This is a genomic window from Clostridium sp. HBUAS56017 (genome assembly GCF_007115085.1).
In the GTDB taxonomy this organism is placed as follows: Bacteria; Bacillota; Clostridia; order Clostridiales; family Clostridiaceae; genus Clostridium; species Clostridium cibarium.
In genome coordinates, this window is the sequence record NZ_SULK01000023.1 from 1 (window position 1) to 57671 (window position 57671).

The following is a 57671-nucleotide window of genomic DNA, read 5'->3' on the forward strand; positions in this document are numbered from 1 at the left end:
ATACAGCAGTAGTATCACATAGATCAGGAGAAACAGAAGATACAACTATAGCAGATCTTGTAGTAGCAGTAAATGCAGGACAAATTAAAACAGGAGCTCCAGCAAGAAGTGAAAGAGTTGCTAAGTATAATCAATTAATAAGAATAGAAGAAGAACTAGAAAGTGTTGCTGAATATAGAGGAAGAAAAGCTTTCTTCAACATTAAATAGCATAAAAAGTGCCAAAGAATTTCAAAATCTTTGGCACTTTTTATTATAAATTGTAATAGAAAAATAGATAGCATATTTAACTTGAAAAAAAATACATATTATGTTATGCTAATATCAATTGATTATGTAAGGAATTATAGAAATTAGGAGGTGTTCTAATGAAAAATGCACTTTTAGTTTTAGAAGTAATTTTAGGATTAGTAGTAATTGTTGCTGTATTAGTACAACCAAGTAAGTCAGATGCGTTAAGTGGATTAGTACAAGGAAGTAAAAATGAAACTTTCTACTCAAGAAATAAATCTAGAACAAAAGAGGTTAAACTTGAGAGATTAACAATGATAGCAATGATATTATTTGCAGCAGTGGCTTTAGCATTAAACATAATAAAATAATGTAAGATAGCAGCTATTTATATAGCTGTTTATTTTTTTGCCTAAAATTAAGTAATATAGGATTTTAAATAAAAGTTTTGTATTTCTATCTTTATATTTTTTCTATAAGGCGGAAAGAATATATAAGGAAGGATTTATACTTAGTGTAAGTTAAAGCTTCTGGAAAGGAGTGAATTTTTATGAAAGTTAAAAATGTTAAATTAACCATAGCAGCATTAGTGGTATTTCAAATAATCTTAGTTATAAGTGCTATTATTAATATTATGTTAAGAGATTGGAAGGGGCTAGGATCAGTAGCATTAGCCATTGTTTGCACTACACTGCCTTTTATAGTTTATGCTATTGCAAATAAAAAGAAGATAATGTTGCCTCCTAGATTTCGTCTTATATCATTACTATTTATTTTTCTTTCCTTATATTTAGGTGAGATTATTAAATTTTATGATAGATTCTGGTGGTGGGATTTACTTCTTCATGGGATATTTGGTAGTTATGCTGCTATTGTAGGTTTATATATTATAAAAGAGATAATTACAAAGGAAAAAGAAGTAACAGATAAGAGATTTAATTTTTTTAAGGTAACATTTGCTTCAAGTTTTTCTATAACTTTAGGCACATTATGGGAGGTATTTGAATTCTTAGGGGATTATTTTTTTAAAACAACTATGGTTAAAGGTGGCATTGAAGATACAGCAACAGATCTAATTGCAAAAATCTTAGCTGCATTTATTACTTCTGTAATTTTCTATCTGAAGGATTTAAAAAAAGTTAGAGGTATTAAGAATAATTCTATATGAAGATATAATAAAAATTAATAAATGAAAAAAAGTGGATTTTTGATTAATCTACTTTTTTTCTTAAATTTGCTAATAAAAAAAGCCGTGAGGCTATTACTTATGGTAAGATATACATAAGAAAAGAAAAGGTTGGCTAAAATATAGTTATATTATGTTTTAGTAGGAGGTAAGTTGATGGGAATAAAAAAAGCTTTATTGGAATTCATGAGGGAAGAAGCATACAGACCTATGGATATCCAAGAACTTGTAGCAGTATTTGATATAAATAAAGATGAATATAAGGCATTTAAAAAGGTTTTAAGAACTATGGAAAAGGAAGGTATTATTCTTAGAACCAAGAATGATAAATTTGCCTTGCCTGAAAGATTAGGACTTGTTACAGGAAAACTTCAAGCTCATGCAAAAGGTTTTGGATTCCTTATTCCTGAAAAAGAAGGAGAAAAGGATGTTTTCATTCCAGGATCTTTTATGAATGGGGCTATGAATGGAGATAAAATACTTGTCCAAATTACTAGAGAAGATAAAAATGGTAAGAAGAGAGAAGGGGAAGTAGTCCAAGTTCTTGAAAGAGGAAACTCTAAAATAATAGGAGTATATGAAGATAGCAGAAATTTTGGTTTTGTTGTAGCAGAGGACACTAGAATAAACCAAGATATATTTGTTTCTAAAAAAGATAAAAACGGAGCAGAACATGGAGATGTAGTAGTTGTAGAGATTACTAAGTGGCCAGAAAAAAGAAGAAGCCCAGAAGGTGTAATAACAGAAGTATTAGGTAAAAAGGGAGACAAGGGATTAGATATATTAACTATTATTAAGAAATTTGGACTTCCAGAAGAGTTCCCTAATAAGGTATTAAACTTTGCTGAAAATATTGAAGAAGAAATAGATGAAAAAGAATATAAGAGAAGAACAGATCTTAGAGATGTGGTTATGGTTACTATAGATGGTGAAGATGCTAAGGATCTAGACGATGCGGTGTCTATAGAAAAATTAGATAATGGAAGGTACAAACTTGGAGTTCATATAGCAGATGTTTCTCACTATGTTAGAGAAAAGAATCCTCTTGATAAGGAGGCTTTAAATAGAGGAACATCGGTATATTTAATAGATAGGGTTATTCCAATGCTTCCTAAAAAGTTATCTAACGGAATATGCTCATTAAATCCTAAGGTTGATAGACTTGCTTTAAGTTGTTTTATGATTATAGATAACAATGGTAAAGTTCTTGATAGTGAAATAATGGAATCTGTAATAAGAACAAATGAAAGAATGACATATACAGATGTTACAAAGATTTTGAAAGATAATGATGAAGAGCTCATTAAGAAATATAGTAATCTTGTTGATGATTTTAAAACAATGGAAGAGCTTTGCAATATTTTGAATAATAAGAGACTTAAAAGAGGTGCCATAGATTTTGATTTTGAGGAATCTAAAATTATATTAAATGAGTTTGGTAAGCCAATTGATGTAAAGCCTTATGAAAGAGAGATTGCAAATAGAATAATAGAAGAGTTTATGCTTATTTGTAATGAAACAATAGCTGAAACTATGTATTGGGCTAACTTACCATTTGTTTATAGAATTCACGAAGAGCCAGATGAAGAAAAATTACAAAAGTTTAAAGAGTTTATATATAATCTTGGATATGTTATTAAGTGGAATGGAGAGGTCAAACCAAGAAACCTTCAAGAGATATTAGAAAAGGTTCAAGGTAAAAAGGAAGAAACTGTAGTAAGTACATTGCTTTTAAGAAGCATGATGCAAGCTAGATATTCTCCAGAATGTACAGGACACTTTGGATTAGCAGCAAAATATTATTGCCATTTTACATCACCAATTAGAAGATATCCAGATTTGCAAATTCATAGGATTATTAAGGAACATCTAAATGGAAAAATAGACGAAGGAAGACATAAGAAGCTTACTACCCTAGTTGAATTTGCATCAAGACAATCATCTGATACTGAAAGGGTTGCACAACAAGCAGAGAGAGAAGTAGATGATTTAAAGAAAGCTGAATATATGCAAGATAGAATAGGAGAAGAATTTGAAGGAATAGTGTCTTCAGTAACTTCTTTTGGTATGTTTGTAGAACTTCCAAACACTATAGAAGGGTTAGTTCATATTACAGCTTTAGATGATGATTATTATGTTTATGATGAAGTTCATCTTTGCTTAATGGGAGAAAGAACCAAGAAGGTATATAGGCTTGGGGATTCTGTTAAGGTTAGATGTAGCAAGGTAGATATTCCAAATCGTGAAATCTATTTTGATATGATTGAAGATGAATATACTAGAGAAGAAATAAAAGCAACAAAGGAACTTTTAGAAAAGTTGCCAGAAGTTAAGCAAGATTTAAAAGAAGAAGTTGAAGAAAAGAGTGAGGATATATTATAATTATATAAAAATATATACCTAAAGTGGGTGAGAGTATGGTAAGAAAGAAAAATAGTAATTCTTTAGCTGAAAATAGAAAAGCTAGGCATGACTATTTTATAGAAGAGACAATAGAAGCAGGGATCGCTTTAGTAGGGACAGAAGTAAAATCAATTAGAAATGGTAAGTGTAATTTAAAAGATTGTTATGGAGATATATGGAATGGGGAAATGTTTATTAAAAATATGCACATAAGCCCTTATGAACAAGGAAATATCTTTAATGTAGATCCTTTAAGAGATAGAAAATTGTTACTTCACAAGCAAGAAATATTTAGATTAACTGGATTAGTTCAAAGAGATGGATATACTTTAGTGCCATTGTCTTTATATCTTAAGAATGGAAGAGTAAAAGTAGCTCTTGGAATTTGTAGAGGTAAGAAAAATTACGATAAGAGAGATGCAATGCTTGAAAAGGCTCATAAGAGAGATATTGACAGAGAGATGAAGGAAAGAAATAAATATTAAAAATAAAGAGGATTAAAACTAAGTTGGGGTCAGTTTTAATCCTCTTTTCATTTTTACATTTTCTTAGGTGGAAATGTAAAGATGTATATAAAAAAATTGTTGGGCTGATTAATCGTTATAATATATAGTTTACATCAAATTACAAATATTGTCTAGGAAAATTGTGTATTATTAGGCGATTATATGAATAAAGTAAAAGCTAATATTCTTATCACCCCAGCCTAGATCAAAAGGAACTTGATATCTATCAACTGTATGGGAATTTATTAAAGGATAACCTTTAGAATCAAATCCAGTAATTACAGCGTTATGATCAATATCATTTTTCTTGTCATAAGAAACAAGATCTCCTATGGAAAGATTTTTAAATACAAAAGTGCCATCTTTAAGCGGTTTTAATGAATTTGCAAAGTCAGACTTTTTAATTACCTTGCCTTTGCCGCTATAAAGAATATAATTTTTAAAACCATCAGCATTTAGCCAAGCAGCACTGCCTTGCTGGCTCTTAGGTATAAAGTACCAAGTATAATCATTAGGAAGAGCACCTCCCTCTTTATCTCCAAGGCATTGAGACACATAATTAGTGCAATTACCACCAGAGCCTGTAAAGTTAAAATACTTTTTGTTATATTTATCAGGATTTTTACTAGCCCATGTTACACCACAATATTTATTTGCATAGTTTTTGCATGCATCTCTCTTAAATTTCTTATTAGTAGGTGCTTTAACATCATCTCTCTTAAAATTTATATTATAGGCAGATTGTTTTGTTAGGGGGATTTCCTTTTCTTTTAAAGTAAAAGAATATTTTTTTAGACCATCTTCAAAGCAATCTAAGTAATAATCTTTTGTTATTTTATAAGAATTATCAGCTTTTTTTAAGCCAATAGTATGGAATAAAGATACTCCAAACTCATTTTTAACATTTGGTTCATCATTATAGACGTATTCAAATTTATATTCTTCATCTATCCTTATATTAAAATGATCAGGACCTCCTTTAATATAGCGAATATTAGGATAAGAAGTGATTGAAGTAAAGGTAATGTTCCGTTCATTTGCCCAATCTCGTAAGTATGCTATTCTTTGAAATTCATGGTGCAAAGAATAGCTGCTAAGGTTAGTATTTAATATAAAGTATTTGTAGAGGTTTTCTACATTTCCTGTAATAAAGGAGGAATTTCGAGTAGAATAAAATTCATCAAAGAAGGCTGAAATAGAGGCCTTTGAGGCCTCTTCATCATCAGGAATTTCTACAGGATCAGTATGGGAACTTAATGTTTTTAAAGATTTGAAGTCAGTACTTGTATTAAAACTATTAGCATAACTGGTAGTTCTGGGATAGTCTTTTGAAATCATAATAAGAGCGCTTGTAATTAAATATAATAAAATAAATGATAAAAAGACTATTCTTAGAGTAATATGCTTTTCTTTAATAAATTTTTTAAAGTCATGAAACCAAAGTGACATGATATTTCCTCCTTTGCCTATGAATAAAAATAGTGTTTGCATTTTTAGCTAATTTTATAACGGAAATAAGTGCCTTATGAAGATGTTCATAGCTATATGTGAAGATTATATAAAATCTATAAATTTTTTAATCAAAAGAAAAAGGAAAAGTCTAATGTTATTAGCAAACTAAGAATTCATTAACATTTGACATGAATTTTTATGTGATATATAATCAAGTTACTGAAGAAGTTAAAACTGAATAAAGAGTTTTGAGAATTCTTCTTACAAACATGGGGGCGTTATGGCTTCGACGGGGGTAAGGTGGGTTTGATAAGCGGGCCGAGGAAAGCATGGTGCCTCGATAATCAAGTATGCATTAAAGATAAACGCAGAAGATAATTTTGCATTAGCAGCTTAATTTAAGCAGCTCATCCGCCCAGGTTGCCTACGACTTGGATAACGGGTGTCATTAAAGTAGGAAACGAAGTCTAGCAAAGCTTTGAGCTAGAGGGGTATTTATGAAGCTAGCAAATTAGTCTCCCGTCTGTAGGGGTTCTAAGGAGCGAATCTTAATATGCAGACTACGCTCGTAGAAAGTCAGACTGGTCTGCTTTCGGACAGGGGTTCGATACCCCTCGCCTCCACCAAATAATCACTGAGATTGTGATACAACGAAAAACCCTTGATTTCAAGGGTTTTCGTTGTTTTTAAGGCCAAAATGTATGGTTGAATTTTAATTTTCTGAGTTAGTTTTTGGGATTTATATAGAGTAAATGCACCAACCTAATGTTTTCAATATTAGGTGGGTGTAGTTTTTAGTAAATAATATTTTTTGTTTATCATTTTCAAGATAATAATATATTGACAACTACAATTTAGCAGAGTAAAATTTGATTGTAACAAATTAAATTTATACAGAACTTTTAATGCTTAAAAAATAAATTTTAGTTGGTATATTTTCATAAAAGTCTGTTATTTATAGTTTTAGGCAGATGTTTATGTAAAAGATGGAGACTTACAAGAAAATAAGATTATGAATGTGAAAAGGAGGATATTATGAAGATTGTCTTAGATACTTTAGTAATTGCAGTAGCGGTTGAACATATTTTTATAATGTTACTTGAGATGTTTTTTATTAAATCATCAGTTGCTAGAAGAACCTTTAATATAGATAGTAAACTTCTTGATAGAAAAGAAGTAGGAGTTATGTTTGCAAATCAAGGATTATATAATGGCTTCTTAGCTGCAGGATTATTTTGGAGTTTTTTTATACCAGAATCAATGTCAACTCAATTAAAATTTTTCTTTTTAGGCTGTGTAATTATTGCTGCCATATATGGAGCAATTACATCTAATAAAAATATTCTTTTAAAGCAAGGTGGTTTAGCCATATTAGCGATGATTATATTAATAATAATTTGAATGGTAAATTTAAAATTTGAGACCGTATTGAAATGTTTAAATAATGGAATTTTATTTATGGAAGTCAGAAATAAGTTGCTCTTATTTTTAAACTAAATTTCACTATATAGAATAATTTAAACTAGGAGAGGATTTATTACGAATAATACAATAGAAACAATAAAAAATCATAAATCAATAATACAATATCTAGATAAAGAGGTTCCAAATGAATTAATCGATGAAATTGTTAAAAGTGCTTAGGCTATGCCTAACTCAATAAATGGACAACAAACATCTGTTATAGTTGTAAGAGATAAAAAGAAGAGAGAAAAATTAACAGAATTAGTTGGTAATCAAGAATATGTGGCAAAAGCTCCAGTATTCTTGTAGGAGATGTAGATGTTGGAATAGCTTTAGGAGCTTCTGTTGTTGCTGCCAAATCTCTTGGACTTGACACAGTACCTATTGGTGGTATAAGAAAAAATCCAGAAGAACTTATAGAAATATTAGGATTGCCTACTTACCTTTGCCTACGGCTTCCTTTGATTATATCGCTAAATTGTATCAAAATTATAGTCGTTAGACAATGAAACCCACGAAAATCTAATTTGGATTTTCGTGGGTTATTTTAATTATAGATTCTGAATTATTAATGATAAATCGACACACAAATAAAGTATAAAACTATAGAAGATTCCAAAGGTAATGTTTCATCTCAATTATAAAATCAACAACTATTTGCATATTGATCGAATAGCTGCTTACTGCATAAAGCAAGAAAGGTTTTATAAAGTTATAGTGTATTCTATATTTACATATATTTATTCTAGCTCAATTCTAGTTATTGAATGAGCAGGGAAGGTATAATTAAAATCTCCTTTTCCTACAAAAACATTACTTTTATTAATAGTGACATTATTGGGTTGTTCTAATGTGTTCATAGAATATATACTTGAACCATTCATCGTTAACACTTTTGCTTTTTTAGCATGAGTATATTTGTCAAAAACTACATTTGTTGTCACATCACTATCTGGGCTTTGGTTAACAACTAATAGATTAACATTTCCATGATTATCTTTTGCAGCAATTGTAGATAATGCACCTACATTTGGAGAACTAGCACCTTTTGCAAGTTCAATTTGAGGATTATTTTTTATTTTTGTGCTAATTTGAGTCATTCCACCTAACTTAGACATCATTTCAATAGATAAACCTGCTGGTGTTGCAACAAAATTGTCGTCTTTTCCATTACTTATAATTGCAGCATTAAATCTTCGAGCTGTCGGTGCATCAGTTTCATCTGGGTTAAATGGGGTATCGTTAAGTAAAAATCTATGTGCAAGTGGAATTCCAATGTTCTGATATTGGATAAGCTCGCTTGCATTCAAAAGACCTTCTGATAAGTTCAAATGGAAAGCTTTATCTCCATCCTTTGGTATATTTCCTTGACCATGACCATATGCTGATGGAATGAGCGGAACATGCTTTCCAGCATAACCATCTATTTCATTTTGCATATTATTTAATTTAGTTTTTTGGAATTCTGGTGCGAGAAATAACTGTTTTGTAAATTCATCTACAGGAAGATTATTTTTCGGAAAACCATCTGTAAGTGGATGGTAGGCAACACCATCATATTGATATGTTGAACCCATTGCCTCAAAAAATCCAGTTTCTCCATCTTGTGCAGCAACCTTAATATTTGGATTAACAGCCTTTAGTGCTTTGTAATAATCAACAAATCCGCCATGAGGTCCTGATTTGTATGTAATTGTAATTTTACTTCCTTTAGCTGGAATTTTACCGTGTATACCATCACCAAATGTAATTTTACCGCTTTTATTTTCAATTGTATAAACCTCATTAATAGGTAAAGCTGTCTTTAAATTATATGTTTGTTTCCATTCAACTCCGTTGACGTAAACTGTTTGGCTTTCAGGTGCAACTGGTGGATAACTTGCATAGAAATCTTGATTTGCTGTTCCTTTGCTAATCGATGAATCAGGTGTTAAATCAGCATAACCAATAGTATCTTGATTCTCAAATAAGGTAGTACCACCAAAAGCATATAATGCTGATTTTATATTTGTAGCATTAGTTGTATGCTCTCCAACTTCAATAGGTTTACCATCGCGCCAATGAGTAGCTACAGTGAGGTCATCCTCGTTTCCAACATCCCACCAATTAAAATCATATGGTTTAGGGTGACCGTTCTTTGCTCTAAGAGCAGCCCAATAACTTGGATCATTAGGATCAGAAGAAGGATGTTCGCTTATTGGTGTTGTCATATAAGCCAAATACTGAGAAGCACTTTGTACATCATCCCTATTTATGTTTAGAATCATTACACCTTTGGCTCCGGTTTTGTCAAGTAAATCACCTATTTCATCAGGACCAAAAGTTGAAGGCTGACCAGGTCCACCATCTCTTGCACGGTTCATAGGTCTCTGATCCATTGGGCCGATAGCACGTTTCCAATCAAAACAAGTTGCACTTATAGTACCACCTCCATATCTTATTGAAGTGATTCCTAACTGTCTTACCATTTTTGTAAATGAGTGATATGCCTTTCCGGTTTTTGGATTTGCAGCACCTTCTCCGTTCTTCGTCCAATTTATTATGGCTCCGAACAGTTCAGGATTTATAACTTTACCTTCCTCAGACACATTTATAGTAATTTGGCTTGAAGGTTGTTGTTCATTCGCATAACTAGTAGTTTGCAATGGAATAATAACTATAAATATGAGAGCTAGCAGCAACGCTTTTACTTTTATCTTTTTCATTGTAATATTCCCCCTTAAATTGATGTATTCTATATAACATTAATTTAAATTTAGCATTGTTCTACTGTTTCGTTAGAAACAAATGAAAATATTAAACTTATATAGCTGTAGATTAATAGTTATATATCTTACTGTTCATTCATTATATATTTATTAAATATTTAGCTAAATCTAGATATATAAAATATTATAGATAATATTTTCCGACAACAATATGCATGAGCATAAATAATAACATATAATATTTTTGCATGTTCACAAAGGCTTATTGTTTTTGTCTATAGAAATATACAATTATGGAGGTTATATGTGAATGTTTATTAATATTATTATAGAAAAGCTAAAAATGTATGCTCCAGAAAGCTACATTAACAATAAAAGTATAACTTTTATCCAATCTGTAAAATATTTAGAAAATACTATTACAGATTTTGTTCCCGATATACTTTATGTGGGAGAGATGTCAAATTTTCCAATTAATCACATTCACTTACATGAAGCTAATTTTTTAATTATATCCAAAGATAAATTGCCTCATTCTATTGCTAAGGAAATAAATTGCAATATAATATTTATTTCTAGCAATAGTATTGTATCAATTTTTAATTCCATTTTAGATATTTTTTCTGAATATCAAAGATTAAGCTATAGCTCCTCAAGAATGTTAGATGCTCTTTTACAAGATAATGGTCTTCAGAATATTGTTAATATTGGTTTTGAACTTATTGGGAACCCTATTTTTGTTAGAAATGCTAATTTGAATATACTTACTTTTACAGAAAATATTGAAGTTGATATTCCTGTATGGGAAAATATTAAATCACGAGGTTATCAAATATATAATAAATTGCACAAGTTTTTAACAAATGAAATATTAAGTTCTGCGATACCTATATACCTAAAATCGCCTAATAGCAGGTTCAATATTAGAGAAAAGACTGGAAATGAAATAACTGAAAATTCTAAGTCTGTGTTATATGTTAATTCTAATAAAAATATTAAGTTTGCTGAATCAAGAATATGGTCAAATATTTATTGTGGAAATAAGTTTTTAGGGCAAGCTGTAATACTTGAAGTATTTAAACCGTTTAAGGAAAGTGATATATCATTGATCAATCAGTTAAGTGCTACACTGTCTATAGAACTTCAGAAACACAAATATTATGAAACAACAAATGCAGACAATAGAGATTTACTAATCTTAGATTTACTAAATGAAAAAATTAAAAATCAAGAAGCCATTAATGAAAATTTAAAATTTGCTAATTGGAATTTAAACGAATGGCTGCGTATTATCAGTATTACTATGGAGCAAGAAAAAATATCATTAATTCAATTTAAGTTTATTCTGAATTTTTTGAAAAAAATTTTTCCAGACTCTGTATGTGTTTTATACGATGGAAATATTGTTATAGTAATTAATTACATTGACGATAAAACATTCCTTGAAAGTTATTCGAAAAAATTAAATACTTTTTTAGATGATCAGAACATATTTTGTGGAATTAGCAGACCATTTTCAAATTTAATTGATATTAGTAAGTATTATAAACAGTCACTTAAATCAATAGAATTAGGAAAACACTTAAATGGTGATAAATTTATTTTTTTCTATGATTCATATATTTTGCAGCATATTTTCTCTTTATGCTCTGGTAATGAATCACTTAAGGAATTTTGTCACCCTTCGCTTTTGGAACTTATTGATTATGATAAAAAGTATAATACAGATTATGTAAATACACTATATTCATACATAATAAATTTTAAAAATCAGACAGAACTTGCTAAATTAATGAATGTACATAGAAATACTTTATATTATAGAATTTCTAAAATAGAAGAAATAATTAATATTAACTTAAATAATATAGATGAATTTGTGAGTATTTACTTATCGTTCAAAATATTGGAATATACTGGTGGAAAAATTTTCAATCATAAATGAAAGGTATAATAGGCAAAAAGATTATTTGGATGTTTCTAGGCTAATGTAATATTAATAACATACATAAATTTAACTGTACGTCAAAGTAATCATACATGTTTTGTAAGTTAAATTATAAGCATGTTGAACTAATAAACAAAGGAGAGTAATTAATTATGAACTACTTTAAAAATTTAAAAATTTCTCAAAAATTGATATCAGCTTTTATTACGGTTGCAATATTAGTTGGTGTTGTTGGGGGGGTTGGATTAAGTAATATGAATAAAATTAACACTAATGCAATAAAAATGCATGATGAAAATTTAAATTCAATACAGTACTTGTATAATTTAAGACTTAATTTTGCTGAAATACGCACGGATGTTATAAGAATATTATTTCAAAGTAAAGGTGGTAATTTAGTTAATGCGGGTAAATCTTTACCTAAAGAGGTTGATTCTTTATTTGATGAAAACAGCAAGATTATGGAAACATATAATAATATACTAACTTCTGATGATGATAAGAAAGCTCTTTCTGAATTGAAGCAAAATCAAGATGTTTATAAAAAAGAGATGGATTCAATATCAAAGCTTATAGAGGAAAATAATTATGATGCTGCTAATGAAAAATTTAAAGGGAATGTTGTTAACGTTAGAAGATTTATAGAATCTACTCTAGATCAATTAATAGATAATAATATTGCTGATGCGGACAACTTTAATACTGCAAATAAATTAACATACAGAAATTCTTCATATATTACAACTGTTTTAGTAATATTAAGTTTTATTGTAGCAATTATACTTGGCTTAGCAATATCGATGCTAATTTCAAAACAGCTCAAAAAAGTTTTGAGTTTTGCTAATGCTCTTGGTGATGGTGATTTAACCCAATCGATAGAAATACAATCTAAAGATGAAATAGGAAATCTTGCAGTTGCTTTAAATAATGCAAAAAGCAATATACATAATTTAATTAGTGAATTAGTTAACAGTATTAGTGAAATTAGTTCTAAAAGTGAAGAACTTTCAGCAAATACAGAAGAGATATATTCTAAAATGGAACTTGTAAATAAATCTACAGAGCAGATATCAAAGGGAACTCAAGATTTAAGTGCTACTACAGAAGAAGTGAATGCTTCAACTGAGGAAGTAACTACGACTACAAATATTCTTTCGAAAAATGCTGCTGATACAATGATTTCTGTAAATGAAATAAAAGAACGTGCTATGGATATAAAGAATACTGCATCTCAAAACATAGAAGAAGGAAATTTGATTTACGAAAAGAATTGCTCTAATATAACACAGGCTATTGAAGATGCAAAGGTTGTTGAACAAGTTAAGATAATGGCGGATTCTATTGCAGATATAGCAGAACAAACTAATTTACTTGCTTTAAATGCCGCAATTGAAGCCGCAAGAGCTGGTGAACAAGGAAAAGGCTTCGCTGTAGTTGCTGATGAAGTTAAACAGTTAGCTGAACAATCATCTCAATCGGTAGAAAATATTAGAAGTATGGTGGCAAAAATTCAAAATTCAGTTGATAATCTTTCGAAAAGTGGACAAGACATTCTTGAGTTTATATCTAATAATGTAAAGCCTAATTACGAGTTTCTAATGAGTACAGGTCTTCAATATGAAAAAGATGCTGAGTTTATGAGTAATATAGTAAATAATTTTGCAGCTTCATCTAAGCAAATTGATGAGGTAATAATGCAAGTGAGCAGTGCAATTGAAAATGTGTCAGGAGTGGCACAGGAATCTGCAGCAGGTTCTGAGGAGATATTAGGAAGTGTTGATGAAATCACTCATGCTATTAATGAAGTTTCAAAATCATCTCAAGTTCAGGCAGAATTTTTACAGAAACTTAATCAAATGATACAAAAATTCAAGATATAATAAAAAATTAGAATAAATGCAAGCGTTAAAGAATTACGTGTGACAGTAAATTAATGTAAATGTAAAATAAACACAATGGGAAAATCTTTTTTTCTGTTGATCGCAACTTTATTATAGAAAGAATTGTTTGAAAGGATATATTAAAAGTAAAAAAATAATCATAGAAAGAAGCGGATATAGATACTGAAACATTATATGTAGATAGTATTCTGTATAACATTAAGTAATTGTGGATTTTGAAGGTCACCATTCGACTCCACCAATGAAACCCATGACAGTGATGTCGTGGGTCTTTTTCTTACGTGTCCATTATGGGTTATAACAGCAGTAGGAACTTGTACTGCTATTATTAAGGTGGCGGAAGCTGATGGAAATAAAACTACTGCTTGTTCTGTCACTGATGTAGAAGAATTTTATATAATATTAACAGAATAAGATATATGAGTTCTATAATGGGAAAAATACTTATAAGTAAGCTCAGTCGATTATTAGTTGACATTAATAAATAATCTATAGTAAAATAAACTTGTATATTGACATATAATGTAATAATGGGTAATAAATGAAACTAATTCAAACTATAGTGTTAGTGAAAAAAGGACAAGCTCATATACAGTTATTGTAGTGATATTAATATTAATTTTAATATATATTCAGTACCTGGCACATGCCTAAGTATTGAAATAACTGTAAATTTATTTGTGGTAATATAGAAACTTTCTTAATTAAGAACGCAAAATAAGCGTTAAATAACTTATTTTTAAATCATAAGTGAGAAATTTATTTAAACTATATGGGGGGGCTTATTATGAAAAAATTATTTTCTAGACATTTGATTTTTACAATGATATTTATTTTTATGATGTCTACAAATGCATTAGCAACAACAGTAAGTGTTGGTGCTGATGGAACAGCAAATTTTACAAATGCTCAGTTCTATGTATTAGGTTCATCGAATGTTACTACATATAACACTTCTTCTGGTACAACAGTATCTGGAGCAATTTATCCTGGTGATCTTTGCAAGGTGTTAGATGCTACAGGAACCTACTGGAAGGTTAGTTATCCAACATCAAAAGGTGCAAAGATAGCTTATGTAAATAAAGCAAATATCCTTAGCAGCACAAGTTATTCTAAAAGAATAAGCATAAGTGCCAATGAAACGGTCTATACTAAATCAGATATGAGTACTAGATTTGGTTCTGTTTATACTACAGATACGATATATATGTTATCTCCTATATCAAATGGTAAGGCGCAGATAATATACAATGTGTCAGGTGGTTATAAAATAGGCTGGATTTATACAACAACAACAACAACAAAAGATATCTTCGAAAAAGAGAGGATTAAATTCCCAAATGGAAAGTATTGGAATCACCCATTTGGAGGAAACAATCCTGATGGATATTCATCAACACCAAGTAGTCATTCAGGGCATAATTATTATGGTACCTGTGGTTGTAACAGTTATGATGGTGCGATACAATGTTATGGATTTGCTTTGAAAGTAGGAGCTGATTTGTACGGGAAATCACCAAGACAATGGACAAGGAGTACGTCAAAGAGTGATGTTTATAACCTAAGACCTGGAGATTATATCAGATTCAAAAATGACAGACATTCTGCTATTGTAACTGGAAGAGATAGTAATTACATATATGTTGTTGAATGTAATGCTGATGGAAGAAATGGAATCAGTTGGAATGGAAAATATAGCATTTCAACTGTGTATAGTACTTTAACTGAAATCCGTAAACATCCTTAGAATAGTAATCCCTAAAGTTATTGAACAAGAATAAAAGGATATTTGGGTTACTAAAAGATGACTTAAGGATTTGATGTTAATCAATAAAGTAATTCTGAAATAGCTAAAGTTAGTATAGTGCTAGCTTTAGCTATTTTACAATAGAAAACTAAAATATATTTATTCTGTAAGTGGCAACATTACAATATGCGAAGTTAATAAAGAAATATTATATTATAAGAATTATTCAAACAATCTATGTGAATTTCAAAGGGCACGCTTCGCCTCCACCAATGAAACCCTCGGCTAAATAAATTAGTCGAGGGTTCTAGTATTAGCTTCTTTACTTATTAAGTACAAACCTTAATGATTTTTAGCAAAATTATGGCCGCATTTCAATGTGAAAATAATTGATATTATAAAGATATTACACAAAGCATAGCCAAAAAAAAGACCTGTAAAAAATCTTTTCAAATTATTACTTTTATAATTAGTTAGTAATTGCATAAAACCATCTAAAATCAGTGGAGTCATTAAAAGTAAGTTGTATATTACATTGGGATGATATAAAGAAAATAGAAAAGGTGAACAAATCATTCCGATTAGCTCACCAGTGCATCTAGCACATATAGGAAATTTCTTGTTTCTAAAATAGAAAGATCTATCTGCTCTACAATGGCAGCCAAAAATAATTGGTAACCATTTATAAAAAAAAACTTTTTCCATTTTATAAACCAGACATAGCTCCAGCAGCTCCAAGCATAAACATAAGTACATAAAATACTATTATACAAATAACTGAAACTAAAGCTCCAATACCAGCTGCTTTTGATGTTCTTGGTTTAGTATCTTTCCAAACTAAAAATAAAACCAGTCCAACAACTGGAACACAACATCCTAATAATCCCCATGCAAAACCACCATTATCTACAACTGTTGGATTTAGATTTGTAGAAACTCCACAATGGATGCATACAGATGCCTTATCATCAATTTCTTTTCCGCAATTCTTACAAAACATTATAATTCCACCCCCTTAACATAGAAATTATATATAAATACTAACTAATTGTCAATATGTTAGAGTTATTGTAAAATTGTATACTTTTTTGGTTAAGTATGTTATATTCTTAAGAAATTACCAATACTCAATTTTAGCTTAATCATAAAAATAATATAAAAATGTATAGGAGTGAAGATGAAATTAATTGTTAAATGAAAGAAGATCAGGGCAGTGGATAACTAGAATTTGATATTTATGAACCTTTTAAGGGTAACTAAATGTGAGGTGAAATAAAATTGAATTTATATGGTCATAAAGTAAATCAGCTGGCTCGGAATTTTACAAAGAAATTAAATGAGAAAATTTCTCTTCTTAGTTTATATTCTTTACAATGGGCTATTATATTATATTTGCATGAAAAAAAGCAATGTATACAAATTCAATTGTGTAAATATCTCGGTGTAGAAGCGCCTACAGTTACTAGGACATTAACTAGGATGGAAGAAATGGGATTAGTAATCCGAAATGAGGGAAAAGATAAGCGTGAAAGACTTATAAAACTAACAGAAAAAGCGTATGAGATGTTTCCTAAATGGCATCAAGCTGCTCAAGATTTAAAAATAGAGGCTATAAGTAACATTGATAGAGATTAACTAGAGATTTTTAATAATATTTTAGAAAAAATGGGAATAAATCTTATGAACTTAAAAACTGCGTATAATACAGCATTAGGTGAGATTCCTCATAATGAGGAAATGCTTGAAATGATGTGACCAGTATTTTTCTCCTTAGAACATGTTAGCTAATTGATTGATCAATACTGCCCAACAAAGGGGAATTTAAGTTTATCTGATGAAGATTTAGCACAACTATTGCTTGTATTAGAAACAATGGCAACATCTATTGAGCAGAAAAAAGCAATAAAACCTAAAAGACTCACTATTATAGAAGAAATATCTCAAATTTGTGAAGAAATTAATTCAGTTCAAGAAGCACTGACTATGAAGAGTGCGTGGTAAAAAAATTAATGATTAAACTTGCAAAAGATGATCAATATTTTGGTAGGAAACGTGCAATGATTCTTTTTAAAAATCCAGAAGATGTACTTATAGCTAAAAGCTTTCTTAAGCCTGTGGTATTTTTTATACAAAAATATAAAAAATATATTGAAATGCAATAACATATAGTGTATTATATAAACATAAACACGTGTTCACACAGTGGAATCTTAGTATGAGTTCTAAAATAAAAATATAAATTATAGTAGTTTAAAATTATTATATTTACTATATGGCGGTAATAATCATGATTTGAACTAGTATTGTGAAAAGAATAGTTATATACAACAAAAAAAATAAATTTTTTTAAACGCTAATAAACGCGCGTTTATTAAACGGAGATTTATGAACATATTATGATATTTAAATAATGAATGTTAATGAAGTTATATGAAGCTTATAAAAGTCATCATATTAAAATCATTAAATTTGAGGAGAGATGTTATGAGAAAATATAATTTAGGAATTGATATAGGAGGAACTTTTATCAAATATGCTTTAGTAGATGAGCACTATAATATTCAAAAAAAGTGGAAGAACAAAACTATCAAATTTCCTAATAAAGATGATTTGTATGATTATATATGCTCTAATGCAGATAATATTGATGAAATCAATGTAATCGGTGTCAGTGCACCGGGACTTATAGATAAAAAATCAAATGTAAAATCATATGCGGCTCCTAATATTACTGTTATGTATGATACAAACATAAATGATGAGATTATGAAAAGAATGGACAAAAGAGTTGTATCAATAAATGATGCGAAAGCAGCAGGATTGTGTGAATTTCAAATTGGAAATGCAAAAGGGAGTGAATCAGCGGCATTTTTAATTATAGGTACAGGAACAGGTGGTTGTGTATGCGATCAAAATGGTGTTATATACGGTAAGGATTCATATGCAGGAGAATTTCATAATATTCCTTTTGTAAACGATAAGACTAAGGAAATTCAAAAAATGGGTGATTATTCATCAATAACGGGGCTAATAAACATATATAATAGCAAAGTTAATGAAAACGATTATCTCAAATATGGACAAGAAGTATGTAAGAAATATTTAGAGGGAGATGAAATAGCAGAAGTTTCAATTGAAGAATGGATAAAAAACATAGTAATTCAATTAGTGGCTATAACTGTTTTTTACAACCCTGAAATTATATGTATAGGCGGTGGAATATCAGAATCAGATTGGTTTATAGATAAAATCAAGAAAGAGTATAAAGATATTTGTACTAAATATTTTGAAGCAGATTTTATTACTACAGAAATTGAACGATGTATGTATAATAATGATGCAAATATACTAGGAGCTATTATAAATGCAAATATAAAATAATAATGGATTTCTTAATATAAAAAGAGCAATAGTCATGATAAAGATTGGAAATAGACAAAATTATAATAGATTATAAATTAAGATTGTAGGGGGATGATTAAGTGATATATGAAAAAGTAGAAAAATTCAAAGATGATTTCTTATGGGGATCAGCATCAGCTGCTTATCAGATTGAAGGTGCATGGAACAAAGATGGAAAAGGTGAAAGTATATGGGATTTATATACGAGAATCCCTGGTACAACTTATAAAGATACAAATGGAAACATAGCAGTAGATCATTATAACAGATATAAAGAAGATGTAGCGTTAATGGCTGAAATGAAGTTAAAGGCCTATAGATTCTCAATTGCTTGGAGCCGTATATATCCTAATGGAAGAGGCGAAATAAATGAAGATGGATTAAAGTTTTATGAAAACTTAATAGATGAATTAATAAAAAATAATATAAAACCAATAATTACATTGTATCATTGGGATCTGCCACAATATTTACAAGATTTATATGGCGGATGGGAATCAAGAGAGATAATTAAGGATTTTGATGAATATTGCATAACACTATTTAAGAGATTTGGTGATAAGGTAAAATACTGGGTAACGCTTAATGAACAAAATGTATTTTTAACATTAGGTTATCTGACAGCATTACACCCACCAGGTGTTAAAGATCATAAAAGAATGCTACAAGCTAACCATATTGCCAATATAGCGAATGCAAAAGTTATTGAATCATTCAGAAATTATGTACCAAATGGAAAAATTGGGCCAAGCTTTGCATTTGGACCTACTTATCCATACAGCTGTAATCCAGAAGATGTTCTGGCAGCAGAAAATGCAGAAGATTTAAATTGTAACTGGTGGCTTGATGTTTATTGCAAAGGTATATATCCAGCATTTGCATTTAAATACTATGAGAGATTAGGAATAGCACCATTAATTGAAGATGGTGATTTAGAACTATTGAAAAGAGCAAAACCAGATTTTATAGGTATAAATTATTATCAGACTGCTACTGTTGCAATGAATCCATTAGATGGAGTTGGTGCAGCTGAAAGCATGAATAATACAGGAAAAAAAGGTACAACAAAAGAAAGTGGAATCCCTGGTGTATATAAAAACGTAAAAAATCAGCATTTAAAAACAACAAATTGGGATTGGGCAATTGATCCTACAGGATTAAGAGTTGGACTTAGAAGATTAACAAGCAGATATAATCTTCCTATATTAATTACTGAAAATGGTCTTGGGGAATTTGATAAGCTGGAGGAAAATGAAGTTGTAAATGATGATTATAGAATAGAGTATCTTAAAGAACATATTAAAGTATGTAAAGAAGCAATCGCAGATGGAGTTAATCTTTTAGGATATTGTACTTGGTCGTTTACAGATTTATTGAGCTGGTTAAATGGATATCAGAAGCGTTATGGATTTGTATATGTAGATAGAGATGAGAATGATGAAAGGGAATTAAAAAGAATTAAAAAGAAAAGTTTCTATTGGTATAAGGATGTTATAAGTACTAATGGAGAAGAATTATAAAGCTTAAGCCAATAATTGAATTTTACATAAACATTAAACAAAAATATTGTTAGGAGTGGTTAATTATGAAAAAAATATTATTAGTATGTTCAGCAGGGATGTCTACAAGTTTGTTAGTAACTAAAATGCAAGCTGCAGCTAAAGAAAAAGGTATTGAAATAGGAATTGAAGCTCTCCCAGTAGCTGAATGCAGTACAGTTATTGATAGTGTAGATATAGTTCTTTTAGGACCACAAGTTCGTTTTCAAAAACCACAAGTTGAAAAACTTGTAAGTGGAAGAATACCAGTAGAAGTAATAGATATGAGAGCGTATGGAACTATGAATGGAAAAGTAATCTTAGAAGATGCACTTACTAAAATTAAATAAAAAGGAGTAAATAACTATGAGTATTGTTGAGAAATTTCAAGGTTTAATTGAAAGAATGTTAGTCCCTCTGTCATCAAAACTAAATTCACAGAGACATATATGCGCAGTGAGAGATGCGTTTATATTATCATTCCCATTAACTATGGCAGGATCTCTTATGGTATTGCTTAATAATGTTTTGTTATCGCCAGATGGATTTATTTTAAAGATATTGAGATTAGATAAGGTTTTTGAGAATATTGGACAATATCAAGCAATATTTAGTCCAGTTTTAAAGGGTTCAGCAGATATATTTGCAATACTAATAGTGTTCTTAATCGCAAGAAACCTTGCGAAACAGCTTAAGGGTGATGATTTATTAACAGGTATGACTGCAATTTCTGTTTACTTTATAATTTATCCAGATTATTTCAATTCAGAAGGTGTAAATTATATCACAACAAAGTATACAGGCGCTCAAGGATTATTCGTAGCTATAATAATTGGATTACTAGTCGGCGAATTGATGTCAAGATTATCACAATCTAAAAAACTAGAAATTAAAATGCCAGAACAAGTACCTCCAGCAGTAGCAAGATCATTTAAAGTATTATTACCTATAATTATAACAACTATGTTATTTTCAATTGTAAACTTTTTCGTTAAGAAAATAGCACCAGGTGGATTACATGAATTAATTTACAGCATTATTCAGACACCATTAACAAAGATGAGTCAAAGTATAGGTTCTGTAATAATATTATCATTCTTATCTCAAGCACTTTGGGTTATGGGTATACATGGACCTAATACTATAGCAGCAATACGTGATACTATGTTCTCAGAAGCTGGCAATGCAAATCTTTCATATGTAGCTCAGCATGCTACTGCATGGGGAGCACCTTACCCAATAACATATAGCGGATTAGCTAGTGCTTTCTCTGAATATGGAGGATCAGGATGTACATTAGGTTTAGTAATATCTATTTTAATATTCAGCAAAGCAAGGGAACAAAAAAGTATAGCAAAACTTTCTTTTGCACCAGGATTATTCAATATTAATGAAATGGTTATATTTGGTTTGCCTATAGTTTTAAATCCAATTTACATAATTCCGTTTATATTAACACCTTTGGTAAATATTTTAATAGGATATATATCTATTATGGTTTTGAAAATAATACCACCAGTAGTATATGGAATTCCATGGACAACACCAGGACCATTAATGCCTTTCTTGGGAACAGGTGGAAACATTATGGCGTTAGTTATAGGCTTTATCTGCCTTGCAGTTAGCGTGTTAATATATGCACCTTTTGTAATTGCAGCAAATAAAGCAGAAGGAATAGAAGATGAAAATGAAAAGGATTATGAAAATAATGGAGAAATAGTAGAATCAATTTAAAATATTTTTAATAAGGTAGGAGAGTTACATATGGAAGGAATTGAATTAATAGCCTTTGAAATAATAAGTAACGTTGGAATGGCTAAATCACTAGCTCTTGAAGCGTTAAGAGATGTACGAGAAGGCAGATATGATGAAGCAGAAAAAAAGATGTCTGAAGCATCAGAGTATCTTGTAAAGGGTCATCATGCACATACATCATTGATACAAAAGGAAGCAGCAGGAGAAAAAGTGGAATTTTCATTAATAATAATGCATGCAGAAGATCAAATGATGGCGGCAGAAACAATCAAATCGTTGGTTGAAGAAATGATAGAAATATTTAAAGAGTTAAAGAAATAAAAAGTAGATATTTAAAGGATGTATCTGATATTTTCTCTGATACATCCTTTAAGTTTTTATAATTATGTAGTTTTTATGATGATGATTAGATGTATTTGTTTTAACATGGTAGTGTACAGTATGCTTATTGGTAAAAGTTATTGAAAAATATATACTAATATTATAATATATAGTATGAACACGGGTTTATAAGTGGAGGTATTAAAAAATTATGAATAGTAGTGACATTGCAAAACTTGCAGGAGTATCACGTAGTACAGTATCTAGAGTTATAAATAATTATTCAAATGTTCCAGAGGAAACAAGAGAAAAGGTCTTGAAAATAATTAAAGAATATGACTATGTGCCACATGCTTCGGCTAGAATGCTTGCAGGAAGTAAAAACAAAGTTATTGGATTATTTATTATAGATATGGTATATAGATCATATGGATTAAAAAGTAGAATTACAAAAAGTCCATATTATTTAGAATTTACTAGTTCGGTAATAGAAACTGCTAGTGAAATGGGATATACAGTTCTTGTTTATATAATACATAATGTACAAGGGTATGAGAAGATTAAAGAATGTTTTTATAATAAAACAATTTCTGGTGGTATATTTATAGGACAAAATGATGATGATAAAGTAATAAAAAAAATAATTGATGGTGGATATAAGGTTGTATTAGTTGATCAGTCAATTAAACCTGATGACGTTTCTTATAAAAGATGTATGATAGTAAATGCTGATAATTATGGTGGTGCATATAATGCTACAAAGTATTTTATAGATCTTAATCATACTGAAATAGTACATATTACAGGTGGAACAGGTAAATTTTCATCAAAGGATAGGATTAGAGGATATAAAAAAGCATTGGAAGAAGCAGGTATACCTATAAATAAAAACTTGATTATAAATAGTGAATTTATTGAAGATGGTGGATATAATGCTGTTAAGAAACTATTTAACAAAAATATCAAGTTTACAGCTATTTTTGCAAGTAATGATAAAATAGCTTTTGGAGCTATAAAGGCAATAAAAGAAGCAGGACTTAGAGTGCCAGAAGATATTTCAGTAATAGGATTTGATGATATTGAAGCATCAAAATATTTTAATCCACCACTTACTTCAATGAAAATGGAGCTAGTACAAATGGCAGAATTAGCAACAAAATCTATTATTACATCAATAGATAATAATGTGGTATTTTCAGCTAATTATGTTATTCCAGTTAAGTTTGTAGAAAGAAAAAGCTGTTATGATAATAATTCAAAATGATTATATGAATTTTTTTAGAACTTATAGTAATATATTCTTGATTATTAATCATAAAAAACACCTTTTAGTGAAAATTTTATTGTTTCAGATAAATTTTACGCTAAATAGGTGTTTTTTTTATGACTTTTTATATGTTTAAATTAAATTTTTTCTTAAAATAGATATTTCTAATTATATAGGAATTTAATAGTTGCAAGTTAAATAAAAATATTATTAAGTATCAATACTAAAATCTCAAATTCAAGATACATCATCAATGCAGAGGGTAATCGCAAAAGAAGAGATAAATAATTTAACTTTTAATGAAAATATTTAAATAGTGTATTGACAATTACAATTAAATTGAATACAATTTAATTGCAACCTACATAAAATTCTTATATAGGTTCCTTAATACTTTTAAAAAGATAAAATTAAGTTTTTTAAAACTTAATTAGTTTACTAATAAAAAATAATAATATATTGGAGGGATAGGTTATGAAAATTTTAGCCTTAGAATTTTATAATAATGGAAGAATGAAGGAAGCGTTTGCTTTAGGAGGATCTCTTGAAAAAGAAAAGATTGATACTACTAAAGAATATCCTGCAAGTTTGCAAAACTATTTGATCGATACAGGGAGTGAAGTTATATTAGTTGATACAGGGCTTCCTGTTGAAACACCTGACTTTGAAGATAAGCCTGATCAAGCACTTTATATGGGAGAAAAGGTTGCAAACTTTACAGAAGCATTAAAAAATATAGGATATGAGCCAAAAGATGTTAATAAAATTATTTTAACTCACAAACACCCTGATCATGCTGGCGAATTAAGATTATTTGAGCATGCACAAATTTATATTTCACGCATTGAAGCTGATGCTATGAAGATAAATGGTGAAAATATAATTAAGGTTGATTTTACTGATGGTAAATATAAAAACTTTGCAGAAAGTCAAATTATAAGCGAAAATATTATAATGTTGCCAGCTTATGGACATACTACTGGTAACTCATTAGTTATTGTTGAAAATAACGACTTAAAATATATGATTCATGGTGACGTAACTTATACTGATGAAGCTTTAAGGAGAAATAAATTATCTGTAGTTTTCGAGGATAAGGACTTGGCACAACAAACATTAGAAAATGTAAGAACTTTTGTTAAAGAAAATGACACTGTTTATTTAGGTACTCATACTCCTGAAGCTTTGGATTCATTACAAAATAATATTATTATGAAACTATAAAAATATAATCTATTTTTTACTTAGTTAAAATATTTTATGGAGGGACTATTTATGAATAATACAATAAATACAATGAAAAATCATAGATCAATAAGACAATATTTAGATAAAGATGTTTCAGATGAATTAATCGATGAAATTGTCAAAAGTGCTCAAGCTATGCCTAACTCAATAAATGGACAACAAACATCTGTTATAGTTGTAAGAGATAAAAAGAAGAGAGAAAAATTAGCAGAACTCGTTGGTAATCAAGAATATGTTGCAAAAGCTCCAGTATTCTTAGTATTTGTGATGGATTTCTATAGAACTTATCTTGCAGGTGAAAAAACTGGTCTTAAGCAAGTAATTCATGAAGATATAGAAGGTATTCTTGCAGGAGGTGTAGATGTTGGAATAGCTTTAGGAGCGTCTGTTGTTGCTGCCGAATCATTTGGACTTGGCACAGTACCTATTGGAGGTATCAGAAAAAATCCAGAAGAAGTTATAGAAATATTAGGATTACCTAAATATACTTTTCCAATGGTAGGTTTAGTTATTGGATATCCAGCCGATGAATCACATAAAAAACCTAGAGTTCCTTTTGATAGCTTTAAGCATAACGAAAGTTATGATATAAAAGCTGTTGAAGATTCAATTAATGTTTATGATGAACAAATGGATGAATATTTAAAGGAAATTGGAAGATCTGAGCAAGAGACAAATTGGAGTACTTTCACTTCAAGAATTTATCAATCAGTTTATTATCCTAAAGTTAAAGAGGCTATTAATAAACAAGGATTAAAAACTAAGTAATTGGTATATAAATTATTTATAATTATGGTGGATTTTAAAGATCATGCTTTGTTTCCATCATGAAACCCACGATAATACAGAGGTGTATTGTTGTGGGTTTTATGTTTTTTAGAGAAAATGAGAGTTAGTTATATTTAGGCTGCAAGTATATTCGAAGAATTATATAATATCTTTAATTCAATATACTAAATTGAATTATTTGCATCCACTGTCTAAGTGAGAATAATATTTAATAGACCAAGACTCAATTTCTTTAATGATTTTAGTAAGGTCTCTTCCTTTTTTAGTAAGATAATATTCAACTTTTGGTGGGATTTCAGGATAAATATGTTTATTTATTAAGTCGTCATTTTCTAATTCTTTAAGCTTTTCATTTAATACCTTTTGACTTATTCCCTTAGTTATTCGTTGAAGCTCTAAGAATCTTTTAGGTTCATCATATAAATGACATAATAAAACTGCCTTCCATTTACCCCTGATAAAATCCATTGCAAAATCTAATAAACATACATAGTGCCTACCATTATAATTTATCATTTGCTTACCTACCTTTAATCTTTTATATTTAATAAAACTTGATTAACCATGCAGTAGAATTACAGTATATACCAAGTAACTTCATAATAACAAATTTCTAAATTAAAATAAACATATATTATTTTTAAGTGAAATTTTACTTTATACTAACATAGATATTGCAATAAATCTTACTTAAAGGTAAGTAATCTAACTAAAAAGTGCGTACTTGTTACCTATATTAGTGAACCATATAATAAACATATGTTTGGAAATAAATTATATGGAGGTATATATATGAAAGTAGTTGTTTTTAATGGAAGTCCTAAAAAGAATGGAAATACTTATGAGGCAATAAAGGCCGTAGTAGCAGAGTTAGAGAAAGAAAATATAGAGGTAGAGATTATTCATGTTGGAAATAAGATAATACGTGGATGTGTTGATTGTGGAGGATGCAGTAGAAACATGAATGAAAGATGTGTTATGCAGAATGATGAGGTTAATGATTGGATTCAAAAGATGAAGGAAGCTGATGGAATTATTCTAGGTTCTCCTGTACATTATTCAGCTATACCAGGAACCATGAAATCATTTTTGGATCGTGCATTTTTAGTTACATCTGTGAATAATGGAATGCTTAGACATAAGGTAGGGGCTAGTGTGGTGGCAGTAAGAAGATCCGGTGGTGTTCCAACATTTGAACAGTTGAATAATTATATCAATTATTCAGAGATGGTAATACCATCATCAAATTATTGGAATGTAGTTCATGGCAGAGAACCAGGGGAAGCAGTACAGGATCACGAAGGGATGCAAATTATGAGTGTTCTAGGAAAGAATATGGCATGGTTATTGAAGGTTATTGATTCTGGTAAAAATAATGTAAAGGAAAATGAAAGAGAAGATAAAATATTTACCAACTTCATAAGATAAGCGTTGAAGGTAAATGTAAATAAACTATGCAATAAAGATCTCTACGGGTGTACAGCAAATTGATTCATGACTGTAAAATGATAGAGTGAAGATCCAGATGAATATTATGGATATGATAGATAGAGTTGATAGAGCATACTTCTCCTCCACTATGAAACCCACAAAGTCCAGTATTCGGATATTGTGGGCTTTTTGTTTTTTCTTAAATTGAAAGAAGTATTGGTTTATCTCATTGAGTATTACAATATTTCCTTTCCTAAAATGAAAACTTTCTTTATATTAATATCATCATCAAATAGTATTAAATCAGCATCATAACCTTCTTTAATTTGCCCTTTATGATCATCTACTTTACAATGTCTAGCTCCGTTGAATGAAGCCATCTTCACGATTTCGTGTAGAGGTAAGTCTGAATTTTTATATACGTTTCTAACTGCCTTATCAATAGTAAGTACAGAACCTGCTAAAGCTCCATTTTCTAAACGGGCTTCATCATTGTTTACTATAACTTTTTGTCCACCTAATGAATATTCTCCATTTGGCATGCAACAAGCCATCATAGCATCAGATATTAACAACACATTGTCAGTCCCCTTTTGCTTATATGCAATTCTTAAAGCTGGATATGAAATATGAATTCCATCAGCAATTGTTTCTGTAGTTATATTGCTGTCAAAAATAGCCCCTACAGCTCCTGGATTTCTATGATTTAAAGGTGTCATTGTATTGTATAAATGAGTTGAATGACTAGCGCCACACTCTATTGCTGCAATCATTTCTTCGTAAGTTGCATTTGTATGACCTAGTGAGCAGATAACTCCGGTATCTGATATGTACTTGATAAGTTCTTTGGCACCATCAATTTCTGGTGATAGGGTTATGGAAACAATAATACCTTCATAATCTTTTACTATGCCCTTATAAGTTGAAATAGACGGGGATAGAATATGTTTAGGATTTTGTGCGCCAATTGCTTTTGGACTTACAAAAGGACCTTCTAAATGAACGCCTAAAACATGTGCTCCTTCAGAACCAATTTTCTTCAGAGTTTTTATAACACCTAATGATTTTCTGATATCTTCTATAGAAACAGTCATAGTAGTAGGGGTAAAGGCAGTTGTTCCATGCTTAACTATTGTTTTAGCAATGGTATTGATTGCTTCACTGGTACCGTCCATTGTATCATAACCACCTGCACCATGAATATGAACATCAATAAAACCAGGTGAAACATATAATCCTTTTGCGTCTAATGTATTTTCATCGTGGTATTTAGCGGGATTTATTTCTTTAATTTTTCCGTTTTCTATAAGAATTGAGCCTTTTTCTATTCTATCTAGATAAATAATATTGCAATTTTCTATTATCATATTATGCTCCTTTAAGTGTAATTTCTTATGTTGTACAACTGGATATTGCCAGTTGTTTATATTAAGTATATATGATTAGTAAAGGAATTTTCAAGTACATATTGACACAAATATAATAATTAATTATAATTTTATTGTAGTGGTAATTACCACTTTAGTATAAATTTCTATAGCTGGTATGGTTAAAGGAATTCCTTTATTAAACAATTCATGTTTTATTTTATATTAAGTAAGGGTATAATAATCATAAACTGCTAGAACTAAAAGAGGTGCATTTATGATTGAAATTGATAAGAAGTTGACAATTCCGTTATATGTTCAGCTAATGAATATTCTTATTGAAAAAATACAAAATGAAATGGAAGAACATGATAAATTGGATTCTGAAAGAGAAATTTGTAAAAAGTATGGGGTTAGTAGGACAACTGTAAGGGAAGCTTTAGATGAGTTAGAAAAGAACAAATATATTTATAAAGTACAAGGAAAAGGAAATTTCATATCTCCTAGAGTAGTAGAACAAGATTTAATAAAAGTTTCGTCCTTTACAGAAGAAATGAAAAAGCATGGAAAAAAACCGACTTCAAAATTGTTAAACTTTGAGATTATTGAAGCCAGTAATGAAATATCTACAAAATTAAAAATAGAAAAAAATGAACTCGTATTTAAGATCTCAAGAATAAGGATTGCAGATGATATCCCGATGATATATGAAACAACATATTTGCCATATGAAAGATTTGAAGAACTAACTAAAGAAATGATTGAAAAATTTTCGCTGTATGAATTGTTAAAGAATACTTTCAATGTAAATATTACATCAGCAGAGGAAGTAATTGAGAGTGTTTTAATAAATAAATTGGAAAGCATTTATTTGAAAATACCTCAAGGACAAGCTGGATTAAAATTTGAAAGAATAGCATATGAGCAAAAGGGAATCATTGAATATACTATAACTATAGCAAGAGGAGACAAGTATAGGTATAGGGTTTGTTTAACTAATTAACAACAAAGGAGAGTATTATAAATGAAGTTACTAGTAGTTAAAGATTATGAGGAAATGAGCTCTGTTGTATCTGAAATATTTAAAGATATAATCACTGAAAAAGCAGATGCTGTTTTAGGGCTTGCAACAGGAAGTACTCCAATTGGATTGTATAAAAAACTTATAGAAATGAATAAAAATAAAGAAATAGATTTTAGTAATATAAAAACAGTAAATTTAGATGAATACGTTGGACTTGGAGAAGAAGATCCTCAAAGTTATCGATATTTTATGAATAAGAATTTGTTTAATCACATAAATATAGATAAAGCCAATACATTTGTTCCAAATGGCTTAGCAGAAGATCTTGAAAAAGAAACTAAAAGTTATGATGAAAAAATAGAGGAATTAGGTGGTATTGATATACAAATTCTCGGAATTGGAAGCAATGGCCACATTGCATTTAATGAACCAGATGATTTTTTGATATCAGAAACACATGTAACTAATTTAGCTAAAAGTACTATCGAAGCAAATTCAAGATTTTTTAAATCAATAAATGAAGTGCCTACTAGGGCTATAACTATGGGAATTGGACAAATAATGAAAGCAAAAAAAGTATTACTGTTAGTAAAGGGAGAAGATAAAACAGAAGTTATAAAGGAATTATTAGATGGAAATATTACAACAAATAATCCTGCAACAATGTTAAAATTACATAAAGATGCAACTATAGTAATAGATGAAACAATGAAAAATAAAATTAAAAAAAGTTAAGAAATATGTTGCATATTGGAGAATAGAATGTTATTATGAAAACGTAGCCATAAGAAAGGAATCTAATAAAGATTCCTGAATATATTATAAAAATAATAATAATATCTAGCGTGTTACTGATTCGATCAGGCATAAGCATAGGTAAATAAAATAATTTAGTATTTGTTTGTTATATTACAAGTTTTGTACAGTCTTACAAGGTATCATCATATTTTTTTTATGATTCAATTTTAGTGTACAAGTAGTGTAATGAGATTTAAACATATATTATTGGGTTTTATTTCTGAATGCTTATGCCTTTTGTTTTTGTAGCAAATAAAAAATAGGAGGTATAAAAATGGTAGGAATTATTCTTGCTAGTCATGGAGACTTTGCTAAAGGCATATTGCAATCTGGAGCAATGATTTTTGGAGAACAAGAAAACGTGAAAGCTGTTACGTTGATGCCTAGTGAAGGACCTGATGATATTAAAGCAAAAATGAAAGATGCAATTTCATCCTTTGACAACCAAGATGAGGTTTTATTTTTAGTTGATCTTTGGGGTGGTACACCATTCAACCAAGCGAATACTCTATTTGAAGAACATAAAGATAAATGGGCAATCGTAGCTGGTTTGAATTTACCAATGCTGATTGAAGCTTATGGTTCACGTCTTTCAATGGAATCTGCACAGGAAATTGCAGCTTTTATTTTAAATTCAGCTAAAGAAGGAGTTAAAGTTAAGCCTGAGGCATTGGAACCAGTAGATACTGGTAAATCTAATGTAGCTTCAGCGGGGCAATCTAATGCAGGTGCACCTGGAACATTTGAATATGTTTTAGCTAGAATCGACTCTCGTTTACTTCATGGTCAAGTAGCAACTGCTTGGACAAAAACTGTAAATCCTACACGAATTATCGTAGTGTCAGATGCGGTGGCTAAAGATGAGCTTCGTAAGAATTTAATCACACAAGCTGCTCCTCCAGGGGTTAAGGCTCATGTTGTACCAGTTGATCATATGATTAAGCTTGCAAAAGATGATCAACATTTTGGTGGACAACGTGCAATGCTTCTTTTTGAAAATCCAAAAGATGTACTTAGAGCAGTAGAAGGTGGAGTTCCTTTGAAAACGGTTAATGTTGGTTCGATGGCTCACTCTATAGGTAAAGTTCAACCAAACAAAGTTCTTGCTTTCAATCAAGAAGATATTGATACTTTCAATAAGCTTAAACAATCTGGACTTAATTTCGATGTTCGTAAAGTACCAAATGATTCAAAGGGAAATATGAACGAAATACTTAAAAAAGCACAAGAGGAATTAAATAAAATAAAATAATCTAATAATTTAAATAAAAAGGAGGATTAATAATCGTGACTTTAAATATAATTCAAATAATATTAGTCATTATTGTAGCATTTCTAGCTGGTGTAGAAGGTATTTTGGATGAATTCCATTTTCACCAACCAATAATTGCTTGTACGTTAATCGGCTTAGTTACAGGTAACTTAGTTCCATGCTTAATCTTAGGTGGTATGCTTCAAATGATTGCCTTAGGTTGGGCAAATATAGGTGCTGCCGTAGCACCAGATGCAGCATTAGCATCTGTTGCATCTGCAATCATCCTAGTTCTTGGAGGACAAGGTAAAGAAGGAGTTACTTCAGCAATCGCTATTGCTGTTCCTCTAGCAGTTGCAGGGTTATTATTAACTATTATTTGTCGTACTATTGCTACAGCATTTGTACATTTTATGGATTCTGCTGCTAAACAAGGAAATCTAAAAGCTATCGAAATGTGGCAAATCGCTGCTATTTGTATGCAAGGTATACGTATTGCAATTCCAGCAGCATTGATCTTAGCAATTGGCGCTGGTCCTATTAGTTCACTACTTGATTCTATGCCTGCTTGGTTAACAGATGGTTTAGCAATTGGTGGTGGAATGGTTGTAGCTGTTGGTTATGCAATGGTAATCAACATGATGGCTACAAAAGAAGTATGGCCATTCTTTGCAATCGGTTTTGTATTAGCAACTGTTTCACAAATTACACTTATCGGATTAGGTGCAATAGGTGTAGCATTAGCTCTTATTTACTTAGCACTTGGTAAACAAGGTGGCTCAGGCAATGGTGGAGGCTCAAATACAGGAGATCCATTAGGCAATATCATAGATAATTACTAAGAAGGGAGAGGAAACGAAAATGTCAAAAGAATTAAAATTAACAAAAAGAGATCGTATTTCTGTTTGGTTCCGTTCATTTTTCCTTCAAGGTTCTTGGAACTATGAAAGAATGCAAAACGGTGGTTGGGCATTTGCAATGATTCCCGCAATCAAAAAATTATATAAAACTAAAGAAGATAGAGCAGCTGCATTAGAACGTCACTTAGAGTTCTTTAACACTCACCCATATGTAGCTTCACCAATTATTGGTGTAACATTGGCTTTAGAAGAAGAACGTGCAAATGGTGCACCAATCGATGATGTAACTATTCAAGGGGTTAAAGTTGGTATGATGGGACCTTTAGCTGGTATCGGAGATCCAGTTTTCTGGTTTACTGTTAAACCAATTTTAGGGGCATTAGCTGCTTCTCTTGCTATGACTGGTAACATTCTTGGACCACTTATTTATTTCTTTGCTTGGAATGCAATTCGTATGTCATTTATGTGGTATACACAAGAATTTGGTTACAAAGCAGGATCTCGTATTACTGATGATTTATCAGGTGGTTTACTACAAGATATCACAAAAGGAGCATCCATCCTTGGTATGTTCATTTTAGGATCATTGGTTAATAGATGGGTATCAGTTAAATTTGCGCCAGTAGTATCATCCGTTAAATTAAGTGATGGTGCATTCATTGATTGGAGCAAACTTGCTGATGGAGCAGAAGGTGTTAAACAAGCTCTATTACAACAAGGATCTGGTATGTCATTAACTGATACTAAGGTTACAACGCTTCAAAATAACTTGGATTCATTAATTCCTGGACTTGCAGGATTATTAATTACACTTCTTTGTATGTGGTTACTTAAGAAGAAAGTATCTCCAATTGTTATTATTCTTGGGTTATTTGTAATTGGTATTGTATTCCACTTAATCGGTTTAATGTAATATTTTTTACTTAGCCTAGGCTTTTATAGCCTGGGCTTTTTTAACCACTTTTAATGGACTTTGGAATAATTGATAGAAATATATATAGAATATATAATAAAAGTATATAATTAAAAATAAATGTGTGTATAAGTAGAAAAGAGGTAGATTAGATGGTTCAATCACTCAATACAAAGGTGGATCTAACAATTGATGCAACAGCTTTTACTGGCTTTTCAGATTATGGCAAAATTATGATTGGTGACAAAGGCTTTGAATTCTATAATTCTCGTGATATTAGTAAGTTTATACAAATTCCTTGGGAAGAGGTTGACTATGTCATTGCATCCGTATTGTTTAAAGGAAAGTGGATTCCACGATATGCAATCCGAACGAAGAAAAATGGTACATATACTTTTGCTTCTAAAGATGCAAAAAAAGTACTTCGTGCTATTCGAAATTATGTTGACCCAGATCATATGGTTTATTCGTTAAGCTTTTTTGATGTAGTGAAACGAGCGGTGAAATCCATATTTAAGAAGAGTTGATTTAGATGCTTTATATAATTTTATGATTTATAATTAGGCATATACATAAGTTAACATAGTATTAGAAAATAAAATTAATATGTAAAACATAATATATTTTACTTGACAATTTACAGCAATGATTTTATACTTTAATAAAAAATTTAATAATAAAACCTTTTTAGGATGTGGATTTTTCTAGAGAAGTTCTATTTTCGCCACACAATTATCAATGTGATAATTGTGTGGCTTTTTTGTGTTTTAAAGGAGGAGGAATAATTTTGAGAAAATGGCATTATGCATTGGTTGTTTTTTTAGGCGGATGTAGTTATGGAATATTATCAACATTTGTAAAGCTTGCTTATTCAGCAGGTTTTTCATCAACAGAGGTAACAGGAGGACAATATTTTTTTGGAACAGTGCTTATATGGTGTGTTGCTTTATTTACAAAAAAGAAAAAATTATCATTGAAACAAACTTTAAAGCTTGTTTTATCTGGAATTCCATTTGGGTTAACAGGTTTGTTTTATTATCAATCATTAAAAACACTCAATGCTTCATTAGCAATAATTTTTCTATTTCAATTTGTCTGGATTGGTACAATATTTGATTGGATATTTAATAATAAAAAACCTAGTAAACAAAAACTTATGTCCATAGGTATTGTACTGATTGGTTCTGTTTTAGCTGCAAATGTTATTTCACAGAAAGGAGGAAACTTTTCATGGCAGGGAGCAATTTGGGGATTGCTTGCTTCATTCACTTATACAGGTTTTATTTTTCTTAGTAGTTCAGTTGAGAAAGATACACCACCAGTATTAAAAAGTGCACTTATTTCAACAGGTGCTTTAATAGTCATATTTTTGTTGTTTCCACCAAAATTTTTATTAGACTTTTCTGTGCTAAAAGGGTTAACTCAATATGGATTGATACTGGGAATATTTGGGGTTTGTCTTCCGCCACTTTTATTCTCAATTGGAATGCCACATGTTGGGCCAGGACTTGGAACTATACTATCTGCTTCTGAGCTTCCAACGGCTGTGACTATGTCATCATTAGTTTTATCAGAGCACGTGAATTGGATGCAATGGATAGGGGTAATACTTATATTGGTGTCAATTATAGGCTGTAATATAAGAAGTGAAAAAGATGCTAGGGAATCATCTAGTGACGTACAAGAGAGTTGTGTTTAAATTTTAGTTCATTCATAAAGGAAAACAAGGAGATACTAAATGGTACTTTAAAACCTAGTAAGAAAAAGAGTTTTTATTGGTATAAGAACTCTTTTTCTAGCAATGGTAAAGTCAATTTCTTAGTAGCTTTAAATTTAAGCATACATACATGTCCCTTTTAATTTCACAGACCATTAATTAAAGTGGTTTGGTCTTGATAGTTATCTCTTGTAATTATTTTGTCATTAACTAAATATTTATCAGGTATTTTTTTATTAAGTAACAGATTTTCAATGAGTTTTTCAGCAGCAATTTCTCCTACTTCAGTAGCACTTATATATGCAGAGGCTATAAGAGGGGAGTTTTGTTTTTGAAATTCGTCCTTTGCTACATAGCCGCCTACGCCTACAACTACAGCACTTTCTGCAAGGCCCGATTGTTCAAGTGCTTTTATTGCTCCAATTGTACCAGCTTCATTGGCAGACATGACAAACCAATTTTTTATATTTTTATTAGCGTTTATAGTGGAGGCTGCAGAATAAAAACTTTTTTCAGACTGTCCATTATATTCTGATTGAAAAATATTTTCTTTAGGAAAATCAGGAAAGCTTTCTTTGAATGTATTTAATTGTCCTTCAGTTCTAGGTATGCAACTAGAAACTGAATCCATTGTCATAAGTAGAAGGCCTGAGGACTTAGGGTCAGTAAGTTTATTATTATTTTTTAAGTAATCTACCATAAGGTTAGTCATATCTCGACCTATTTGATTAGAATCTATTCCGACGAAAGGAGTAAGATAATTGCCTTTATCATCAGTAAGGGGATCATCACAGGCGATAATAGGAATATTTGCTTTTTTGCATCTATCAACAGTAATTTTACTTAATTTTTGATCAGGAATACATATTAATATACCATCTACTTTTTGAGTAATTAAGTTGTCTAAAGCAGATAAATATACATCAGGGTTCATTTTAGCATCTATGGTAATTACATCTTTTGCACCCATTTCTAAAGCTTTATTTTTAGCAGCTTCACTTTCTTCTTGAAACCAGGTTTCGTCTAAAGTTTTATAAATAACAGCAATAACTAAATCAGATTTTTTATTATCTTCCGTATTAGATATCTTGTTATAAGAAAAAATAAAGGTAGAAAAAATTACAATTACAACTAAAGGTATTTTTTTATTCATGTCAATATAAATTCCTTTCATTAGTTTAGAAATATAAAATTAATTATGATTTTCGAAGGTGGAGTCTCTAAATTGGTTTGGTGTAATACCTGTAACTTTTTTGAAAAGTATACTAAATTGTTGAGGACTACTGAAGCCAAGTTTAGCTGATACTTCGTAAAGTTTGTAATTAGTGGATAATATTATTTCTTTAGATTTTTCTATTCTAGCTTTTAGAATATACTGTGTTACATTTTCACCTGTTTCTTCTTTAAATATCCTACATAAATAAACCTTATGAACATTAATATTTGTAGCTATATCTGTTAGGCTTAGTGAAGGATTATATAAGTTTTTATTTATGTAATTTATACAATCTGATACTTTTTTGCTGTATTTATTTTTGAAAAAATTGTTTGTTTTATAATTAATTATTTTAGTAAAAATTTCAATAAACCAACTTCTCATTTCTTCAATAGTTTCCTTTGTTGATAGGATTTCCATAGGTATATACGAAGTTGAAAAAATATCTTTATATTCTATGGAATACCTGTTACAAGTTTTTATTATCAAATCTAAAAGAGAGGAGTTTATATAATTAAGATAATTAAACTGCATAAATCCTCTTATGTCTTTGTCATATAAATGGGTTAGTTCTAAATTTAAGCTTTCTATATGGTTTTGTTCAATAGCTGCAGAAATAGAATTAATCCTTTTACTTAAAGTATTACTATCTAAGTTTAGACCTTTAACAAAGGTATTATTTAAAATTATAGTTCCATTTCCAAGGAATACCTTCATTTTAGAAAGTTTAAATACTTCATCCCAATACTTTTTTATTCCAAAAGGTTTTTTAAAGGTAGAACTTATACTTATGGTTAAACTAACATTATGTATCAGAGAAATTCTCCTTCGTATTTCTTGTGCTAAAGAATAACATTGATTTATTATGTCAGCTTCACTAGCTGTTGGAGTTAAACGTACGATAGCTGTAAATTCTCCATTTTCACTATAAAAACATTCACCAATATTAAGCTCGTCCATAACTTCATAAAAAGTTTTAATAATTTCTTTAAGAGTTTTTGTACAAAACTCTTCATTGTTTATATACTTAAAAAAGTTATCTATTTGAATGAAAAATAGGGCGAAAAGTTTTCCGTTTAAATTAAGGTTAAGGTTTTCAATAAGACTTAGACCATCATCTTCATTTATATCATTAAATATAAGTTTTCTAAGAGCTACATCCTTGTTTTCTTTAAAAAAATTCAAGAGTTTATGTTCTTTTCTAATTTCAGTTTTTTTGACATTTATATTATCAAGGTCAGTTTTTGTTTTTGCCAATATACCGTATAAATCATTAGGAGATATTAAATCTTTTATTAAATAATCTGTTATTCCCATTTTCATAGCCCTTTGAGCGTAAGTAAAATCTTCATAACAGCTAAGTATTAAAAATTTTTGAGATTTATTTATCTTTTGTATTTCTTCTATTAAATCTAAGCCATCCATAATAGGCATTTGTATGTCTGTAATTATAAGATCAGGGTTTATATTAGAATAGTTGTTAAGCGCTTCTTTACCATTTGAAGCACTAGATACTATTTTAAAATCAGTATCTTCCCAATTTATTATATAGGAAAGAATTTCACGTGCTGGTATTTCATCATCGACAATCATTACCTTGTACATATTGTTATTCTCCTTAAGTAGTATTTCTAATAAATATACGGAATGTTAAATTCTATACAAGTCCCAATTCCACTTTTGCTATATACATTTAAATTATATTCATTTCCAAAATATAGTCTTAGTCTTTCTCTTATGTTATCTAAACTAATACCATTAGAACCTCTATGAGAGGATTTTTCTTTGCTAAATCCAACACCATCATCTATGACTCTTATGGTTATAAACTCTACTTTTGCCAATATGTCTATTCTAATAGTACCAGATGGGCCTTTAGGTACTATTCCATGATAAAGAGAATTTTCAATAAGAGGTTGAAGTATCAGTTTTGGTATTAAACAGTTACTTAATTCTTCAGGTATATTACACACTAATCTAACTATGTCTCCATATCTATATTTTTGTATGTTTAAATAATTTTTCGTGCAGGTTACCTCTTCTTTTAAAGTTATAAGTTTTTTGCTTGTAGATATACTTTGTCTTAAGAGACTGTTAAAGGATTGAATAAGTTCTCTTATCTCTCCTTGATTATTTTTTATGGCTAAATAATTTATTGTATTAAGTGTATTATGTATAAAATGAGGATTTATCTGTGATTGTAATAAATCTAGCTGAGTTTTCACAGATTCTACTTCAAGTTTTTTGTTTTCTTCCTCTTCCTTATATATTTGGTTAATCAAGTCTTTCATATTATAAATCATCTTGTTGAAATTGTTTACAAGATATTTAAGTTCATCCTCAGTGTTAACTTCTAACTTGTCGGGCCATTCACCATTTTCAAATCTATTCATTGCTTTTGTAATAGCATGTATAGGATCTGTTATTTTTTTTGATGTAATATGACTGATAATGATTACAATTATGATACTAAATATACCTATACAATAAATTAGTACTTTAATAGCATTTAGGTTTTTAGTTAGAGAATCTAAAGAAATTAATCCGATTACTCTCCATTCTGGATATGCTTCTATAACACTATTAAATTCAATATATTTTGTATCGTTTACTTTCAAAGTATCATCATTAACTTTTTCTAGCATCGTTTTATCATAATCCATATTTCCTATCTTATATATTAAACTTCCGTTCTTATCAACAATAAAAGTACTATCAAAGACACCAGTACAATAGTCATCTATATTTGTAAATAAACTTTTTTTCTTTATGTTGAGCATAAGGTAGCCTATGAGAAAGTAATTTTCTTTATCTAAATATCTAGAAAAATAAGTTATGGTTGTTTTTTTATCATAATCAGGATCTACATAATTAAATGGAAAAGTATTGGGAGATGAGAATTTGTTTGAATAGTTACTTTCTATAAAATTATCAAACTCCTTATTTCCATAAATTAAATCACTATAAGGATATTGTGAATAAAGAGGATCCATTATTTTTTTATCAGTCGTTAAAGGAATAACGGAAGTTATATAGTTACTCCGTTTGCAATAGTCTGATAGAGAACTCAAAAATTCAGTATTAGTTGTTGAATCAATGTATTTATTTTTGTTAACCTTAGACATAAAATCATAAACAGTCTTATCGTTTTCAATCATATAAGAATCATGCCGTATAAAATCTAAATTTTCATTAAGTGTTTTAGAGATTACAGTTATTTTTTCTGTTGCAACATTATTATATTGCTTAATTATTTCTTTTGAAAATATAGAGCTTATGGATGATGTAATGGCTACTGTAAGGCTAAATATTATTATGGAAAAATATATAGTTATCCTATTTCTTACTCTTTTTATCTTCATTAATTATCACCTTAGGCAATTATAGCACTAAGGTTAAGCGATTTCAAAGTAAAAATGAAGTTTGCATAGGAGAAGTAGTTGTAGGAGTCTATGTGATTTTTCAAATTTAAAATTAAATTAAGTATTAAGTTAATATTTTATAAGAAAAGTTAATAATTAAGATTTTTATAATATAACGATTTCAATATAATATGATTAACGGTTACAGAAAACAATAACATCCTGTAGTTTACGAGGATGTTATTGTTTTATATCCATAGCTTTATTCTAGATAATAAGTAAACGTTATGGTATGTAATAATATTCATTAATTAAAAAGGAGAAAAAACATGTTAACCATTATTTCGTTTTTATTTTGTATTATATTAGTAGCAACAATTACTTATCGTAAGTTAAAAGGACAAAAAAATAACTCGAAGGATTCTTATTTCTTAGGAGGACGTAGTTTAACAGGAGGAGTAATAGGAGCATCTTTACTTCTTACGAATTTAAGTGCATCTAATTTTGTAGGGATGAGTGCTCAGGCATATAGTAGTAATATGAGTGTTATGGGATGGGAAGTCGGTTCCGGGGTTACTCTTGTAATTGTAGCTTTATTCTTACTTCCAAGATATTTGAAGCAAGGTATTACAACTGTACCAGATTTTCTTGAAGAACGTTTTGATTCAGGAGTTAAAAAGATAGTTTCATTATTATTTTTATTAGGATATGTTTCAAATTTACTTCCAATAACTCTTTATTCAGGAGCTATTGCACTAGCACAAATCTTTAACGTACAAGAAATGTTTGGAATAAGCTATACAGCTAGTGTTTGGATTATGGTTTGGGTTATAGGTATAATAGGATTTATTTATGCTATACTTGGAGGCTTAAAAGCAGTTGCAGTATCTGATACATTAAATGGTATAGGACTAGCTATTGGTGGATTAATGGTTCCTGTATTTGGATTAATATATTTGGGGCATGGTAGCTTTTCTACAGGATTATCAAATATGTTAGTGAATAATTCGGATAAGTTCAATGCTATAGGAACATCACATGATCCTATACCTTTTGGAACTATATTTACAGGAATGATTTTAGTTAATCTTTATTACTGGGGAACAGACCAAGCAATTATACAAAGAGCATTAGCTGCTAAAAATTTAGCAGAAGGTCAAAAAGGAATAATCTTTGCAGGGCTTTTAAAAGTATTAACGCCTTTAATAGTTATAATACCTGGAATTATAGCTTTTAATGTATATGGATCAGGAATTGAAAATCCAGATCTTTTATATTCAAAACTAGTAAATGAAGTTTTACCAAAACCTTTAATTGGTTTCTTTGCAGCAGCTATGTTTGGATCAGTATTAAGTGTATTTAATGGGGTCCTAAATAGTGCATCAACTTTATTTGCATTAAATGTATATAGTCCTATATTGGGAAAAGGAAAATCTGATAAAGAAATTATATCAAAAGGTAAGCAGTTTGGTCTTGTTTTAGCCATAATCTCTATGACTATAGCGCCATTTATAATGTATGCACCACAAGGCTTATTTGAGTATTTACAAACAGTAAATGGGTTTTTCAATGTTCCTATATTTACAATAGTCTTTATAGGTTATGTGACAAAAAAAGTTCCAGCAATAGCAGCAAAGGTATCTATAGTATTATTTGTACTAACTTATGGAACACTTCAATTAGTAATAAAACCAGATATACATTATCTTTATCAATTAGCTATTTTATTTGTAATCAGCTGTATAATTATGCTTGTTATTGGTAAAATCAAACCAAGAGATGAAGAATATATATTAAGAGACAATAAAGTTGTAGATATAAAACCATGGAAATATCGTTATGAAGCTTGTGGAGTTGTATTATTCTTAATGGTATCAATGTATATAGTTTGTTCAAAATTAGGATTTGCAAGTGAAAATGGAATAGGAGTTAAAACATTGATACCTATAGCATTAGTTGCAGCAGTATTGTATGCATTGGTAAAGGTTGTGAAGGCATGGAAGTGTAAAAAGGATTCTGATGTGGAGTTAGATTACAAAAACTCAGATGAAGTTTCATGTTAATTTAGATAGTATAGTAGAATATAATTATAATAAGGGGATGTATCAAAAGGTTATCTTGATATATCCCCTAAGTTTTTTATCTTTTTAAAGATGATAGAATTTCGGTAAAATATAGCAAAATTAATTTATACTCTTCTTATATTTTCGTCGACATTATGAAGGTGATATATCGTAACACTGGTAGAAAACGAAATGTATGAAGTATTTATTGGAAGCTGCTATTTTATATTTGTTTAATTCTTGGAAGTAACCTAAAGTATTTAATAATCATATTATATATTGAGTCAAAAGATAAAGTTTGTTTTTACACAAGGAGATGTATATATATGGCAATAAGGCACTATGTTTTACTAGCAACAGATGGTTTTATTTGTTTACCAAATGGACCTGATTTGTGCAGTAATACACCTAATCCATGCACTAGTGCATATGATCCGTGCACTGATCCGCAGTGTCCGTGCTCTGAAGATAGAAAAAAAGTTTATGTTTTTAGTTTTATTGGTGGACTTTATAAGGTTATAGATGAAGGTAATGTACAGTATGAAAACCCTGAACTTAATTGGAAGGATTCTAGAAAATGGCAAGATCTATTCAATTTAAGAGGTACTGGGACAATACCAGCTCCTATGATTTGGGGGGAAGTTGGAGACAGAATTTATATTACACTTATTAATCTAGGTATGAAGTGTAGACCTGATCTTATGGACCCACATACTGTGCATCTTCATGGTGCACATGTAGCAACACAACTAGATGGGTTTCCAGAGGCATCATTTGCAGTACCAATGTGGATGAAGCCCACAGAAGAGCCTCCTAATGCAACCTATTTCTTTGAACCTGAACATCCAGGAACTCAAATGTATCATTGTCATGTAGAGGCTTCTGAGCACGTCCAGATGGGGATGTATGGAGCATTAGTTGTCTATCCTTCAAAGAAAAGTCTAGAAAAAGCAGGTATTACTCAAGATCAAAAGGGAAGATGGTATTTACATCGTGAGCATCAATGTCAGATTCCAACAACTGCTACTAATAGAAACTTTGCCTATAATGATATAAACACCTATTTTGATAAAGAGTATGTAATGTTGTTATCGGATATTGATTCTGTATGGCATGATGCAGTATGGAAACCGGATCCAAATAATCCTTTCAATGCAGTGAATTTTAAACCAGATTATTGGCTTGTCAATGGCCGTGCCTTCCCAGACACATTACTTCCACATCCTCAAACACCGTCCTCAGGAAGTAATTCAAATTTGACACAAATTAATTATGAATCATACGTTCATATATCAACAAATGAAAAGTTCTTATTAAGGATGATTAACCTAGGTTATCAGGTTGTTCCTTGGCACATTCACGGATGGCATTTTACAGTTGTGGGTAAAGATGCTCACCCAAGTCCATTCCTAAAGATTGCTACTAAGTTGAATTATTTAGAACGTAATGACCCAATGGGATATATAGACGATATGGATTATATGGACAATATGGAGCAGATGGATCATGAATTGCAGAACATGGGATTTACAGCTACTATAGGTTCGGGAGAGACTTATGACTTACTATTAATAGCTGAAGATAAGAGACCTGTGTACAGAAAGTATATTGTTAAAGGCGAAGATAGTATTCAAGATAAAATTCCATCACTTTGCTCACAATTAGCTGATATGGAAGTTGCTGATATTCCTACAGAACCAGTTAATTGCCCCAATTATAATACAGTAAACTATATTGATATATGTCAAGGAAATCAAGGTGATGATAAATTTTTCCCACAGTTTTATCCAGCTCATAATCACGATGACTATAAAGTTACAAACAATGGGGTTTACCCAGGAGGTCAGCTAATTTTTATTCAAACTGATGCACCAAAAAATGTCATGAAAATGACGTTACAATAAACAATAAGCAAGATGATTGCTGTAATTAAATTTTAATGTTGATCTTATAAAGTAGGGGGTACCTGTTTAAAGTAGGGCCCCTTGATTAGGCAGGTGGTTTTAGTTGATAATTATACAATGGTTAATGAAGATATGGTATTTACTAACCTATAGATTTAAAAGAGAAAAACTGTATATTATAAAGGCTCAATTAAGTGGGGAGGGGGCTTTCATTGATATTAGGTATAGGATAACTAGACCTGATCGGGTGAAAGGTATAGAGAATATATATTTAGTTGATGAAGAAAGTAAGAAAAAATTTTATCTAATGAAACTTCCTAGGTATGGAGCAATACAAACAAAGCACCGTAAATATCAATATACAGGGATATTACTATTCCAAAATTTTGAGAATACGATAAAATCAGGGTCAAAGATTACATTAGTTTTTGGAAAGTTAGAAGTAAAAGGCATAATAATAAAATAATAAACTATGCAGGTAACCAGATATAAAACCCACTAAAATCTAAATATTAGATTTTAGTGGGTTATTTTTTTTATGTTAAAAAATATTTAAGTTATAATTTCATCCAATTAATCATAAGGACTTTCATTAATTGAATCTTCTGTTCAAAAGGCCATCGCTAAGTACGTAAATAATAGTGAAGTAAATGAAAATGCAAAAAATATGGTTGAAAAATATGAAAAAAGAAGATCTATATTTTGAAGCTGTGGGGAAGGAGTTTTGAGAATGACAATTGCCAGCAAACCTAGTTATATTGAAAATGGATTTAGGAGTTTGCTTGATTGGGTTGTAGAAAAATCGTGAAAGTTAATGTTTCTGAATGCGGCAAACATTAGCTTTATTTTCATTCAGCAAAAACCTACAAAGAAGAGAAGCGAAATAAATAAAAATTAAATCTATATTAAAAAAACTTAAGGTTTATTTTAGAAATATATCCTTTAAGTTCCATAATATAAGTGATATTATAAAACAATATAATAATTGAGTGTATTAGCTATACATGAATTGTTAGAAGATAAAAAAAGGGGGAATATTAAAATGAAAAAACGTGTAGTTTCACTTATTTTGGTAGCATTAATAAGTGCATCATCAAAGTCAGTTTTCGCTGTAGATCAAAATTCAATTGGGATATTGGATACAAAGAACCCCAATAATACAATTACACTAGATCTTGCACCTAAAACAATTGACGGACAAAAAATAAAAATACCAGATACAAATGATGTTCAAAAGTTCAGAAGGGAAAATAATAGTCAAGTTAAAAGTGTTGCAGATAATGGTTATGAACAAGCAAAAGCAGTTGCAGAACAAAAAGCTTCAAGCTTAATTTCTCAATATGGAAGTACAAGTGTACAATATGCTTTAGTAGATAATGGGAAAATTGTACTATCTGGTAATGCAGGGGCATATTCAAAAGAAGAAAATAAATTATTAACAGCCGATAATATGTATGGAATTGCTTCTGTTAGTAAAATGTTTGTAACAACAGCAGTAATGAAATTAGTGGATGAAGGTAAAGTTAACCTTGATGCTCCAGTAAACCAATATATTAAAGAGTTTAGGATGGCGGATGATAGATACAAAAAGATTACAGTTAGGATGCTTTTAAATCATTCATCAGGCTTAATGGGTAGTTGTTATTCTAATGCACTTCTTTTTGGAGATAATGATACTTATGCACATGATACCCTTTTAGAACAATTAAAAACACAACGATTAAAGACAGATCCAGGTACTTGCTCAGTATATTGTAATGATGGATTCTCTCTTGCTGAAATTTTAGTAGAACATGTAACAGGAGATAGTTATACAGAATATATAACAAAAAATATTACAAATACTTTAAAAATGAATAATACTAAAACACCTGTCAGTAAATTTGATAGAGATAAATTAGCTAAGACATATTATCCAGAAATAAATAACGCTGTACCCACAGAAAATTTAAATTCCATTGGTGCTGGTGGAGTTTATTCAAGTGCAGAAGATTTATGTAGATTTGCAACAACTTTTACGCAAAATTCAAATAAAATTCTTTCGAACAATTCTTTAAGTGCAATGGAGAATAAGGAATACTTGAAAGGAATTTGGCCAGAAGAAAAAGATAATATACTAGGTTATGGATTAGGCTGGGATAGTGTAAATCTTTATCCTTTCAACCAATATAATATTAAAGCACTATCAAAGGGCGGAGATACTGAGTTTTATCATAGTTATTTAACTGTTTTACCAGAACAAAATATGGCTATAGCAATACTAAGTTCTGGAGGTGGGAGTAACTCAGATGGTGTAATGGCTCAAGAAGTACTTCTTGCTGCTTTAAAGGAAAAAGGTGTAATTAGTGATATAAAACTAGATAAGACTTTTACTCCACCACAAAAAGTAGCTGTTCCTTCAGAGCAAAAAAAATATGAAGGTTTATATGAATTGTCTCAAGGGTTTATTGATGTGAAAATAGATGAATCAGGTTCATTAATATTATCCAATCCTCTAGAACCACAAGGAGCTAAACAAACTTTATATTATACAAAGGATGGAACTTTTGTAACTAGTGATGGATCAACAAATATAAAATTTGTAGAAGAATCAAATGGGGAGACATATCTTGAACAGTTTGGCTACTTAAATCTGTCAGGTTTAGGTCAAACAGTAATTGATGCCTATGTAGCACAAAAGGAAGAGGCTAATAATTTAAATGAAAGAGTTTCTAAAGTATGGGAAAAAAGGTATGGGAAAAAATATTACTTATTAAATGAAAAGTATTCTTCAGTATATTATATTCTTCCACTTGAAGCAGTACAAAGTATCGATGTAAAAGGAATTGAAGGATATTTTGGTATAGATAAAATAGTAGATGAAAATTCAGCAATTTCTACATTAGATGGACCAGGCATGATGTCAAGGGATCAAAATGATTATAAATTTTATATGAAGGACAAGCATGAATATCTAAGTGCAGGAGGTAGAGTTTATGTAGAAGAGGATGCAATGAAAGCTTTACCAACAAAAGATAAGTTCTCTTGTAAAATTGGTAAGGATGGATATGCTAAATGGTATGCTATTGGTGATGAATCAGCTGATAAGAAAATTACTGTAGATATACCTAAAAATGCAGCTTTTGTAGTTTATAATAGTAATGGCAAAGTACTAAACAATTCTTTAATTTCAGGCAGTAATAAGGTTACCTTACCTAAGGATGGTAAAATCGTATTTTTAGGTGGTTCACATGCTAAGTTTACAATAAAATATGAATAAAAATATCCTATACTTATGATGTACAAGCTATTTTTATAATAAGTAGGAGAAACTAGGGAAGAAGTTATATTTCGTAAATAGAAACATGAAATATAGCTTTTTCTTTTTAAATTCATAAATATAGAGAGAATTATGAAAGGAAAATTCCATGAAGATGGAGCTTAAAATTTGACTAGTTTATTTTTTTATAGCATTCATATCAAGTAATAGGAGAAAAATGTTATAATTACAATATATTATTATTTTTAAGGAATAAGTATATATTTATCAAAATATGAGATTGTTTGTAAAGATAATAATTATCTATTTTGTATACGTTATACATAAGAGCTGAAGCTATAGGAGGTATGATTTATGTGTTCACAGAAGCGAAGGGTTTCAAAAATAATTATTATTTTTATCATGTTTTCTATAATATTTGCCTCGGTTAATATATTTAAAAGAAGTCATGAAGAAATTAAGAAAGAAAACAGTGCAAAGAACGAAGAAGGATGGAAGTCGGATACTTCACCAATAACTTTTGATTGGTATGTAAATTATCCATGGTTTACAACTAAGTGGGGAAACAATTCTGTATCTAGCTATGTTACAAGAAAAACTGGTGTAAGTATAAATTTTATAGCTCCTAGTGGAAATGGAACAGAAAAGCTAAATGCCATGATAGACAGAGAAAGCTTACCAGATTTTATTACTATAAATGCTTGGGATGATGAGTATCGAAACATTATAGAAGAAAAATTAGCTTTACCTTTAGAAAAATTGGCAGAAAAATATGATGCTTATTTTTTCAAGGTTACAGATAAACAAAAGTTGGAGTGGTATAGAGAAAATGATGGAGAGGTATATTGTTATCCTAATTTTTCTTTGTCTATAAGAGATACTAAGGATTATAAAGAAGAAAATCCTTCTAATCAAACCTTTTTAGTAAGAAAAGATATATATGAAGCAATAGGAAAACCAGATATGAGAACTCCAGAGGGCTTTTTAAGTGCACTAGAAAAAGCAAAGGAGAAATTCCCTACTGTAAATAATCAGCCACTCATACCCTTAGGATTAGATGAGTTTAATGATTCAGGGAATTTATCTTTAGATAGCATTCTCCCTAATTTTTTAGCAATACCTTTTGAGAAAGAAAGTGAATTTTATGATCGGTTAACTGATCCTGAATATGTAAGATGGTTAAAAACTTTAAGGAAAGCCAATGAACTTGGATTACTTTCAAAAGATATATTTGGGGATAAAAGAGATCAGATGGCAGAAAAGATTGTTAATGGCAGATATTTTGCAATGCTCTATCAAAGAACTGATATGGTTGAACAGCAATTAGAATTGTATAACGCTGATAAAGATAAGATTTACATACCAGTTGATGGACCAGCTAACTCAAAACTTCAAGAGCCTAGATTATCTTCTGATAGCATTTCTGGATGGACTGTAACATTTATATCGAAGGATTGTAAGAATCCTGATAGAGCTATAAAATTTTTAAGTTATCTGATAAGTGAAGAGGGAAACCAGGATTTATATTTAGGGGAAAAGGGTGTTTTGTGGGAAGATGTTGATGGAAAAAAACAATTTAAACCAGAAGCAATGGATTTGTTAAATAGTGATAGAAAAAGCTTTTATGAAAAATATGGAGCAGAAAAAACATATTGGATGCTTATGGACACTAATTTAATAAAGAAATTGGAAGCACCAGAACCAGAACCACTAAAGATATTAAAAGATTGGACTAGAGGAAAAACTTATAATTTTTCTATATACGATCACACAGCTCCATATGGAGATACTGAGGAAGGTATAGCTTATTCTAAAATAAATAGTAAGTGGAAAAATACTTTGAAAAGCCTACTTTTAGCAAATAGTGATGATAAATTCGATAAGATATTTGATGAATTCTTGAATTATAGAGAAAGGGAGGGATATGAAAAAATACAAGCTTATAGACAGAAAAAATTTGAAGAGAACAAGAAAAGACTTAATATAAAGTGAAACTTTTCAGGTGGAGTTTAACTCCAGCTGAATTTAGTTGAACTTATACCCTCAAGGGGCACCAAGTCTAGGAGCGTGCAGACGTTATCTCTCACTTGGGAGTGTTACGGATGCTAGATATCAGATAAATTAAGTAGTTTTAGGATTAGGAGTTTTCAATGAAAAGTTATAATGGATCATTTATAAAAAAGAGCTTAATGAAAAAATTGATAATTGCTTATATATTAGTTATTGCAATTCCCATAATGGTTTTTTCTGTATATTCATTTAGATCCCTTAAAGCAAATGCAAAAAAAGATGAAGTAAATAAGCATAGCTATGAACTTAATCTTGAATACGATACTATTGAAAAAAACATCTATATTATGAGAAATATAATAGATACAGTTATAAATAATAAAGATGTTATAAACTATATTGATCCAGAGAAAAGCATAGACACAAAAGAGCTTATAAGTTTTAATAACATATCATATCGCGGGCTGTTGAACCTACAAAATAATAATCCAAATGTAAAACAAATAAATATATTTGCTAACAGCTTAGATGTTAACGAAATTTGGCCATTGATATATAAAAAAGAGAGAGTTGAGGATAATAATTGGTACAAACAAACTTTAGATAAAGATGGTGCTGCATACTGGAATGTAAATAAATATGATAATGATATTAAAATTTATTCAAAAGCAAGTGAAAAGTCTGGAAACTTGGTTGTTTCACTTAATAAAGAAATTAAATCTGTAAAGAACAAAAATATAGGAATAATAAGAGTAACGATGTTATCTAAAGATTTTTTCCCCAATATGTTTAATGAAGATAAGCTGGGAAGTGGACAAATATTCCTTTTTAATACAAAAAGTTTAGAGTTAAATACAGATGAAAATAATTCTTTTTTACAGAAATTAAATTTTGATAAAAAACAGTTTGGAGAATTTATTAAGGACAAGTTAGGTGATAGTAATGGTGAAATATCATATAAACAAGGAAGGGAAAATTATACTTTATTATATAAAGAATCACCAATAGCAAATAATTATTTAGTATGTGTTATACCTTTAAACAATATTAACCAAAGTATAGCAGATTCAAAAAGAACTTTATTATTTCAAAGTTTGTTATTACTAATACTGTTATCCATTATTATATATTTTGTTACAAAAACGATATTAAAGAGATTGTATTTAATTATAAATTCAATTAAGGAAGTAAGAACAGGAAATTTATCTGCTAACATACCTGTATATGGTAAAGATGAAATAGGTATATTAGCTTATAATTTTCGAGAAATGATGAAAACAATAGACGAATTAATAAAAGAAAATATTAAAAAAGAGATTGTAGGGAAAGAAACAGAGTTAAAAGCATTAAAGAGTCAAATAGATGCACATTTTCTATTTAATACTCTTGAAAATATAAGAGTAATGGCCTTAATTGAAGAAAACTATGTAGTGGCTGATTCTTTGGTTTCTTTAGGAGATATGATGAGGTATAACATAAAATGGGAAGATGATTTTGTGTCATTAAATGAAGAATTAAACTATATTAAGAAGTATATTTCATTAATGACTTTGAGATATGAGTATGATATAAATTTACATATTAATGTAGACAAGCAGTTTTTAGATTTAAAAATTCTAAAATTAATTATTCAGCCTCTAGTGGAAAATTCAGTTAAGCATGGACTTTCAGAAAAACTAAGAAGTGAAGAGGGAAATATTAATATATTTATGGAATCAGATGAAACTTATTTATATTTAAATGTAATGGATGATGGAAAAGGGATGAATAGAGCAGCGATAGAAGCTTTGAAAAATCATATTAATGGGAATATAGATAAAAGATTTGGGCTAGGTATTAAAAATGTAAATGACAGAATTAAACTTTTTTATGGCAAAAGCAGTGGCCTTGATATTCAATCAGAGCAAGGAAGTTATACAAGATTTACAATTAGTTTATATAAGCAGAAAGGTTTTACTTAAAAGGAGGGATTCGTTTGTACTCAGTAATGATTGTAGATGATGAGCCAATTATTAGAATGGGATTGGAGAAAACTGTTAAATGGGAAGAGTATGGATTTAAGGTTGAATGTGTATGTACTGACGGAGAAGAGGCTTTAGAGCAGCTTAAAAGGCAAAAAATTCATTTTATAATTACAGATATCAAAATGCATAAGCTTAGCGGAATAGAATTATTAAGAAATCTAAGGAACATGGAGCTTGATACTGTTGTGGTACTTTTAAGTGGATATGATGAATTTTCATATGCCCAGGAAGGTCTTAGACTTGGAGCTTTTGATTATATACTAAAGCCTTTAGATCGTGAAAAACTAGAAAATGTATTAGTTGCTGTGCATAAAAAATTAGTTGAAAGTGATAAGAAGAATTATGAATTCAACATTAATAAAACAATATCTAAAGAGAAGGTTTTGTACGACTTATTAAGAGGTAAAAACTTAATGGAGATGGATGAATATATTTTAAAATATAACCTTCCTATTATTAAAAATAAGGTACAAGTGGCCATTGTTGAAATAAATGATATTGTTATTAATAGTGAAGAATTAATTGGAAATGATAAAGGAGACTATTTAGAGAAGAGTGTTGTATGTATTATTGAAAAAGAGTTGAAAAATAATGGTGTTATACACTTTTCAATAATAGATGGTGAATTGGGAATGAAATTTATTATTGCACAAGCAGAAAATATTGAATCAACAGATTTTGATCATATATTTTCAGATGCATTGAGAAGTATTCTTAAAACAAGTAATGAGAAATTTGAAATAGAAATAAACATAGGCATTGGAAAAGTATATAATCATATATATTCCTTATACAAAAGTTACTTAAATGCAAAGGAAGCATTGAATTACAAATATATTTTAGGAACTAATAAACTTATCCATTTTAATGAACTAAATCAGGGATATAATGTAGTTCAGAAGGCACGTGAGTATGTGCTTAATCATGTAGAAGAGGAAATTACTTTAACATCTATTTCAAATCATTTGAATATAAGTAAAAACTATTTTTGTTCTGTATTTAAGCAGCAAACTGGAGAGAACTTTTTAGAATATTTGACTAAGGCTAAAATGGATAGAGCAAAAATTTTGTTGAAAAGATATGATTATAAAGTATATGAGATTAGTGATATATTAGGTTATAAAGAAACAGCATACTTTAGCAAACTTTTTAAAAAGCATACAGGATATACACCTGCAAAATATAAGAAAAATAGTAAGAATTTCCTATAAAATAGTAAATTTGTGCTATTTTTATTGGTAAATGATTACAATATAATGAAGATGACATAGATAATAAAGAGTAGTTAGTTTAGGCTAAAGCTTTCTATATCAGAATTCCATCTCCATTACTGAATAAATGCTTTACGATAGGAATCTAATACTCTTTAGGCAAGTAGTAAATATTATTAAGTACTAAATATGACCTTAACCATTCTTGTAAATTGGGTAAGGTCATATTTATTTGTAAGGATATATGATTATATATAGTAATTTGTTCCTATAAAATAGTAAGTTTATGCTATATATTGAAATAAGATGTGGATATATAATAAAGATACATAAGTGGTAGATAAAAGTGACTAATATTTAGTAAAACTATAGGCTTAGTTATGTAATTATCACTTTGTAAACGTTTGTTGAATTTTAAAGCAAATAAAAATTAGGAGGAATAAATATGATAAAGAAAAAATTAAAAACTTTAGCTTGTTCTGTATTAACATTAGGGGTTTTTGCATCAGTAGCATTATTATCTACAAATGCTCATGCAGCAACTACATCTAAGATGGGAGAAGATTTTAGTTATTTCAATACAAGTAATTGGTCAAAGTCAGATGGATGGTCAAACGGTGACATGTTTAATTGTACATGGAGAGCTAGTAATGTTAACTTTTATGGAAATGGGCAAATGGAACTTTCTATAACTAAGGATAATAAAGGTGGATCAGTACCATATGCAGGTGGAGAGTATCGTTCAAATAATAAATACGGTTATGGATTTTATCAGGTAAATATGAAACCTGCAAAGCATACTGGAGTAGTTTCTTCATTCTTTACTTATACAGGTCCTAGTGATAATACTCCATGGGATGAAATAGATATAGAGTTCTTAGGAAAAGACACCACAAAGGTACAATTTAACTATTATACAAATGGTGTAGGAAATCATGAATATCTTTATAATTTAGGTTATGATGCATCAAATTCATTTCATACTTATGCGTTTAATTGGCAACCAAATTATATTGCATGGTATGTTGATGGCAGAGAAGTGCATAAAGCAACTACTAATATTCCAAAACATCCAGGAAAAATTATGATGAATTTATGGCCAGGGATTGGTGTAGATTCTTGGTTAAATCATTTCGATGGAGTAACACCAGTAAAGGCATATTATAATTGGGCGTCTTACAATTAAACTAAATAAACATTATTTTGGAAGATAACAATATGAAAATTGTGGGGGGATAAAATGAATTTGAAAAGAAAAACTAAATCATTTCTTGCATTAAGTGTAATATTAGTATGCTCTTTAGTTCTATGTGGAAATGGACAAAAGGCATCTGCAAGTAGTACTAGGGAGATAAAATATGGAGCTTTTTTTGCTGATCAGCCAACAACACAAGGTATAAAGGATTTTGAAAACTTGCAACAAAAACACCTTGATGTAGTAAATATGTTCATTAATTGGAAAACTAACTTTTCTGATATAAAAGCAAACTTTGATGCGGTATATGGAAATAATTCAAAAATGTCGCTTACATGGGAAGCTTGGGGTATGTCTAACTTAGATATAGCAAATGGACTAAAAGATGAATATATAAGACAAATGGCTCAAGATATTAAAACTTATAATAAAGATATAATTATAAGATTATTTCATGAGTCAAATGGTAATTGGTATGACTGGGCTTTAGGAGACAGTAAAGTAAATACAAATGAAACATTTATAGCTGCATTTAGACATGTTGTAGATATATTTAGAGAAGTAGGAGCTAGTAATGTTAAGTGGGATTTTAATGTTAATGCTTCAAGCGTGGGAAAAGGTGCTAGTTATTTAGGTAATTATCCAGGTGATGATTATGTAGATATTATATCTATGGATGGATATAACTGGGGTACAACTCAAAGCTGGGGTAGCACTTGGCAATCTTTTGATGAAATATTTTCACAAGCTTACAATGCAGTAAAAGTAAAAAATAAACCTATTTCAATATCAGAATTTGCAGCTACAGAAATAGGGGGGGATAAAGCTGAGTGGTATACAGATGCTTTTAATAGTATTAATTCAGATAAATATAGTTTAATTAATACAATTGTTACTTTTAGTATAGATAAAGAAACTGATTGGAGAATAAATTCTAGTGAGGCTGCATTAAAGGCATATATTGCAGGGATACACATGTCTGACTCTGTAAAACCAAGTCAGCCAGAACAATCAGGTAATCTTAAAGTACAAGAGTTTAATAATTCTTTATCAGGTACAGCAAATACACTTAGCCCAAGATTGAAGGTAATAAATACAGGAAATACAGATATTAACTTATCAGATGTAAAAATACGTTATTACTACACTAGTGATAATGAAAAAGAACAAAAGTTTACTTGTGATTGGTCTTCAATAGGCGCTAACAATGTAATTGGAACATTTGTTAAAATGCCTGAAGCTAAATCTGGTGCAGATAATTATTTAGAGATTAGTTTCGGAAATGGAGCTGGTAGCCTTGGAGCAGGTCAAAGTATAGAAATACAATCTAGAATAAACAAAACAGATTGGACTAATTATACACAGGTAGGAGACTATTCATTTAATTCTACAGCATCTACTTATGGTGACTGGAATAAGGTTACAGCATATTTATCAGATAATTTAAATTGGGGAATGGAACCATAATATACTGGTACATCGCCAGATTTAATGTAAATACTATTTTATTATTTAAATAAGTTACAGGTTAATAAAAAATAATCATATATAATATCTAAGAGTAAAGTCAATGTTTCTAAATGAAGAGAACATTGACTTTATTTTTATTCATCAAAGTCAGCTTTCGTTATAGATCAAAATTCAATCGGTAGTTATTTAATACTTTAAAAATGTAATTTCTGGGTTTTAAAAGAGCACTATCATAGCTGATAAAGGGGCTAAATAGGGATTTTTCTAAATTTCTATTGAATTGGATTCAAGTTTAAGAAATCTAATCATGAACAAGTAATGGTTAAATAAAATAAATTATATTGCTATTTAATAAAAATTCATATATAATGATTTTACAAATTAACTGATAATAAATATCATTTACAGTTAATACTAAGTATCGCCATTATTTCTGGTAGAATTCATTGAAAATCCTAAGAGATTTATATTGTTTATAAGAAAAAATAAATGATGCTTAATAAATATTAAAAAAGAATTCTGATGATAAATAGAGAGGGTGATGAAAAGAAATTGAGAAAGTACATAATACACAGATTAATATATGTTATACCTGTTTTATTCGGAATAACATTTTTAACATTTGCGCTCACATATCTTTCGCCAGGTGATCCAGCAGAATTAATGCTTAGTGCTACTGGAAATACACCTTCACAGGAGCTTATACAGCAAGTTAGAGAAGGATTGGGATTAAATAAGCCATTTTTCGTTCAGTATTTGAATTGGCTAGCAAGTGTGTTTAGTGGCGATTTTGGAATTTCCTATAAATATAGTAAGCCGGTATTAGACTTGATATTAGGAGCTTTACCTGCAACCTTTAAGCTTGCGGGATTAACAATGTTAATGACAGTGATTGTAGCACTTCCTCTTGGAATACTATCAGCTCTCTATAGAAATAGGTTATTAGATAACGTAATAAGAGGGATATCGTTTCTTGGAATATCACTTCCAGCACCTTGGATAGCAATAATTTTAATGTACATATTTGCTCTGAAGTTTAAACTGCTTCCAGTGATGGGAAGCACAAATTGGACAAGTATTATATTGCCTTCAGCATCTATGACTATTTTAATGGCTTCCAGATATGTGCGGCAGGTAAGGGTATACATACTTGAAGAGATATCTCAAGATTATGTAATTGGTGCAAGAGCTAGAGGAGTTAGAGATAGATCTGTATTGTTAAGGCATGTTCTAAGGACAACTTTATCACCAATTATAACTCAATTGGGATTATCCTTTGGGGTGCTACTTGGAGGTGCGGTTATTATAGAAACCATATTTTCATGGCCAGGAGTGGGGAAATTAGCTATAGAGGCTATATTTACTAGAGATTATCCACTAATACAAGGCTATGTTGTATGGATGACTATTATTTATATGTTGATTAATATGTTAGTCGATATTTCATATTATATTTTAGATCCACGTATGAGGCTAGAAAAGGGGGCTTAATTTGGAAAGTACAATCTTAGCTATAAGAAAAAATAAATCATTCGTAGTTATTTGTATGTTAGCATTTGCTTTAGTTACAATAGGCATACTTTCACCATATATAGCGCCCCATGATCCTCTTAAAACAGATATGACGAATTCACTTAGGGGGCCAAATGCTATATTTCCACTAGGTACAGATCAATTAGGAAGGGATTTGTTTTCTAGAATTTTGTATGGTGCATTGAATTCTTTAAAAATGACGTTTAGTTTAGTTATAACAGTATTTATAATTGGAACAGCATTAGGAACACTAGCAGGGTATTGGGGAGGAATTGTTGACACAATAGTAATGAGATTTTGTGATATTTTCCTTGCATTTCCTGGGATTATTTTTGCTATTGCAGTTGCAGGAGTACTTGGGCCTAGTTCAATAAATACTGTTATAGCCTTAGCTGTAGTACATTGGCCTAAATATGCACGCTTAAGTCGTGGATTGGCCATGTCTGTAAAAAGAAAAGATTATATTAAAGCTGCAAAAATGGGAGGAGCTAAGGAGTATCAGATAATTTTGAGGTATGTGTTCCCTAATATTATCTCAGCCCTTATTGTAATGGCTACAATGGATATAGGAAGCATGCTACTCGAGATTTCATCCCTTTCATTTTTAGGTCTTGGGGCTCAGCCACCTACTCCAGAATGGGGATATATGATTAATGAAGGTAGAACCTACATACAAACTGCCCCTTGGCTTATGGTATATCCAGGGGTTGCAATGTTCATAACTGTAACTATATTTAATTTACTTGGAGAAATCATCAGAGATATATTAGATCCCAATAAACAATATTAAGGAGAAGATTAGCAAATGAAGAATAAAGTAGCGATTTTAAGTTTAGTAATTATGTTGTTTACCAGCCTTGTTGCTTGTACAAAAAACAATTCTGTAAATAATGAACCAAAAAACATTGTAGTTGGATTAAATCTATATCAAACCAATCTAGATCCTGCTCTTGAGTGGAATGGTTGGTATGTTTCAATGTATGGTATAGGTGAAACTTTAGTGAAGTTTGATAAAAATATGGAGATAGTACCTATGCTTTCTGATTCATGGAAAAAGGTTGATGATTTAACTTGGCAGTTTCATGTTAGAGAAGGTGTTAAGTTTCAAAACGGTAATCCACTTACAGCAAGTGCTGTAAAGTCATCCATGGAAAGAGCATTAAAAGCAAATCCTAGAACACAAGAAATGTTAAATGT

General features: G+C 29.8%; 51 protein-coding genes, 1 other RNA gene and 1 pseudogene (1 of these 53 running past the window's edge). 44 read left to right on the forward strand and 9 right to left on the reverse strand.

The features are described from left to right. The 5 genes and pseudogenes from eno to smpB all read left to right on the forward strand — a co-directional run. Nucleotides 1-209 (forward strand): annotated as a pseudogene (eno, locus tag FAY47_RS16340) (phosphopyruvate hydratase); the annotation flags it as partial. A 158-nt stretch (nt 210-367) separates the two neighbouring features. After that, complete coding sequence (gene secG / locus FAY47_RS16345) at nt 368-601, forward strand: preprotein translocase subunit SecG (protein WP_143317996.1); 234 nt, start codon at nt 368-370, stop codon at nt 599-601. Between the two features lie 179 nt (nt 602-780). Next, complete coding sequence (locus FAY47_RS16350; RefSeq protein WP_143317997.1) at nt 781-1398, forward strand: hypothetical protein; 618 nt, start codon at nt 781-783, stop codon at nt 1396-1398. 174 nt (nt 1399-1572) lie between these two features. Beyond that, nucleotides 1573-3798 carry a ribonuclease R gene (gene rnr / locus FAY47_RS16355; protein WP_143317998.1) on the forward strand — a complete coding sequence of 742 codons (2226 nt, stop codon included), beginning with the start codon at nt 1573-1575 and terminating at the stop codon, nt 3796-3798. 35 nt (nt 3799-3833) lie between these two features. Beyond that, a complete protein-coding gene (gene smpB, locus FAY47_RS16360; RefSeq protein ID WP_143318000.1) occupies nt 3834-4304 on the forward strand; it encodes an SsrA-binding protein SmpB in 471 nt (156 codons plus the stop codon). 171 nt (nt 4305-4475) lie between these two features. On the opposite strand, the gene FAY47_RS16365 is transcribed toward smpB, so the two are convergent. Beyond that, the gene (locus tag FAY47_RS16365; protein ID WP_185966870.1) at nt 4476-5774 is read right to left on the reverse strand and encodes an amidase domain-containing protein; all 1299 of its coding nucleotides are present in this window, start codon (nt 5772-5774) and stop codon (nt 4476-4478) included. A gap of 274 nt (nt 5775-6048) precedes the next feature. Here FAY47_RS16365 and ssrA point away from each other — a divergent pair. From ssrA to FAY47_RS21025, 4 genes are all read left to right on the forward strand, one after another. Then, nucleotides 6049-6403, forward strand: a transfer-messenger RNA (tmRNA) gene (gene ssrA / locus FAY47_RS16370). A 409-nt stretch (nt 6404-6812) separates the two neighbouring features. Continuing rightward, the gene (locus FAY47_RS16375) at nt 6813-7178 is read left to right on the forward strand and encodes a DUF1304 domain-containing protein (RefSeq protein ID WP_143318002.1); all 366 of its coding nucleotides are present in this window, start codon (nt 6813-6815) and stop codon (nt 7176-7178) included. Nucleotides 7179-7424: 246 nt separating this feature from the next. Then, a complete protein-coding gene (locus tag FAY47_RS21235) occupies nt 7425-7550 on the forward strand; it encodes a hypothetical protein (RefSeq protein WP_279232124.1) in 126 nt (41 codons plus the stop codon). Between the two features lie 17 nt (nt 7551-7567). Next, entirely contained in the window at nt 7568-7750 is a 183-nt protein-coding gene (locus FAY47_RS21025) for a hypothetical protein (protein WP_243129649.1), read from the forward strand. Nucleotides 7751-7981: 231 nt separating this feature from the next. On the opposite strand, the gene FAY47_RS16385 is transcribed toward FAY47_RS21025, so the two are convergent. Then, nucleotides 7982-9946: an alpha-L-arabinofuranosidase C-terminal domain-containing protein gene (locus FAY47_RS16385; RefSeq protein WP_143318003.1), complete on the reverse strand. Its 1965-nt coding sequence runs from the start codon at nt 9944-9946 to the stop codon at nt 7982-7984. Between the two features lie 313 nt (nt 9947-10259). Here FAY47_RS16385 and FAY47_RS16390 point away from each other — a divergent pair, with 313 nt between their 5' ends. The 4 genes from FAY47_RS16390 to FAY47_RS16400 all read left to right on the forward strand — a co-directional run bounded on the left by FAY47_RS16390 (nt 10260) and on the right by FAY47_RS16400 (nt 15545). Beyond that, nucleotides 10260-11894 carry a helix-turn-helix domain-containing protein gene (locus FAY47_RS16390; RefSeq protein ID WP_143318004.1) on the forward strand — a complete coding sequence of 545 codons (1635 nt, stop codon included), beginning with the start codon at nt 10260-10262 and terminating at the stop codon, nt 11892-11894. Between the two features lie 155 nt (nt 11895-12049). Continuing rightward, nucleotides 12050-13777 carry a methyl-accepting chemotaxis protein gene (locus FAY47_RS16395; protein WP_143318005.1) on the forward strand — a complete coding sequence of 576 codons (1728 nt, stop codon included), beginning with the start codon at nt 12050-12052 and terminating at the stop codon, nt 13775-13777. A gap of 285 nt (nt 13778-14062) precedes the next feature. Then, nucleotides 14063-14212: a hypothetical protein gene (locus tag FAY47_RS20430; protein ID WP_185966871.1), complete on the forward strand. Its 150-nt coding sequence runs from the start codon at nt 14063-14065 to the stop codon at nt 14210-14212. A gap of 373 nt (nt 14213-14585) precedes the next feature. Further along, nucleotides 14586-15545 carry a hypothetical protein gene (locus FAY47_RS16400; RefSeq protein WP_143318007.1) on the forward strand — a complete coding sequence of 320 codons (960 nt, stop codon included), beginning with the start codon at nt 14586-14588 and terminating at the stop codon, nt 15543-15545. Nucleotides 15546-15887: 342 nt separating this feature from the next. Here the strand turns inward: FAY47_RS16400 and FAY47_RS16405 are convergent, their stop codons facing one another. Both FAY47_RS16405 and FAY47_RS16410 read right to left on the reverse strand, forming a co-directional pair. Beyond that, on the reverse strand, nt 15888-16301 hold the full coding sequence (locus tag FAY47_RS16405) for a DUF2085 domain-containing protein (RefSeq protein ID WP_347562804.1): 414 nt from the start codon (nt 16299-16301) through the stop codon (nt 15888-15890). Beyond that, nucleotides 16252-16545: a zinc ribbon domain-containing protein gene (locus FAY47_RS16410; protein WP_143318009.1), complete on the reverse strand. Its 294-nt coding sequence runs from the start codon at nt 16543-16545 to the stop codon at nt 16252-16254. The genes FAY47_RS16405 and FAY47_RS16410 overlap by 50 nt, the downstream gene beginning before the upstream one ends. Nucleotides 16546-16823: 278 nt before the next feature. Between FAY47_RS16410 and FAY47_RS21240 the strand changes: the two genes are divergently transcribed. From FAY47_RS21240 to FAY47_RS16460, 11 genes are all read left to right on the forward strand, one after another. Beyond that, on the forward strand, nt 16824-17180 hold the full coding sequence (locus FAY47_RS21240) for a MarR family transcriptional regulator (RefSeq protein WP_143318011.1): 357 nt from the start codon (nt 16824-16826) through the stop codon (nt 17178-17180). Nucleotides 17181-17333: 153 nt separating this feature from the next. Then, nucleotides 17334-17546: a hypothetical protein gene (locus tag FAY47_RS20435; RefSeq protein ID WP_185966872.1), complete on the forward strand. Its 213-nt coding sequence runs from the start codon at nt 17334-17336 to the stop codon at nt 17544-17546. A gap of 8 nt (nt 17547-17554) precedes the next feature. After that, on the forward strand, nt 17555-17707 hold the full coding sequence (locus FAY47_RS20440; protein WP_191768100.1) for a hypothetical protein: 153 nt from the start codon (nt 17555-17557) through the stop codon (nt 17705-17707). 322 nt (nt 17708-18029) lie between these two features. Beyond that, entirely contained in the window at nt 18030-18926 is an 897-nt protein-coding gene (locus tag FAY47_RS16425; RefSeq protein ID WP_143318013.1) for an ROK family protein, read from the forward strand. Between the two features lie 101 nt (nt 18927-19027). Continuing rightward, nucleotides 19028-20467: a glycoside hydrolase family 1 protein gene (locus tag FAY47_RS16430; protein WP_143318014.1), complete on the forward strand. Its 1440-nt coding sequence runs from the start codon at nt 19028-19030 to the stop codon at nt 20465-20467. A 65-nt stretch (nt 20468-20532) separates the two neighbouring features. Then, nucleotides 20533-20835 (forward strand): PTS sugar transporter subunit IIB, encoded by a 303-nt coding sequence (locus FAY47_RS16435; RefSeq protein WP_143318016.1) that lies wholly within the window; start codon nt 20533-20535, stop codon nt 20833-20835. 16 nt (nt 20836-20851) lie between these two features. Further along, a complete protein-coding gene (locus FAY47_RS16440; protein WP_143318017.1) occupies nt 20852-22219 on the forward strand; it encodes a PTS transporter subunit EIIC in 1368 nt (455 codons plus the stop codon). Nucleotides 22220-22249: 30 nt separating this feature from the next. Continuing rightward, nucleotides 22250-22561, forward strand: a complete 312-nt coding sequence (locus FAY47_RS16445) for a PTS lactose/cellobiose transporter subunit IIA (protein ID WP_143318018.1) — start codon at nt 22250-22252, stop codon at nt 22559-22561. A 211-nt stretch (nt 22562-22772) separates the two neighbouring features. Further along, a complete protein-coding gene (locus FAY47_RS16450) occupies nt 22773-23825 on the forward strand; it encodes a LacI family DNA-binding transcriptional regulator (protein ID WP_143318020.1) in 1053 nt (350 codons plus the stop codon). A gap of 477 nt (nt 23826-24302) precedes the next feature. Beyond that, on the forward strand, nt 24303-25052 hold the full coding sequence (locus FAY47_RS16455; RefSeq protein ID WP_143318021.1) for an MBL fold metallo-hydrolase: 750 nt from the start codon (nt 24303-24305) through the stop codon (nt 25050-25052). A 51-nt stretch (nt 25053-25103) separates the two neighbouring features. After that, nucleotides 25104-25844, forward strand: coding sequence for an NADPH-dependent oxidoreductase (locus FAY47_RS16460; RefSeq protein WP_143318022.1), 741 nt, complete (start codon nt 25104-25106; stop codon nt 25842-25844). A gap of 195 nt (nt 25845-26039) precedes the next feature. Here the strand turns inward: FAY47_RS16460 and FAY47_RS16465 are convergent, their stop codons facing one another. Continuing rightward, entirely contained in the window at nt 26040-26381 is a 342-nt protein-coding gene (locus FAY47_RS16465) for a helix-turn-helix domain-containing protein (RefSeq protein ID WP_143318023.1), read from the reverse strand. 276 nt (nt 26382-26657) lie between these two features. Between FAY47_RS16465 and FAY47_RS16470 the strand changes: the two genes are divergently transcribed. After that, on the forward strand, nt 26658-27293 hold the full coding sequence (locus FAY47_RS16470) for a flavodoxin family protein (protein ID WP_143318025.1): 636 nt from the start codon (nt 26658-26660) through the stop codon (nt 27291-27293). A 239-nt stretch (nt 27294-27532) separates the two neighbouring features. Here the strand turns inward: FAY47_RS16470 and nagA are convergent, their stop codons facing one another. After that, a complete protein-coding gene (gene nagA / locus FAY47_RS16475) occupies nt 27533-28663 on the reverse strand; it encodes an N-acetylglucosamine-6-phosphate deacetylase (RefSeq protein WP_143318026.1) in 1131 nt (376 codons plus the stop codon). Nucleotides 28664-28940: 277 nt separating this feature from the next. Here nagA and FAY47_RS16480 point away from each other — a divergent pair, with 277 nt between their 5' ends. The 7 genes from FAY47_RS16480 to FAY47_RS16510 all read left to right on the forward strand — a co-directional run bounded on the left by FAY47_RS16480 (nt 28941) and on the right by FAY47_RS16510 (nt 35209). Then, entirely contained in the window at nt 28941-29666 is a 726-nt protein-coding gene (locus tag FAY47_RS16480) for a GntR family transcriptional regulator (RefSeq protein ID WP_143318027.1), read from the forward strand. Between the two features lie 21 nt (nt 29667-29687). Next, nucleotides 29688-30422: a glucosamine-6-phosphate deaminase gene (gene nagB / locus FAY47_RS16485; protein ID WP_143318028.1), complete on the forward strand. Its 735-nt coding sequence runs from the start codon at nt 29688-29690 to the stop codon at nt 30420-30422. Nucleotides 30423-30759: 337 nt separating this feature from the next. Next, complete coding sequence (locus tag FAY47_RS16490; protein WP_143318030.1) at nt 30760-31737, forward strand: mannose/fructose/sorbose PTS transporter subunit IIA; 978 nt, start codon at nt 30760-30762, stop codon at nt 31735-31737. Nucleotides 31738-31772: 35 nt separating this feature from the next. Beyond that, nucleotides 31773-32579, forward strand: a complete 807-nt coding sequence (locus FAY47_RS16495; RefSeq protein ID WP_143318031.1) for a PTS mannose/fructose/sorbose transporter subunit IIC — start codon at nt 31773-31775, stop codon at nt 32577-32579. 19 nt (nt 32580-32598) lie between these two features. After that, nucleotides 32599-33510: a PTS system mannose/fructose/sorbose family transporter subunit IID gene (locus FAY47_RS16500; RefSeq protein WP_143318033.1), complete on the forward strand. Its 912-nt coding sequence runs from the start codon at nt 32599-32601 to the stop codon at nt 33508-33510. A 152-nt stretch (nt 33511-33662) separates the two neighbouring features. Further along, the gene (locus FAY47_RS16505) at nt 33663-34037 is read left to right on the forward strand and encodes a DUF956 family protein (protein ID WP_143318034.1); all 375 of its coding nucleotides are present in this window, start codon (nt 33663-33665) and stop codon (nt 34035-34037) included. A 260-nt stretch (nt 34038-34297) separates the two neighbouring features. Continuing rightward, nucleotides 34298-35209: a DMT family transporter gene (locus FAY47_RS16510; protein ID WP_143318036.1), complete on the forward strand. Its 912-nt coding sequence runs from the start codon at nt 34298-34300 to the stop codon at nt 35207-35209. Nucleotides 35210-35372: 163 nt separating this feature from the next. Here FAY47_RS16510 and FAY47_RS16515 read toward each other — a convergent pair whose 3' ends face one another. Genes FAY47_RS16515 through FAY47_RS16525 form a run of 3 tightly spaced genes read right to left on the reverse strand, consistent with a single transcriptional unit; the run spans nt 35373 to nt 39805 of the window. Continuing rightward, complete coding sequence (locus FAY47_RS16515) at nt 35373-36380, reverse strand: arabinose ABC transporter substrate-binding protein (RefSeq protein WP_143318037.1); 1008 nt, start codon at nt 36378-36380, stop codon at nt 35373-35375. A 39-nt stretch (nt 36381-36419) separates the two neighbouring features. Further along, nucleotides 36420-38048, reverse strand: coding sequence for a response regulator (locus tag FAY47_RS16520; protein ID WP_143318039.1), 1629 nt, complete (start codon nt 38046-38048; stop codon nt 36420-36422). Nucleotides 38049-38074: 26 nt separating this feature from the next. After that, nucleotides 38075-39805: a histidine kinase gene (locus tag FAY47_RS16525; RefSeq protein WP_143318040.1), complete on the reverse strand. Its 1731-nt coding sequence runs from the start codon at nt 39803-39805 to the stop codon at nt 38075-38077. A gap of 329 nt (nt 39806-40134) precedes the next feature. On the opposite strand from FAY47_RS16525, the gene FAY47_RS16530 reads away from it, so the two are divergent. The 12 genes from FAY47_RS16530 to FAY47_RS16585 all read left to right on the forward strand — a co-directional run. Next, on the forward strand, nt 40135-41868 hold the full coding sequence (locus FAY47_RS16530) for a solute:sodium symporter family transporter (protein ID WP_143318042.1): 1734 nt from the start codon (nt 40135-40137) through the stop codon (nt 41866-41868). 326 nt (nt 41869-42194) lie between these two features. Beyond that, complete coding sequence (locus FAY47_RS16535) at nt 42195-43772, forward strand: multicopper oxidase domain-containing protein (protein WP_143318043.1); 1578 nt, start codon at nt 42195-42197, stop codon at nt 43770-43772. A gap of 103 nt (nt 43773-43875) precedes the next feature. Then, nucleotides 43876-44238: a hypothetical protein gene (locus FAY47_RS16540; RefSeq protein ID WP_143318044.1), complete on the forward strand. Its 363-nt coding sequence runs from the start codon at nt 43876-43878 to the stop codon at nt 44236-44238. A gap of 576 nt (nt 44239-44814) precedes the next feature. Continuing rightward, nucleotides 44815-47031: a serine hydrolase domain-containing protein gene (locus FAY47_RS16545; protein WP_243129647.1), complete on the forward strand. Its 2217-nt coding sequence runs from the start codon at nt 44815-44817 to the stop codon at nt 47029-47031. A gap of 354 nt (nt 47032-47385) precedes the next feature. Then, nucleotides 47386-49023, forward strand: a complete 1638-nt coding sequence (locus tag FAY47_RS16550; RefSeq protein WP_143318045.1) for an extracellular solute-binding protein — start codon at nt 47386-47388, stop codon at nt 49021-49023. 158 nt (nt 49024-49181) lie between these two features. Next, the gene (locus tag FAY47_RS16555; RefSeq protein WP_143318046.1) at nt 49182-51002 is read left to right on the forward strand and encodes a histidine kinase; all 1821 of its coding nucleotides are present in this window, start codon (nt 49182-49184) and stop codon (nt 51000-51002) included. 14 nt (nt 51003-51016) lie between these two features. Then, on the forward strand, nt 51017-52276 hold the full coding sequence (locus tag FAY47_RS16560; RefSeq protein ID WP_143318047.1) for a response regulator: 1260 nt from the start codon (nt 51017-51019) through the stop codon (nt 52274-52276). Between the two features lie 445 nt (nt 52277-52721). Further along, entirely contained in the window at nt 52722-53462 is a 741-nt protein-coding gene (locus FAY47_RS16565; protein ID WP_143318048.1) for a glycoside hydrolase family 16 protein, read from the forward strand. A gap of 54 nt (nt 53463-53516) precedes the next feature. Beyond that, entirely contained in the window at nt 53517-54938 is a 1422-nt protein-coding gene (locus FAY47_RS16570) for a cellulose binding domain-containing protein (protein ID WP_185966874.1), read from the forward strand. 525 nt (nt 54939-55463) lie between these two features. Beyond that, a complete protein-coding gene (nikB, locus tag FAY47_RS16575) occupies nt 55464-56432 on the forward strand; it encodes a nickel ABC transporter permease (protein WP_185966875.1) in 969 nt (322 codons plus the stop codon). A gap of 1 nt (nt 56433) precedes the next feature. Further along, on the forward strand, nt 56434-57264 hold the full coding sequence (nikC, locus tag FAY47_RS16580) for a nickel transporter permease (RefSeq protein WP_143318049.1): 831 nt from the start codon (nt 56434-56436) through the stop codon (nt 57262-57264). Between the two features lie 15 nt (nt 57265-57279). Beyond that, a protein-coding gene (locus FAY47_RS16585) for an ABC transporter substrate-binding protein (protein WP_143318050.1) crosses the window boundary here: on the forward strand, nt 57280-57671 show its 5' portion. 1141 nt of this gene lie beyond the right edge of the window; 392 of the gene's 1533 nt are visible here — the first part of the coding sequence; the start codon lies at nt 57280-57282; its stop codon lies off the right edge, out of view.

What these genes read in the sequence shown, in the direction of transcription:
- FAY47_RS16390 (WP_143318004.1), top strand. Translation starts at nt 10,260, where the DNA reads ATGTTTATTAATATTATTATAGAAAAGCTAAAAATGTATGCTCCAGAA.
- FAY47_RS16490 (WP_143318030.1), top strand. Translation starts at nt 30,760, where the DNA reads ATGGTAGGAATTATTCTTGCTAGTCATGGAGACTTTGCTAAAGGCATA.
- FAY47_RS16550 (WP_143318045.1), top strand. Translation starts at nt 47,386, where the DNA reads ATGTGTTCACAGAAGCGAAGGGTTTCAAAAATAATTATTATTTTTATC.
- FAY47_RS16455 (WP_143318021.1), top strand. Translation starts at nt 24,303, where the DNA reads ATGAAAATTTTAGCCTTAGAATTTTATAATAATGGAAGAATGAAGGAA.
- FAY47_RS16555 (WP_143318046.1), top strand. Translation starts at nt 49,182, where the DNA reads ATGAAAAGTTATAATGGATCATTTATAAAAAAGAGCTTAATGAAAAAA.
- FAY47_RS16410 (WP_143318009.1), bottom strand. Translation starts at nt 16,545, where the DNA reads ATGTTTTGTAAGAATTGCGGAAAAGAAATTGATGATAAGGCATCTGTA.
- secG (WP_143317996.1), top strand. Translation starts at nt 368, where the DNA reads ATGAAAAATGCACTTTTAGTTTTAGAAGTAATTTTAGGATTAGTAGTA.
- FAY47_RS16520 (WP_143318039.1), bottom strand. Translation starts at nt 38,048, where the DNA reads ATGTACAAGGTAATGATTGTCGATGATGAAATACCAGCACGTGAAATT.
- nagA (WP_143318026.1), bottom strand. Translation starts at nt 28,663, where the DNA reads ATGATAATAGAAAATTGCAATATTATTTATCTAGATAGAATAGAAAAA.
- FAY47_RS16405 (WP_347562804.1), bottom strand. Translation starts at nt 16,301, where the DNA reads ATGTACTTATGTTTATGCTTGGAGCTGCTGGAGCTATGTCTGGTTTAT.
- FAY47_RS16425 (WP_143318013.1), top strand. Translation starts at nt 18,030, where the DNA reads ATGAGAAAATATAATTTAGGAATTGATATAGGAGGAACTTTTATCAAA.
- FAY47_RS16535 (WP_143318043.1), top strand. Translation starts at nt 42,195, where the DNA reads ATGGCAATAAGGCACTATGTTTTACTAGCAACAGATGGTTTTATTTGT.
- smpB (WP_143318000.1), top strand. Translation starts at nt 3,834, where the DNA reads ATGGTAAGAAAGAAAAATAGTAATTCTTTAGCTGAAAATAGAAAAGCT.
- FAY47_RS16385 (WP_143318003.1), bottom strand. Translation starts at nt 9,946, where the DNA reads ATGAAAAAGATAAAAGTAAAAGCGTTGCTGCTAGCTCTCATATTTATA.
- FAY47_RS16435 (WP_143318016.1), top strand. Translation starts at nt 20,533, where the DNA reads ATGAAAAAAATATTATTAGTATGTTCAGCAGGGATGTCTACAAGTTTG.
- FAY47_RS16505 (WP_143318034.1), top strand. Translation starts at nt 33,663, where the DNA reads ATGGTTCAATCACTCAATACAAAGGTGGATCTAACAATTGATGCAACA.
- FAY47_RS16350 (WP_143317997.1), top strand. Translation starts at nt 781, where the DNA reads ATGAAAGTTAAAAATGTTAAATTAACCATAGCAGCATTAGTGGTATTT.
- FAY47_RS16480 (WP_143318027.1), top strand. Translation starts at nt 28,941, where the DNA reads ATGATTGAAATTGATAAGAAGTTGACAATTCCGTTATATGTTCAGCTA.
- nagB (WP_143318028.1), top strand. Translation starts at nt 29,688, where the DNA reads ATGAAGTTACTAGTAGTTAAAGATTATGAGGAAATGAGCTCTGTTGTA.
- FAY47_RS16460 (WP_143318022.1), top strand. Translation starts at nt 25,104, where the DNA reads ATGAATAATACAATAAATACAATGAAAAATCATAGATCAATAAGACAA.
- FAY47_RS16525 (WP_143318040.1), bottom strand. Translation starts at nt 39,805, where the DNA reads ATGAAGATAAAAAGAGTAAGAAATAGGATAACTATATATTTTTCCATA.
- FAY47_RS16500 (WP_143318033.1), top strand. Translation starts at nt 32,599, where the DNA reads ATGTCAAAAGAATTAAAATTAACAAAAAGAGATCGTATTTCTGTTTGG.
- FAY47_RS16440 (WP_143318017.1), top strand. Translation starts at nt 20,852, where the DNA reads ATGAGTATTGTTGAGAAATTTCAAGGTTTAATTGAAAGAATGTTAGTC.
- FAY47_RS16530 (WP_143318042.1), top strand. Translation starts at nt 40,135, where the DNA reads ATGTTAACCATTATTTCGTTTTTATTTTGTATTATATTAGTAGCAACA.
- FAY47_RS16565 (WP_143318048.1), top strand. Translation starts at nt 52,722, where the DNA reads ATGATAAAGAAAAAATTAAAAACTTTAGCTTGTTCTGTATTAACATTA.
- nikB (WP_185966875.1), top strand. Translation starts at nt 55,464, where the DNA reads ATGATAAATAGAGAGGGTGATGAAAAGAAATTGAGAAAGTACATAATA.
- FAY47_RS16365 (WP_185966870.1), bottom strand. Translation starts at nt 5,774, where the DNA reads ATGTCACTTTGGTTTCATGACTTTAAAAAATTTATTAAAGAAAAGCAT.
- FAY47_RS21235 (WP_279232124.1), top strand. Translation starts at nt 7,425, where the DNA reads ATGCCTAACTCAATAAATGGACAACAAACATCTGTTATAGTTGTAAGA.
- FAY47_RS16375 (WP_143318002.1), top strand. Translation starts at nt 6,813, where the DNA reads ATGAAGATTGTCTTAGATACTTTAGTAATTGCAGTAGCGGTTGAACAT.
- FAY47_RS16400 (WP_143318007.1), top strand. Translation starts at nt 14,586, where the DNA reads ATGAAAAAATTATTTTCTAGACATTTGATTTTTACAATGATATTTATT.
- FAY47_RS16470 (WP_143318025.1), top strand. Translation starts at nt 26,658, where the DNA reads ATGAAAGTAGTTGTTTTTAATGGAAGTCCTAAAAAGAATGGAAATACT.
- FAY47_RS16545 (WP_243129647.1), top strand. Translation starts at nt 44,815, where the DNA reads ATGAAAAAACGTGTAGTTTCACTTATTTTGGTAGCATTAATAAGTGCA.
- FAY47_RS16515 (WP_143318037.1), bottom strand. Translation starts at nt 36,380, where the DNA reads ATGAATAAAAAAATACCTTTAGTTGTAATTGTAATTTTTTCTACCTTT.
- FAY47_RS16450 (WP_143318020.1), top strand. Translation starts at nt 22,773, where the DNA reads ATGAATAGTAGTGACATTGCAAAACTTGCAGGAGTATCACGTAGTACA.
- FAY47_RS16465 (WP_143318023.1), bottom strand. Translation starts at nt 26,381, where the DNA reads ATGATAAATTATAATGGTAGGCACTATGTATGTTTATTAGATTTTGCA.
- FAY47_RS16570 (WP_185966874.1), top strand. Translation starts at nt 53,517, where the DNA reads ATGAATTTGAAAAGAAAAACTAAATCATTTCTTGCATTAAGTGTAATA.
- FAY47_RS16395 (WP_143318005.1), top strand. Translation starts at nt 12,050, where the DNA reads ATGAACTACTTTAAAAATTTAAAAATTTCTCAAAAATTGATATCAGCT.
- rnr (WP_143317998.1), top strand. Translation starts at nt 1,573, where the DNA reads ATGGGAATAAAAAAAGCTTTATTGGAATTCATGAGGGAAGAAGCATAC.
- FAY47_RS16445 (WP_143318018.1), top strand. Translation starts at nt 22,250, where the DNA reads ATGGAAGGAATTGAATTAATAGCCTTTGAAATAATAAGTAACGTTGGA.
- FAY47_RS20440 (WP_191768100.1), top strand. Translation starts at nt 17,555, where the DNA reads ATGATTAAACTTGCAAAAGATGATCAATATTTTGGTAGGAAACGTGCA.